Source organism: Ruegeria sp. BG9, from assembly GCF_056538305.1.
This window is the reverse complement of sequence record NZ_JBQFSY010000005.1, coordinates 288,358-346,028: the sequence shown is the minus strand read 5'-3', so window position 1 is coordinate 346,028 and position 57,671 is coordinate 288,358. Positions and strand designations below refer to the sequence as shown.

The 57,671-nt window shown below is 59.8% G+C and carries 50 protein-coding genes, 1 pseudogene and 1 riboswitch (2 of these 52 only partly in view); of the genes and pseudogenes, 25 read left to right on the top strand and 26 right to left on the bottom strand.

The features are described 5' to 3' along the window. The 6 genes in view from ACR0I8_RS11155 to ACR0I8_RS11130 are tightly spaced (at most 4 nt apart) and all read left to right on the top strand, a layout consistent with a single transcriptional unit that may run on beyond the window. Positions 1 to 1,678: the 3' portion of an IlvD/Edd family dehydratase gene (locus ACR0I8_RS11155; RefSeq protein WP_170690542.1), read on the top strand. It extends 32 nt beyond the left edge of the window; 1,678 of the gene's 1,710 nt are visible here — the last part of the coding sequence; its start codon lies beyond the left edge, outside the window; its stop codon occupies positions 1,676 to 1,678. Continuing rightward, complete coding sequence (locus ACR0I8_RS11150) at positions 1,678 to 2,442, top strand: SDR family oxidoreductase (protein ID WP_170690541.1); 765 nt, start codon at positions 1,678 to 1,680, stop codon at positions 2,440 to 2,442. Before ACR0I8_RS11155 ends, ACR0I8_RS11150 begins: the two co-directional genes overlap by 1 nt. Before the next feature lie 4 nt (positions 2,443 to 2,446). Next, entirely contained in the window at positions 2,447 to 3,340 is an 894-nt protein-coding gene (locus ACR0I8_RS11145; protein ID WP_170690539.1) for a 2-dehydro-3-deoxygalactonokinase, read from the top strand. Then, positions 3,337 to 3,942, top strand: a complete 606-nt coding sequence (locus ACR0I8_RS11140; RefSeq protein ID WP_170377442.1) for a 2-dehydro-3-deoxy-6-phosphogalactonate aldolase — start codon at positions 3,337 to 3,339, stop codon at positions 3,940 to 3,942. The genes ACR0I8_RS11145 and ACR0I8_RS11140 overlap by 4 nt, the downstream gene beginning before the upstream one ends. Continuing rightward, positions 3,939 to 4,799, top strand: coding sequence for an SMP-30/gluconolactonase/LRE family protein (locus ACR0I8_RS11135; RefSeq protein ID WP_170377440.1), 861 nt, complete (start codon positions 3,939 to 3,941; stop codon positions 4,797 to 4,799). Before ACR0I8_RS11140 ends, ACR0I8_RS11135 begins: the two co-directional genes overlap by 4 nt. After that, positions 4,796 to 6,712 (top strand): beta-galactosidase, encoded by a 1,917-nt coding sequence (locus ACR0I8_RS11130; RefSeq protein ID WP_170690538.1) that lies wholly within the window; start codon positions 4,796 to 4,798, stop codon positions 6,710 to 6,712. The genes ACR0I8_RS11135 and ACR0I8_RS11130 overlap by 4 nt, the downstream gene beginning before the upstream one ends. A gap of 10 nt (positions 6,713 to 6,722) precedes the next feature. On the opposite strand, the gene ACR0I8_RS11125 is transcribed toward ACR0I8_RS11130, so the two are convergent. From ACR0I8_RS11125 to ACR0I8_RS11080, 10 genes are all read right to left on the bottom strand, one after another. Next, a complete protein-coding gene (locus tag ACR0I8_RS11125) occupies positions 6,723 to 8,684 on the bottom strand; it encodes a beta-galactosidase (RefSeq protein ID WP_480703157.1) in 1,962 nt (653 codons plus the stop codon). Then, on the bottom strand, positions 8,681 to 10,327 hold the full coding sequence (locus ACR0I8_RS11120) for an amino acid ABC transporter permease (protein ID WP_170690534.1): 1,647 nt from the start codon (positions 10,325 to 10,327) through the stop codon (positions 8,681 to 8,683). Before ACR0I8_RS11120 ends, ACR0I8_RS11125 begins: the two co-directional genes overlap by 4 nt. A gap of 65 nt (positions 10,328 to 10,392) precedes the next feature. Next, positions 10,393 to 11,142, bottom strand: coding sequence for a basic amino acid ABC transporter substrate-binding protein (locus ACR0I8_RS11115; RefSeq protein ID WP_419740815.1), 750 nt, complete (start codon positions 11,140 to 11,142; stop codon positions 10,393 to 10,395). 27 nt (positions 11,143 to 11,169) lie between these two features. Beyond that, on the bottom strand, positions 11,170 to 12,210 hold the full coding sequence (locus tag ACR0I8_RS11110; protein WP_170690533.1) for a LacI family transcriptional regulator: 1,041 nt from the start codon (positions 12,208 to 12,210) through the stop codon (positions 11,170 to 11,172). Then, entirely contained in the window at positions 12,211 to 12,957 is a 747-nt protein-coding gene (locus tag ACR0I8_RS11105; protein ID WP_170690532.1) for a sugar phosphate isomerase/epimerase family protein, read from the bottom strand. Between the two features lie 80 nt (positions 12,958 to 13,037). Beyond that, positions 13,038 to 14,120: an ABC transporter ATP-binding protein gene (locus ACR0I8_RS11100; RefSeq protein ID WP_480703155.1), complete on the bottom strand. Its 1,083-nt coding sequence runs from the start codon at positions 14,118 to 14,120 to the stop codon at positions 13,038 to 13,040. Between the two features lie 3 nt (positions 14,121 to 14,123). Continuing rightward, positions 14,124 to 15,779: an alpha-amylase family glycosyl hydrolase gene (locus ACR0I8_RS11095; protein WP_170690530.1), complete on the bottom strand. Its 1,656-nt coding sequence runs from the start codon at positions 15,777 to 15,779 to the stop codon at positions 14,124 to 14,126. A gap of 9 nt (positions 15,780 to 15,788) precedes the next feature. After that, positions 15,789 to 16,937 (bottom strand): carbohydrate ABC transporter permease, encoded by a 1,149-nt coding sequence (locus tag ACR0I8_RS11090; protein WP_170690529.1) that lies wholly within the window; start codon positions 16,935 to 16,937, stop codon positions 15,789 to 15,791. A gap of 4 nt (positions 16,938 to 16,941) precedes the next feature. Continuing rightward, positions 16,942 to 17,949, bottom strand: coding sequence for a carbohydrate ABC transporter permease (locus ACR0I8_RS11085; protein WP_170377422.1), 1,008 nt, complete (start codon positions 17,947 to 17,949; stop codon positions 16,942 to 16,944). Between the two features lie 55 nt (positions 17,950 to 18,004). Next, positions 18,005 to 19,363: an ABC transporter substrate-binding protein gene (locus ACR0I8_RS11080; RefSeq protein ID WP_170640099.1), complete on the bottom strand. Its 1,359-nt coding sequence runs from the start codon at positions 19,361 to 19,363 to the stop codon at positions 18,005 to 18,007. Between the two features lie 216 nt (positions 19,364 to 19,579). On the opposite strand from ACR0I8_RS11080, the gene ACR0I8_RS11075 reads away from it, so the two are divergent. The 11 genes and pseudogenes from ACR0I8_RS11075 (at position 19,580) to ACR0I8_RS11025 (ending at position 28,847) form a co-directional block, all read left to right on the top strand. After that, positions 19,580 to 20,614 (top strand): substrate-binding domain-containing protein, encoded by a 1,035-nt coding sequence (locus tag ACR0I8_RS11075; protein WP_170690528.1) that lies wholly within the window; start codon positions 19,580 to 19,582, stop codon positions 20,612 to 20,614. Further along, positions 20,614 to 21,915: pseudogene (locus ACR0I8_RS11070) on the top strand (GH1 family beta-glucosidase); the annotation flags it as partial. The gene ACR0I8_RS11075 and the pseudogene ACR0I8_RS11070, both read left to right, overlap by 1 nt. Before the next feature lie 66 nt (positions 21,916 to 21,981). Beyond that, positions 21,982 to 22,941: a glucokinase gene (locus ACR0I8_RS11065; protein ID WP_480703167.1), complete on the top strand. Its 960-nt coding sequence runs from the start codon at positions 21,982 to 21,984 to the stop codon at positions 22,939 to 22,941. 28 nt (positions 22,942 to 22,969) lie between these two features. After that, the gene (locus tag ACR0I8_RS11060; protein WP_170690526.1) at positions 22,970 to 23,896 is read left to right on the top strand and encodes a carbohydrate kinase family protein; all 927 of its coding nucleotides are present in this window, start codon (positions 22,970 to 22,972) and stop codon (positions 23,894 to 23,896) included. An 18-nt stretch (positions 23,897 to 23,914) separates the two neighbouring features. Continuing rightward, on the top strand, positions 23,915 to 24,580 hold the full coding sequence (locus tag ACR0I8_RS11055) for a D-lyxose/D-mannose family sugar isomerase (RefSeq protein WP_170690525.1): 666 nt from the start codon (positions 23,915 to 23,917) through the stop codon (positions 24,578 to 24,580). 119 nt (positions 24,581 to 24,699) lie between these two features. Continuing rightward, positions 24,700 to 24,921 (top strand): hypothetical protein, encoded by a 222-nt coding sequence (locus ACR0I8_RS11050; RefSeq protein WP_170690524.1) that lies wholly within the window; start codon positions 24,700 to 24,702, stop codon positions 24,919 to 24,921. Further along, the gene (locus ACR0I8_RS11045; RefSeq protein ID WP_480703153.1) at positions 24,918 to 25,406 is read left to right on the top strand and encodes a hypothetical protein; all 489 of its coding nucleotides are present in this window, start codon (positions 24,918 to 24,920) and stop codon (positions 25,404 to 25,406) included. The genes ACR0I8_RS11050 and ACR0I8_RS11045 overlap by 4 nt, the downstream gene beginning before the upstream one ends. Positions 25,407 to 25,440: 34 nt before the next feature. After that, positions 25,441 to 25,645, top strand: a riboswitch (cobalamin riboswitch). Between the two features lie 106 nt (positions 25,646 to 25,751). After that, entirely contained in the window at positions 25,752 to 26,099 is a 348-nt protein-coding gene (locus ACR0I8_RS11040; protein ID WP_170690523.1) for a DUF1636 family protein, read from the top strand. Continuing rightward, positions 26,096 to 26,872, top strand: coding sequence for an ABC transporter ATP-binding protein (locus tag ACR0I8_RS11035; protein ID WP_170690522.1), 777 nt, complete (start codon positions 26,096 to 26,098; stop codon positions 26,870 to 26,872). Before ACR0I8_RS11040 ends, ACR0I8_RS11035 begins: the two co-directional genes overlap by 4 nt. Positions 26,873 to 26,884: 12 nt before the next feature. Then, complete coding sequence (locus ACR0I8_RS11030) at positions 26,885 to 27,835, top strand: ABC transporter substrate-binding protein (RefSeq protein ID WP_170377407.1); 951 nt, start codon at positions 26,885 to 26,887, stop codon at positions 27,833 to 27,835. A gap of 1 nt (position 27,836) precedes the next feature. After that, complete coding sequence (locus tag ACR0I8_RS11025) at positions 27,837 to 28,847, top strand: iron ABC transporter permease (protein ID WP_170690521.1); 1,011 nt, start codon at positions 27,837 to 27,839, stop codon at positions 28,845 to 28,847. Positions 28,848 to 28,855: 8 nt separating this feature from the next. On the opposite strand, the gene ACR0I8_RS11020 is transcribed toward ACR0I8_RS11025, so the two are convergent. Together ACR0I8_RS11020 and ACR0I8_RS11015 are read right to left on the bottom strand one after the other, a co-directional pair. Next, positions 28,856 to 29,587 (bottom strand): response regulator transcription factor, encoded by a 732-nt coding sequence (locus tag ACR0I8_RS11020; protein WP_170377404.1) that lies wholly within the window; start codon positions 29,585 to 29,587, stop codon positions 28,856 to 28,858. Next, the gene (locus ACR0I8_RS11015) at positions 29,584 to 30,774 is read right to left on the bottom strand and encodes an ATP-binding protein (RefSeq protein ID WP_170690519.1); all 1,191 of its coding nucleotides are present in this window, start codon (positions 30,772 to 30,774) and stop codon (positions 29,584 to 29,586) included. The genes ACR0I8_RS11020 and ACR0I8_RS11015 overlap by 4 nt, the downstream gene beginning before the upstream one ends. Before the next feature lie 224 nt (positions 30,775 to 30,998). Between ACR0I8_RS11015 and ACR0I8_RS11010 the strand changes: the two genes are divergently transcribed. From ACR0I8_RS11010 to ACR0I8_RS10985, 6 genes are all read left to right on the top strand, one after another. Next, positions 30,999 to 32,012, top strand: a complete 1,014-nt coding sequence (locus tag ACR0I8_RS11010) for a substrate-binding domain-containing protein (protein WP_170690518.1) — start codon at positions 30,999 to 31,001, stop codon at positions 32,010 to 32,012. Between the two features lie 4 nt (positions 32,013 to 32,016). After that, entirely contained in the window at positions 32,017 to 33,486 is a 1,470-nt protein-coding gene (locus ACR0I8_RS11005) for a sugar ABC transporter ATP-binding protein (protein ID WP_170690515.1), read from the top strand. A gap of 1 nt (position 33,487) precedes the next feature. Further along, on the top strand, positions 33,488 to 34,414 hold the full coding sequence (locus ACR0I8_RS11000) for an ABC transporter permease (protein WP_170690513.1): 927 nt from the start codon (positions 33,488 to 33,490) through the stop codon (positions 34,412 to 34,414). Further along, positions 34,411 to 35,385, top strand: a complete 975-nt coding sequence (locus ACR0I8_RS10995) for an ABC transporter permease (protein ID WP_170690511.1) — start codon at positions 34,411 to 34,413, stop codon at positions 35,383 to 35,385. Before ACR0I8_RS11000 ends, ACR0I8_RS10995 begins: the two co-directional genes overlap by 4 nt. Further along, the gene (locus ACR0I8_RS10990; protein WP_170690509.1) at positions 35,382 to 36,293 is read left to right on the top strand and encodes an SMP-30/gluconolactonase/LRE family protein; all 912 of its coding nucleotides are present in this window, start codon (positions 35,382 to 35,384) and stop codon (positions 36,291 to 36,293) included. The genes ACR0I8_RS10995 and ACR0I8_RS10990 overlap by 4 nt, the downstream gene beginning before the upstream one ends. 102 nt (positions 36,294 to 36,395) lie before the next feature. Further along, positions 36,396 to 38,129, top strand: coding sequence for a thiamine pyrophosphate-binding protein (locus ACR0I8_RS10985; protein ID WP_170690507.1), 1,734 nt, complete (start codon positions 36,396 to 36,398; stop codon positions 38,127 to 38,129). Here the strand turns inward: ACR0I8_RS10985 and ACR0I8_RS10980 are convergent. Continuing rightward, the gene (locus tag ACR0I8_RS10980) at positions 38,123 to 39,001 is read right to left on the bottom strand and encodes a LysR family transcriptional regulator (protein ID WP_170690505.1); all 879 of its coding nucleotides are present in this window, start codon (positions 38,999 to 39,001) and stop codon (positions 38,123 to 38,125) included. The genes ACR0I8_RS10985 and ACR0I8_RS10980 overlap by 7 nt on opposite strands. Positions 39,002 to 39,117: 116 nt before the next feature. Here ACR0I8_RS10980 and ACR0I8_RS10975 point away from each other — a divergent pair, with 116 nt between their 5' ends. Both ACR0I8_RS10975 and ACR0I8_RS10970 read left to right on the top strand, forming a co-directional pair. Then, complete coding sequence (locus ACR0I8_RS10975) at positions 39,118 to 40,668, top strand: proton-conducting transporter transmembrane domain-containing protein (RefSeq protein WP_170690504.1); 1,551 nt, start codon at positions 39,118 to 39,120, stop codon at positions 40,666 to 40,668. 15 nt (positions 40,669 to 40,683) lie between these two features. Next, positions 40,684 to 43,089 (top strand): DUF2309 domain-containing protein, encoded by a 2,406-nt coding sequence (locus ACR0I8_RS10970; RefSeq protein ID WP_170690502.1) that lies wholly within the window; start codon positions 40,684 to 40,686, stop codon positions 43,087 to 43,089. 42 nt (positions 43,090 to 43,131) lie between these two features. Here ACR0I8_RS10970 and ACR0I8_RS10965 read toward each other — a convergent pair whose 3' ends face one another. From ACR0I8_RS10965 to hutI, 13 genes are all read right to left on the bottom strand, one after another. Next, positions 43,132 to 44,277, bottom strand: a complete 1,146-nt coding sequence (locus ACR0I8_RS10965) for an iron-containing alcohol dehydrogenase (protein WP_170690500.1) — start codon at positions 44,275 to 44,277, stop codon at positions 43,132 to 43,134. Then, positions 44,274 to 45,656, bottom strand: a complete 1,383-nt coding sequence (locus tag ACR0I8_RS10960) for an aldehyde dehydrogenase family protein (protein WP_170690498.1) — start codon at positions 45,654 to 45,656, stop codon at positions 44,274 to 44,276. Before ACR0I8_RS10960 ends, ACR0I8_RS10965 begins: the two co-directional genes overlap by 4 nt. Positions 45,657 to 45,749: 93 nt before the next feature. Next, the gene (locus ACR0I8_RS10955) at positions 45,750 to 47,111 is read right to left on the bottom strand and encodes a glutamine synthetase family protein (RefSeq protein ID WP_170690496.1); all 1,362 of its coding nucleotides are present in this window, start codon (positions 47,109 to 47,111) and stop codon (positions 45,750 to 45,752) included. A gap of 184 nt (positions 47,112 to 47,295) precedes the next feature. Beyond that, the gene (locus ACR0I8_RS10950; RefSeq protein ID WP_170690494.1) at positions 47,296 to 48,057 is read right to left on the bottom strand and encodes a methyltransferase domain-containing protein; all 762 of its coding nucleotides are present in this window, start codon (positions 48,055 to 48,057) and stop codon (positions 47,296 to 47,298) included. Next, a complete protein-coding gene (locus ACR0I8_RS10945; RefSeq protein ID WP_170690493.1) occupies positions 48,054 to 48,674 on the bottom strand; it encodes a pimeloyl-ACP methyl esterase BioG family protein in 621 nt (206 codons plus the stop codon). Before ACR0I8_RS10945 ends, ACR0I8_RS10950 begins: the two co-directional genes overlap by 4 nt. Next, on the bottom strand, positions 48,671 to 49,957 hold the full coding sequence (bioA, locus tag ACR0I8_RS10940) for an adenosylmethionine--8-amino-7-oxononanoate transaminase (RefSeq protein WP_170377372.1): 1,287 nt from the start codon (positions 49,955 to 49,957) through the stop codon (positions 48,671 to 48,673). Before bioA ends, ACR0I8_RS10945 begins: the two co-directional genes overlap by 4 nt. Continuing rightward, a complete protein-coding gene (gene bioD / locus ACR0I8_RS10935; RefSeq protein WP_170690491.1) occupies positions 49,954 to 50,574 on the bottom strand; it encodes a dethiobiotin synthase in 621 nt (206 codons plus the stop codon). The genes bioA and bioD overlap by 4 nt, the downstream gene beginning before the upstream one ends. Then, entirely contained in the window at positions 50,571 to 51,704 is a 1,134-nt protein-coding gene (locus tag ACR0I8_RS10930; protein ID WP_480703148.1) for an 8-amino-7-oxononanoate synthase, read from the bottom strand. The genes bioD and ACR0I8_RS10930 overlap by 4 nt, the downstream gene beginning before the upstream one ends. Beyond that, positions 51,701 to 52,681: a biotin synthase BioB gene (gene bioB, locus ACR0I8_RS10925; protein ID WP_170690488.1), complete on the bottom strand. Its 981-nt coding sequence runs from the start codon at positions 52,679 to 52,681 to the stop codon at positions 51,701 to 51,703. Before bioB ends, ACR0I8_RS10930 begins: the two co-directional genes overlap by 4 nt. Positions 52,682 to 52,807: 126 nt before the next feature. After that, complete coding sequence (hutU, locus tag ACR0I8_RS10920; protein WP_170690486.1) at positions 52,808 to 54,490, bottom strand: urocanate hydratase; 1,683 nt, start codon at positions 54,488 to 54,490, stop codon at positions 52,808 to 52,810. Next, positions 54,487 to 55,281, bottom strand: coding sequence for an N-formylglutamate deformylase (hutG, locus tag ACR0I8_RS10915; RefSeq protein ID WP_170690484.1), 795 nt, complete (start codon positions 55,279 to 55,281; stop codon positions 54,487 to 54,489). Before hutG ends, hutU begins: the two co-directional genes overlap by 4 nt. Next, complete coding sequence (gene hutH / locus ACR0I8_RS10910) at positions 55,278 to 56,816, bottom strand: histidine ammonia-lyase (RefSeq protein ID WP_170377360.1); 1,539 nt, start codon at positions 56,814 to 56,816, stop codon at positions 55,278 to 55,280. Before hutH ends, hutG begins: the two co-directional genes overlap by 4 nt. Further along, positions 56,813 to 57,671, bottom strand: the 3' portion of a protein-coding gene (hutI, locus tag ACR0I8_RS10905) for an imidazolonepropionase (protein ID WP_170690482.1). 350 nt of this gene lie beyond the right edge of the window; only the last 859 of its 1,209 coding nucleotides appear in the window; the start codon falls outside the window, past its right edge — the gene reads right to left on this strand; the stop codon is at positions 56,813 to 56,815. Before hutI ends, hutH begins: the two co-directional genes overlap by 4 nt.

The following is a 57,671-nucleotide window of genomic DNA, read 5'->3' as shown; positions in this document are numbered from 1 at the left end:
CGGAAAACTCGACAAAGACGGGTTCATCCACCGTTCCTGGATGAAAAACCAAGGCTTCCCTGACCACGCCTTTGACGGGCGCCCCATCATTGGCATCTGCAACACGTGGTCTGAACTGACGCCCTGCAACTCAGGCTTGCGAGATCTGGCCGAAGGCGTGAAGCGCGGTGTGTGGGAGGCTGGGGGCTTCCCGGTCGAATTCCCGGTCATGTCGCTGGGCGAGACCCAGATGAAGCCCACCGCCATGCTGTTCCGCAATCTGCTGGCCATGGATGTTGAGGAATCCATCCGCGCCTACGGCATTGACGGCGTTGTTCTGCTGGGCGGGTGTGACAAGACCACGCCGGGGCAGCTGATGGGCGCGGCCTCGGTCGATCTGCCCTCAATCGTTGTCAGTTCCGGGCCGATGCTGAACGGCAAGTTCAAGGGCAAGGATATCGGATCGGGCACCGATGTCTGGAAGTTCTCGGAAGAGGTCCGCGCAGGCGAAATGACGCTGCAGGATTTCATGAAAGCTGAATCCGGCATGTCACGCAGCGCCGGAGTTTGTATGACGATGGGTACGGCCTCAACCATGGCCTCGCTGGTCGAAGCGATGGGCATGTCCCTGCCCACCAACGCCGCGCTGCCCGCGGTTGACGCCCGCCGCATGGCACTGGCACACCTGACCGGCAAGCGGATTGTCGAGATGGTGGACGAAGACCTCAAGCCCTCGGACATCCTGACCAAAGAAGCGTTCGAGAATGCCATTCTGGCAAACGCCGCCGTAGGTGGCTCGACCAACGCCGTGGTTCACTTGCTAGCGCTGGCAGGTCGAGTTGGCGTCGATCTGACGCTGAAGGACTTTGAAATCGGCTCTGAGATTCCGTTGCTGGTCAACTGCATGCCGTCTGGGAAATATCTGATGGAGGATTTCTGCTACGCGGGCGGCGTGCCTGTGGTTCTGAATGAAATCAAGTCCTTCCTGCGCCCTGCGAAAACGGTTCTGAACAAGGATATCTCGGCCCACTACGACGGGGCAGAGTGCTACAATCGCGACGTGATCCTCCCCTTCGATGACCCGGTGAAACCCGCGGCTGGCCTGCGTGTTCTGCACGGCAATCTGGCGCCGAACGGGGCGATCGTAAAACCTTCGGCGGCAACGGATGAACTGCTGGAAACCGAAGCCGAAGCCTTTGTTTTCGAAAGCATAGAAGACCTGAAAGCCAATATCGACCGCGAAGACCTGCCTGTGACGCCCGAGACCATTCTGGTTCTCAAAGGGTGCGGACCCAAGGGTTATCCCGGCATGCCCGAGGTCGGCAACATGCCGGTCCCGGCGAAACTGGTGAAAGAAGGCGTGCGCGACATGATCCGCATTTCGGACGCGCGCATGTCCGGCACAGCCTTCGGTACAGTCATCCTGCATGTCAGCCCCGAGGCGCAGGCCGGTGGCACATTGGCACTGGTCAAGACCGGCGACCGCATCCGCGTCTCAGCCAGTAAGGGAGAGCTTGAGCTGCTGGTTGACTACACGGAACTCGACACCCGCCGCGCGGCTTGGCAGCCGGAGGCGCCGCATTACACGCGCGGTTACGCCCGACTTTACATCGACCACGTGCTGCAAGCCGATCAGGGCGCTGACCTTGATTTCCTTGTCGGCAAAGACACACGCCTCGTTACAAGAGAGAGCCACTAATGGACCAACCTGCTGTATTCCAGGACCTCAAAGGGGCCTCAGTCTATATCACTGGCGGCGGCTCGGGCGTTGGCGCTTCGCTGACCGACGGGTTCATGGCGCAGGGGGCCAACGTGGCCTTTATCGGCCGCTCGGACGCAAGCGCCTTCGTGGAAGAAATGCGTGTTAAACACGGTCGCGCGCCCCTGTTCATGCAAGGCGATATGACCGACACGGAACTGTTGCACGCCACAATGCAGAAGGCCGCCGAGGCCCATGGACCGATCAAAGTGCTGGTCAATAACGCCGCCAACGATCAGCGCCACTCTCTGGAAGAGACGACCTCTGAATTCTGGGACTGGATGATTGAGGTTAACCTGAAGGCCTACTACTTCGCTTGTCAGGAAGCCGCACGCCAGATGGAGAATGGTGGCTCGATCATCAATTTCAGCTCGATTAGCTACATGATGGGCAACGCAGGCTATCCGATCTATACCACCTCTAACGCCGGCATCACCGGCATGACCCGCTCGCTGGCGCGTGAGCTTGGACCGAAAGGCATCCGCGTCAACGCGTTGGCCCCAGGTTGGGTTCTCACGCAAAAGCAGATGGACATGTGGGCCACGCCCGAAGATTTGGCGGCACATTTGGATCGCCAATGCCTTAAAGAACATCTAAAGCCCGACGACATGATCGGACCCACCTTGTTTCTGGCCTCAGACGCCAGCCGCGCCATGACCGGACAATGCATGGTTGCTGATGGTGGCGTCGTGGTAACGGGGTAGAGTTATGAAACCAGAATGGATCGCAGCGGACTGGGGCACCTCGCACTTGCGCGTCTGGGCGATGGAGGCGTCGACCCCTATTGATCACGCCCAGTCAGACATGGGCATGGCGCGCGTCTCCAAAGGCGGGTTTGAGGACGCCCTGTTGGCATTGATCGAGGGCTGGTTGAGTGCAGCGCCTTTGGACGTCGTCGCCTGCGGCATGGTCGGTGCCCGCCAAGGATGGGTCGAAGCGCCCTATGCTGCAGTTCCAACCGCGCCTGTGCAGGGCGTTCCGATCCGCGTGCCAGCTACCGACCCTCGGATCCGCGCCTTTGTCGTGCCTGGTTTGAAACAGGTGTCCCCGCCTGATGTGATGCGCGGCGAAGAAACGCAGATCGCGGGATTTCTGGATACACATCCCAACTGGGACGGCGTGATCTGCTTGCCCGGCACCCATACGAAATGGGTGCAGGTCAGCGCGAATGAGGTCGTCAGCTTCCGCACCTTCATGACCGGAGAGTTGTTCAACCTGTTGCGCAGTCAATCGGTCCTTCGGCACTCGGTAAGTGAAGGCTGGGACGAGGCCGCGTTTGCTGAGGCCGTCGAGGATACTCTGTCCAAACCCGAACAGCTTGCCGCCCGTCTATTCAGCCTGCGTGCCGCAGATTTGCTGCATGGGCAGGATGGCAGCACGGCCCGCGCGCGTCTGTCCGGGCTATTGATTGGGGCCGAACTTGCGGCCTCACGCCCCTATTGGCTGGGTCAGCAGATCGCGATCATCGGGGCCGAGGGGCTATCGGCCGCCTACGCGCAAGCGCTGCAACCGCAAGGCGCGTTTGTCGAGATGGCCGACGCCACCACATCCACTCTGGCCGGGTTGAACAAAGCTCGCAATATGACAAGAGAAACCGTATGAGCCGCCCTATCATTGCCATTCTGCGAGGGTTGACCCCCTCGCACGCCGAGAAAGTCGGTCGACTTCTGATCGAAACCGGGATCGACCGGATCGAGGTGCCGCTGAACTCTCCGGATCCTCTTGAGAGCATCGGGATTCTGGTCGAGGCGTTCGGCGATCGCGCCCTGATCGGCGCGGGCACGGTGTTGACACCCGAACAGGTTGAGGCCGTGCGGGATGTGGGCGGCAAGCTGATTGTCTCGCCCAATGCCGATCCTGATGTGATCCGGCGCAGCCGTGAACTGGGGCTGCAATCCTGGCCGGGCATCTTCACCCCGACCGAGGCCTTTTCGGCCCTCAAAGCGGGTGCAACCGGTTTGAAGCTGTTCCCCGGTTCCTTGGCAGGCCCCGCAGGTCTGTCTGCTTTGCGGGCGGTCTTGCCAGAAGGCACGCAGGTCTTCGCGGTTGGCGGCGCGGGCACAGACAACTTCGACGAATGGATCGCAGCCAGCGCGGACGGGTTCGGCATCGGGTCGGCACTGTTCAAGCCCGACATGGAGATCGCGGAAATCTCGGAACGAGCCATCCGGATCGTAGCCGCCTATGACGAGGCCGTTGCATGAGCGTCACTTTCGACGACCGCCCGTGTATGCTGGGCGAAGGCCCCCTCTGGCATCCCGAGCGGAAGCAGTTGTTCTGGTTCGACATCCTCGGCAAACGCCTTCTGACCCGTGAAGGCGAGGCGCAGAAAAGCTGGGATTTCGACGAATATGTCTCGGCCGCAGGCTGGGTGGACCGTGATACTTTGCTGATGGCCTCGGAAAGCGGTTTGTGGAGACTTTCGCTCACAACGGGTGAGAAATCACTGGTTGCCCCGCTCGAGGCTGACAATCCTGTCACCCGCTCGAATGATGGCCGCGCCGATCCGTGGGGCGGGTTCTGGATCGGGACGATGGGCAAAAGCGCGGAACCTGGTGCTGGTTCAATCTACCGGTACTACAAGGGCGAGTTGCGCCGTCTGGTGCCGGGTATCACCATCTCAAACGCGATCTGCTTCGCTCCGGACCGGTCCTCCGCCTTCTACGCTGACACCGCAAGACGACAGGTGATGCGGTGGGGTCTGAACTCCGAAACAGGCTGGCCCGAAGGAGAGCCTTCGGTCTTTCTGGATCTGAACGAAGACGGTTTGAACCCGGATGGCGCGGTGGTTGATACCGCCGGGAACATCTGGATCGCTCAATGGGGCGCGAGCCGGGTCGCGGCCTATGATCAGGCGGGCCAGTTCCTGTGCGCAGTCACCATTGACGCCGCCCATACATCCTGCCCCGCCTTTGGCGGAGACGACCTGACGACGCTGCTCTGCACAACCGCCCGCCAAGGGCTGAGCGCGGAAACGCTTGAAACACAACCCACGAACGGAATGACCTTTGCCGAGCCGAACGCAGGCCAGGGTCAACCGGAACACAGAGTCCTTCTATGACCCCCGAACTTGGCGTTTGCTATTACCCCGAACACTGGCCCGAGGCTGTTTGGGCCGAAGATGCCGCGCGCATGGTCGAAACAGGCCTGAGCTGGGTACGCATCGGCGAATTCGCCTGGAGCCGGTTGGAACCCTCGCCCGGAGATCTGCAATTCGACTGGCTTGATCGCGCGGTCGAGGTATTGGGATCGGCCGGTTTGAAGGTGGTTATGGGGACACCCACAGCGACGCCTCCGCGCTGGATGCTGGACAAACACCCCGATATGCTGGCCGTCGACGCCCAAGGTCAGCCGCGTAAATTCGGGTCGCGTCGGCACTATTGCTTCAGCCATGCGGGCTATGTCGACGAGTGCGTCCGCATCGCCCGGATCTTTGGCGAACGCTACGGCCACAATCCGCATGTGGCGGCTTGGCAAATCGACAATGAATATGGCTGCCACGACACCACGATCAGCTACAGCGCCCCTGCGCTCGCAGCGTTTCGGCGGTGGTTGGCGGATCAATATGGCAGTATCGACGCCCTGAACGAGGCTTGGGGCAATGTGTTCTGGTCGATGGAATACGACCACTTTGACCAAATCGACCTGCCAAACCTGACTGTGACCGAGCCGAACCCGGCCCATGTTCTGGCCTTACGACGCTTCAGCTCGGATCAGGTGGTGGCCTTCAACAAGGCTCAGGCCAATGTGTTGCGCCCGCTGACCGATGCACCGCTGTCGCATAACTACATGGGACGTGTGCTTGAGTTCGACCATTTCGATGTCGGTGCGGACCTCGATATCGCTACCTGGGACAGCTACCCGATCGGCTTCTTGTCGGACCGGTTGGAGGATGACGCCAAACACAGGGCCAAATTCCTGCAACAGGGCGATCCGGATATGCAGGGCTTTCACCATGACCTCTATCGCGCAGTTGGCCGTGGTCGTTGGTGGGTGATGGAGCAACAGCCCGGCCCTGTGAACTGGGCCCCTTACAACCCCGCCCCCCTGCCCGGCATGGTCCGGCTGTGGTCGCTTGAGGCCGTCGCCCACGGGGCCGAGGTGGTGAGCTATTTCCGCTGGCGCCAAGCACCATTTGCGCAAGAGCAGATGCACGCCGGATTGCTGACACCAGACAGCCGCGCGGCCCCCGGTCTGGCCGAGGCGCGCCAGACGGCGGACGAACTGAAGGCCATCGGTCCGGTGCACCAGAAACAGGCGCAGGTTGCGATCCTGTTCGACTATGCCTCAGATTGGGCGTGGACCACGCAGCCGCAGGGCGCAGGTTTTGACTATTTCCGGCTGGTATTCTCGGCCTATCGCGCTCTGCGTCGGGCCGGGCTGTCGGTAGATATCGTTTCACCTCAGGACCTGCCGAAAGGTTACGAGGTGATCCTTGCGCCAGGGCTGGCCACAATTGATGCCGAGTTGGAAGCGCGTTTGGCAGAGGCCTGCGACCTTGCCATCATTGGCCCGCGCAGCGGCGCAATCACCCGCGATTTTCAGATCCCACTGTCAGGTCGCCCCGGCCTTGATGCGGTCGTTTGCCATGTCGATCTGGTTGAAACCTTGCCGCCGAGTGTCAAACGCCCGGTCGTCGGGGGCGGAGCCGCGCAGCACTGGCTCGACCGTCTGTCGGGAGACGGAGCGGACCTATTGCAGTTTGAGGATGGTACCCCTGCTGTGAAAACGGGGGACGGAATTTGGTATCTGGCGGGTTTCCCCGACGAGGCGCTCTGGGATCGTCTCATCGGACTGGCGGCGCACCACACCAGCCTAACGCTGCAGCCGATGCCCGAGGGCCTGCGGCTTCGGGAATCAGCCGCGCATACGTTTCTTATCAACTACAATGCCGATCCAGTTGAATGGAACGGACACACCATTGCGGGCTGCGACGTTGTAATCCTCGAAAACAGCGCGTCCTCGGAGGGTTGATACGGGTGCGCTATTCCGTCCAGATCGCAAGATTGTGAGGGGCGACCGGGTCTTCTCCGACCAGAAGAGAGCGCTTTGAGTTCTCAGACAGCGGTTGATCTTGATCGCCGAAATTGAAGGCAAAGCGCAGGTCCCCGCGTCGGGTGAGCCTCAAATCTTGATGCGTTTCGGTGACCTGCAGCCCCGCCCAATCCAACACGTCGCGCAGAATGTTCTGCAACAACGCGCCGCTCGGGACCATCGCAAGATAGGTCGTTCTGTCCGAGCGAGTGACCGCCGGGCTGCCATTCTGATATCGACTGACGAATTGGCCGATAACATCTTCACTTGTCTCGATAATTTCGCGCCATCCCGTGAATGGCCGCGGGTTTTGCTCGCCCAACTGCACGGCTTCATCCGCAAGATCGGGCAAGGACTCGACTCGTAAAACGCGAACACCTGTCAAATCACTCAACACTCCCGGCGCGAGGCTATCCGGGCTGTGCATATCTGGCGTCTTGCTACCCGACCGCGCCCCGATCAACAGTTTCGCTGACGTCGCCTGAAGTCTTGAGGCCAAGTCGTCGCTGACAATCATGCTCTGCGGCAAAACGATCAAGGCATAGCCATCGAGGTCGTCCTCCGGCCCAACAAAATCCAGATCGACACCGAAACCGCGCAGGGCCGCGTACCAGTCTCGCAGGATGTTCGTGTTGGGAAATGCATCATCATGCGGCAGGATATCTGCCGCCCAGATCGACGTATAGTCGATCAGCATTGCAACTTGGGCCTTCTGCCTTTTGGCCGGCGGCAAAGCCGCGCGATCCTTCACCACATGCGCCAGCTCGACCGCTGCCTGATCCGGGCTGCCGTCAGATCGTAAAAGCGCGGTGTGGAACTGTTCCTGAGCAAACCTCGCCTGCCGCCAGCGAAAGAACATCACCGCCTGCGCGCCATGGGCATAGGCTGCCCAGGTCCACAGCCGGACTGCTCCATCTGCGGGTGACGGGTTCTTTTCTGCCCAATCGACGGGACCTGGTTGCTGCTCTAGCACCCACATGCGCCCGCGTCCCTGCGAACGATAGAGATCGCAGTGAAACCCCTGATAATCCGGTGCCCCGGTTCGCAAGTAGCGGTGCTTGTCCTGATCAGACAGGGACGATCCCAGCAGATTGCCCAGCGGGTAACTGTCGAAGCCAACGATATCCAGATCGGCGGCTACCGCGTGGTGATCGTACTCGAAACTGCTCGCCATGAAGTTATGCGTGATGTCCCTGCCCGGAGAATGCGCCCGAAGAATATCCACCTGAGCCTTGTTGAACAGTCGGACCCGGTCCGAGGAATAACGCGCAAAATCCAAAGATTGCGTCGGGTTCGCGGCCGCGACCAAGCCGTTTGGTAGCTCGATTTGGTCAAAACTTGAATACTGCGTGCCCCAGAAGACAGTACCCCATCTCTGATTCAACTCCTCAATCGCGCCATAGCGCTTTTGCAGCCACCGACGAAAGCCGCTGCGGGCAGAGTTGGAGAAGCTGAGGACAGTGTCGTGGTCATTGTATTCGTTGTCGATCTGCCACGCGTGAACATGCGGGTTTTGCCCATAGCGCCGGGCATATTCGGTTGCGATCCGTTTGGACTCCTCCAGATAGACATCGCTGGAGAAGCAATAGTGCCGGCGCGATCCGAAGCCGCGCACGCGACCGTCAGGGCCGACGGGCAAAATCTCCGGGTACTCGTCGATCAGCCATTTGGGTGGCGAAGCCGTTGGAGTAGACATCATGACCCGCAGGCCAGCCTCACCCAATATCCCGATCACCTCATCCAACCAACCCCACTCGAAGTGACCGCGCCGGGGCTCGATCAGGCCCCAGGTGAACTCTGCAATCCGCACCCAATCGAGGCCCATTTCGACCATACGCGCAGCATCGTCTCGCCATTGGGACGGCTCCCATTGCTCGGGGTAGTAGCAAACCCCCAGTTCAAGTTTGCTCATCTGGTGTCCTTCGCGGTTCGCCGCTCGATCCATTTCAGGAAGCTGGCGCAGCCCAGAGTGATCACGACATAGAGGATCGCCGCTGTGTTAAAGGGTGCAAATGGCAGGAAGCTGGAGGCCTGAAACTCGCGCATGCGTTGGGTCATGTCGCGCACAGACAGGATCGACAGCAGAGAGGTGTCTTTGATCATCGCGATGAACTCATTGCCCAGGGGCGGTGTCACGATCCGCAAGGCTTGCGGCAGTACGATCAGCCGCGCGGTTTGCCAGCGCGACAGGCCCAGAGAGCTGCCAGCCTCGAGCTGGCCTTTGGGTATAGCTTCGATGCCGGATCGGAAAATCTCGGCCATATAGGCGGAATACCCAACCGAAATGGCGATGATCCCGCGGGTCATGTTGGTCATGTCGATACCACCGCCGGTGGCATCCTTGACCGCGCCTGCCAGAGGAAGGCCAATATAGAGGATGATCACCAGCATCGGAATTCCGCGGATCGTGTCCACGAAAAACTCGGCCCCGACCGCAAGTGGGTGCAGTTTGTGCTGAGCCCCACCCACCGTCAGTGTAAGCAAAAGGAAACCGAAAACGGCAAAGGCCAGACCCGGGTTTCGGAACTTGTCCGGCAGAAAGCTGGTTTGCCAGATCACCGGATAGCCCTGCGTATGGGCCTCAACCGGAACAAACGCGCCCGAGACGCTGTCGACGGTCTCAATCTGTTCCAATGCGGATGCAGCGTCCGGGGCGCTCCGGATTCGGACTTGCTGATCGCCGCCGCCTTCGAATTCGCCGAAGCGGATCACATCGGCCTGCGCCTGAGGGGTACCGCGCACAATGGCAATACGGCCCTCGGTATTGCCGACAAGGACATAGCTGACTTTGGGCTGCATGAAGAAAAAGGTGGATACTGCAAGCAACGCTAGACTGATCGCGCCATAGACCATCGTTGTCCGGGCCTTTGGCTTGAATGACTGAAGCCCGACCCAGATCAGGCCAAGGATCGCTGCGAAGATATAGGCAAAGATCGCCGCGCGGAACGTGATGGCGACGCCTGTTGCGAACTGCCAATGGGCCATAAACATCAGGTAGAACAGCGCGGCGCCCGTCAGAATTTCGAACCCAAGCTGCACGCGTCCGCGCAAAGGTTTCGCCAAACGGATAGAGATCAGGCATAGCGCGACGATCACGGCATAGACCGCTAGAAGGATCTGCAGGCCGCTTTGAACTTGTGCCACTACTTCGGGAAACAGAACCCAGGTTTGGTTGGAGCGGTCAATCAGGGTCGAGGTATTCTCGCTGAGCGCATGAAAGAAGACGGACTCGGCAAAGGGCATCAGGACATCCGGGGCAACAAAAGCCAGAATGGACAGGCCAACCGCCGCCGGAAACGCCACCAAAGCGGAAATCCGAAGCCATGCGGGCGCTTGCGCTTCGAACCGGGTGTGGCGGGCGCAAAGATAACCGAGGATCGCCGTCGCAAGGACCAGCAGGAACCCCACGAATATCGGCCCCGCATTGTTGCCGATCCCCAGAATGGCGACCAGAGATCGCAGGTATTTGGATGAGGTGGCAAACAGATAGATGATAAACGGCGCGGCTGCGAGCAACACGAGGTTGCTCGGGCGGATCGAGCTGAGGCGCGACATGGGGTTCTCCGCTAAGTCAAAGCCCCGGCGGCAGAACCCGCCGGGGCTGGAAGGGGTTCAAAGGATCAGTTGGTGCCCCAGTATTTGGCTTTCAGCTCATCCAAAGTGCCGTCTTGCTGAATTGCGGCTAGACCTTCGTTGATCGCATCGACGGTCGGATCGCCTTCCTGAAACACGATGCCCAGAGGGTCGGATTGCAGACCCGTTATGCCCACGGTCAGCTCGCCCGCGAACTCTTGCTCATACGCGGTGGCGGAAGTTCCGTCGATAATCACACCTTCGACGTCGGCGTTCTGCAACGCCAAAATGGCGGCTGAGAAGTTGTCATAGAGGCTGACATTCTCGCGCCCGACCAGCTCTTCCGCCAGTTGCGCGTTGGTTGTTCCGGTTTGAGCGGCCAGTTTCAGACCTCCGGCTTTGAAGTCATCCAAGGTCGTGTCGCCCTTGTCGACTTGCAATAGGATGGCCTGGCTGACCACAATATACGGCTCTGAGAAATCCATGGTCTCTTCCCGTTCAGGCGTGATCGAAACACCCGAGATGACCAGATCGAACTCACCTTGCTGAAGGGCTGCGAAGATGCCGTCCCACGCGGTGTTGACGAAATTCGGCACGCAGTTCACGCGCTCGCAAATGGCGTTCATCACGTCGACGTCAAAGCCCACAATCTCGCCCGTTGTCTCATCGACGGTCTCCATCGGCGGATAGGTTGCATCTGTTCCGATCTTCAGAACGCGTCCTTCCAAATCGGCGGCAAAAGCGGCCGGGACCGTCATCGTGGCAACGGCTGCAGCGGCAAGTAGATGTTTGAACATGTTCGGATTCTCCTTTGTTGGGTCAGGTCAGATCGCCGGGTTCGGCGGAGGTGTGTCAGGTTGCCGCTCGATTAACGTGGCCCTGATCTTCTTTTGAATTTCAGACGGATCGGCCCCGTCCAGTGATTTTAACATGAACGCGCCCAGCAACCGGCTGGTCTTGTCAATCGGCACGTAATAGGCACTGGGCGCCGGTACGAAATACTTGCTGAGTTGGAGGTCATCGGTCGAAATGACCACAACATCGCGCCCGACCCTGATGCCATCTTCGGCGGCGGCTGACAAAACGCCCAATGTCATCGCCTCGTTGGCGCAGATGATGCCGGTCGGGCGGTCTGCGCGTTGCATCAGGCTGCGAAAAGCCTCTTGGCCGCTTTGCGCCGTTGTGGGGCCGTTGTAGATCAGATAGGGTTGAACGGGCACGCCCGCCGTCTGTAGTGCGGCGGCATAGCCAGTCTGACGCTGTCCAGTGTAAACCAATTCGGCGGGTGGATTGATGAGAGCAATTCGTCGATGACCTAAACGCAACAGCCGCTCTGTCGCGTCGCGCGCCGCGCTTTTGCTATCGAAATCGACATAGGGATGAGGTTCAGAACTGTCGCTCATGCCATAGGTTACAAAGGGGAAATTCTGGTTTTGTAGATAGGCGATACGCGGGTCGTTATGTCGAGTGCCCGAAAAGATCACCCCATCCGCCGAGCGTTCCTGTACGATCGCGCGTAGGGCGGCCATCGCGTCGTCCAAATCGGCCACGCTGCACACGCTCAGCTCATAGCGTGACCCCTGCAATGCGGTTGAGATACCAGCCACAATTCGGGTGAATTCTACGCCCTCCCACTCCTCGGTGGCGTCGGTGGAGACGCCCACTAGTACCGCGATCCGGTAGGATTTGTTCGTGCGAAGCTTCAGCCCGGCAAGGTTCACTTTGTAACCCTGCTCCAAGGCCACTTTCTGTATCTCTTCACGGGTTTCGCGTTTGACCGAGTCCTCTCCGCGAAGTGCATTGGATACGGTCCCGACGGAGTAGCCTGTCTGCTTGGCGATAGACTTGATCGTTGCGCGGGCCATCTAGATACGACCTTTCAAAAGGTCGGTCAGAAAGCGCCTGCCTGTTGTAAGCGCCGTCGCCGGGCTCGGCGACTCGTCATGCTCAACGAAAAGATCCGAACAGGCCGTTCGATCCAGCGCGTTAAGAACCGCGCTCCAGTCTATGTCGCCCTGCCCTAAATCCCGCCACCTAGCGTCGCCCTTTTGGCTGGAATCCACGTCCTTAGCATGCACTGAGACCACACGGTCGGCATAGCGCTCAATCATCTCAACCGGGTCCAGGTAGGCCGCCCCTAGCCAACCGATATCGGGCTGCCAAAAGACGTTTCCCTTCTCCATGATCATCTCCAACGGCGTCTGCGAGGGGTACCCGACCAGGTCGAAATCGTGGTTGTGATAGGCCAGCCGAACGCCCGAGCCTGACAGTTGCGCAGCCAATTGTGATAACTGGCCCGACACAGCCTTCCATCCCTCGGCAGTGTCGGGCCGCGCCTCTGGTGCCAGCCAAGGCATGACGGCAACCGGGCACTCCAATCGTTCCAGAAGGTCCTGAATTTCGGGTAAACGCCCCTCGAACTCTTCCCAGTCGAAATGCGCCGAACGCACCCGTAGGCCCGATTGCGCAACGATCCGGGCCATCTGAGGCGCCGTCAGGTCGTGCAACCCAGTCGTTTCGACATCTGCATAGCCACAGGCCACCGCCAATTGCAGTTGATCGCCTAGATCACCACAATTCCGGACAGTATATAGCTGCGCAGAAACCCGCATTTACCACCATTGAAACGTTTCAATAATGGTTGAACGGGGTTGTATGAGTTGTCAAGCGGCTTGAAGCCGCGCGCGCTGAATCACTTGCGCATAGACAGGCCGTTATGGAACAGGCGCACTTTTTTCGGTCGTGCTGTGACCGAAACCTGCTGCCCGCGAAGGTTTCTTTGAATACCAGGCAGTTTGGCGATGACCTGATCCGCGTCGTTGGATTTGGCAAAATAGAGTAGAGTCACCTCACCCAATGCTTCGGTGAAATCAACCTCACCGCTCAGGAGCGGGTCGCTATCCGTCAAAGTGAAATCTTCGGGCCGGACGCCGATGCTTACCTGCTTGCCTTCATCCTCGGGCCCGGTCGGGATCGAGGAAATCGCTGAGCCTCCGCCCTCCAAAGCTATCGTCGTCATCTGTCCAGTGCCTGTGATAGTTCCGGGTAACAGGTTCATTGAAGGCGAGCCGATGAATTGGGCCACGAACTCATTGTCCGGGGTTTCATACAGCTCAAGCGGGGTGCCAACCTGGGCAATACCTTTGTTGGCCAGCACAACGATGCGGCTGGCCAAGGTCATCGCTTCGACCTGATCATGGGTCACATAGATCATGGTGCTGTCGGGCATCGCCTCTTTGAGGCGCGCAATCTCAATCCGCGTGGCGACGCGCAGCGCTGCATCGAGATTCGAGAGCGGCTCATCAAACAGATAGACCTTGGGGTCTCGCACAATCGCTCGCCCGATCGCGACGCGCTGGCGCTGACCACCAGAAAGGGCTTTGGGTAGGCGATCAAGATATGGGTCCAATTGCAGAATTTGAGCCGCGCGCTCAACAGCAGCGTCAATCTCTGCGGCGGGTCGCTTGGCGATCTTAAGCGCAAAAGACATATTCTCGCGCACGGTCAAATGCGGGTAGAGGGCATAGGACTGGAACACCATCGCGATGCCGCGCTGCGCGGGCGGCACGTCGTTCATGACCTGACCTTCGATCTCCAGCGTGCCGCCTGTGATCTTCTCCAGCCCCGCAATCATCCGGAGCAGAGTGGATTTTCCGCATCCGGACGGGCCGACAAAGACGATCAGCTCGCCTTGTTCGATATCCAGATCAATGTGCTTCAGAACATCGACTGGGCCATAGGATTTCGCCACATCTGTGAGTTTGAGTTCTGACATGACTTACCCCTTGTCCCTGCGCATCAGGCAGAATTCGGCAGGTTGCAGCGTGACGCGACCTTCACCCGTGACACTGCCAATGTCCTCACCAATTGCCTGCCAGCTGCCCGAGGGCAGATCGACCTGCCCCGCGTCGCGCCCCAGATTAAAGGCGCAGAACACGTCCTCGCTGGTGTTTTCGCGGCGGAACATCAGGATCGGGCCGACTTGCACCATCTCTGATTGCGCGCCCGCAGCCAGCGCCGGATGCGCATGTCGCAGAGCAATCGCGCGGCGATAGTGATGCAGCATGGATTGGTCGTCCGCCTCCATACGATCAACCGCACGTTCGGACTGCTCGGCGCTGACAGGTAACCATGGCTCGCCGGTGCTAAAGCCCGATTGTTCGGCCTGAGTTGCCCAGACCATCGGCGTCCGACACCCGTCGCGGCCTTTGAACTCCGGCCAGAACTCAACGCCATAGGGGTCTTGCAGGCGTTCGAAAGGCACGTCGGCCTCGGGCAGGCCCAGTTCCTCGCCTTGATACAGACAGGCCGAACCGCGTAGGCACATCATCAGAACCGCGTGTTGGCGCGTTGCTGCATCGCTGAGGTTCCAGCGGGAGGCATGGCGTTGAACATCATGGTTCGAGAACGCCCAACAAGGCCAAGCATCTCCGGCCTTGGCCTGAAGCTGGTCGAACACTTGTTTCGCGTAAGCTGCTGTCAGCGCGCGTTTTTCCAGGAACTCGAACGCGTAACACATGTGCATACGCGCGTCGCCCGAGGTGTATTCCCCTATTATCTCAAGCCCGCGCTGCGCGTCACCGACCTCACCCAGACAGGCGCGTCCTTCGAATTCGTTTGTCAGCGCCCTCAGTCGTTCAAGGAAGGTGATGTTTTCCGGCTGACTTTTGGAATAGAGGTGGTTCTGGTGGTTATACGGGTTCACTGCGGGCGCAATCGAGGCATTGCGTTCCTCAACCGGCAGCGCGGGGTTATCGCGCAATTGCTTGTCGTGGAAATAGAAGTTGATCGTGTCCAGGCGGAAACCATCGACCCCCATCTCGAGCCAGAACCGGGCCACATCCAGCAGCGCGTCCTGAACCTCTTCGCAGTGGAAGTTCAGGTCCGGCTGCGAGGTCAGAAAGTTGTGCAAGTAGTATTGCAGGCGGCGCGGGTCCCACTGCCAGGCAGACCCCCCAAAAATTGACAACCAGTTGTTCGGCGGCGTCCCATCCGGTTTGGGGTCGGCCCAGACGTACCAATCGGACTTCGGGTTGTCCGTTGACGCGCGGCTTTCGGTAAACCACGGGTGTTGATCCGATGTATGTGACAACACCAGATCAATCATCACTTTCAGACCCTTTGCGTGGGCCTGATCCAGTAGCTCTTGGAAATCCTCAAGCGAGCCGAACATCGGATCGACATCACGATAATCGCTCACGTCATAGCCGAAATCCTTCATCGGCGACTTGAAGAAAGGCGAAATCCAGATCGCATCGACGCCGAGCGAGGCGATATAGTCGAGCCGTTGGGTGATACCCTTCAGATCTCCAATCCCATCGCCATTGCTGTCCTGAAAGCTGCGCGGATATATCTGGTAGATCACGCCGCCGCGCCACCACTCGGATGTCGCTTTGGTTGAGTTCGAAAGCTCTACGGTGTTTTGCACGTTCATCAGACGCCTCTATTTGACGGATCCGGCCAACAGGCCCCGGACCAGGTATTTTTGCATTGCGAAGAACACGACCAGCGGCACAAAGATCGACACAAAAGCCGCCGTCGCGAGGATTTCCCAGTTGCCGCCTCGTGTGCCCAAAAGCTCGACGATGCGGTTTGTCATAACTGTGGTCTGGCCGGTCGCATCGATCAGGAAGACCTTAGCGACCAGCAGGTCGTTCCATGTCCACAGGAACTGAAAGATCGCGAAAGAGGCCAGCGCCGGGAAGCTGAGCGGCAGGATCAGTTTGGTGAAGATTTGAAACTCGGTCGCGCCATCGACACGGGCGTTCTCGATCAGATCCCGAGGCAACCCGGCCATGTAGTTACGCAGCAGGTAAATCGCCAGTGGCATACCAAAGCCAGTATGGGCCAGCCAGACGCCCAGATAGCCTTTCCCGATCCCGATGTTCAGGTGGAATTTCAACAGCGGGATCAGCGCCAATTGCAAGGGCACAACCAACAGTCCAACGACGGCCGCGATCAGCAGTGCACGGCCCGGAAACTCCATCCACGCCAGCGCATATGCTGCGAATGCCGCAACGAGGATCGGGATGATCGTCGCTGGTATCGTCACCGTCAACGTGTTGAAGAAGGCTTTGGCCATACTGTCCGAACTGCTCTGATCCAGCAGGACTTTTCGATAGTTGTCCAAGGTGAACTCGGGCGGCAATTCGGCCGTGACGAACACGCGCGCGCCTCGGTTTCCGGTGAACTCCTCGGTGTTCTCCATCCTGTAGGCGCCGTCCGCATCAACAGTGATCGTGCCCCCTCGACGCAGCTCGGCCGTGTCGCCGGGGACAAAGGCATCAACCTCACGGGCACTGATACCCCAGTTCGAGATCTTGACCTGCTCGTCATCCCCGAAAAGCTGGCCTTCGATCACGTAAAGGCCATTCTCCAGCACCTGTTTATCAGGTGCAGCACTGCGCAGGGTCAGGTTCTGCTCGGACGGAAAGATCGACCGCCACCAGCCACTTCCCGAGATCTGATCCGCAGTCCGGAAAGATGAAATCAGCAGGCCGAGGGTCGGAATCACCCAAAGCACCACCAGAAAGACAACCGAGGCATGGACGACCCAGCGCAGTGCCGGTTTGGTTCCTGCAATATCGCTCATGGCCTCACTCCATTTCCTTGCGCGCATTGCGCACGTTCCAGATCAAGATCGGAGTGACCAGCAACATGATCACCATGGCCGAGGCCGACCCCACCCCCCAATCATTGGCGCGGAACAGCTTGTCGTACATGTAGTTGGCCAGCACCTGCGTCTCCCATTGACCGTTGGTCATGGCAAAGACGATGTCGAAGACCTTGAGAACGGTGATCGTGATCGTCGTCCAGACCACCAGAATGGTGGTCTTGATTTGAGGCACTTTGATCTTGAAGAAAATCTGGAACGGGTTTGCCCCGTCCAGAATAGCGGCCTCGACCGTTTCCTCGGGGATGCCACGTAAGGCCGCCGATAGGATCACCATGGCAAATCCGGTCTGAATCCAGACCAAAACGATCATCAGAAAGAAACTGTTCCAGAACGGAACGGTCAGCCATGTCTGCGGTTCAGTCCCGCCGAAGAAGATGTACAGGGCGTTAAGAATACCGATCTGATCCTGTTCCGCCGGCCGCGCGTCATAGACCAGTTTCCAGATCACCGATGCCCCCACGAAGGAAATCGCCATCGGCATGAAGATCAGCGATTTGGCAAAATTGCCCCAGCGGATACGATCGGTCAGCTGCGCTACGAGCAGACCAAAACCCGTTGACATCGCGGGCACCACGATCAGCCAGAACATGTTGTTGCGCATGGCTTCCCAGAATTTCGGCTCTGCCGCCATCTGGGTGTAGTTGTCCAGACCAACCCATCTGTACCCGCCGCCAGGCACGCGCTCCGTGAGTGAAAGGCGCAGCGTCTCAACCACCGGATAAGCCAGATAGAGGCCAAGCGCCGCCAGCGCAGGGAACAGGAACAGCCAGGGCCGGATCATGTTCGCGCGGTTGATATTGCGCCCTGCGTTCGGCCCGCGCGGCGGGAACAGGACTTTGTCCAGAAATTGGTTCGAGAGGTAGAAGTAGCCCACGCAACCCGACACACCGATGATGATGGTCAGCAGGCCCTGAAGTGCCGGTGTCATGATGCCCTCGTCGGTTTGGAAACGGGGCAGCCGCATAGCCGCCCCATAACGTCAGTTACTTCGCGGCATCCCACGACGACTGGATTTCACCCGCAACAGTGGCCGCGTCCTTCGCGCCCGAGGAATAGTCGACCATGCCGGTCCAGAACGTCCCCGCGCCGACCGCACCCGGCATCAAATCTGAGCCGTCAAACCGGAACGTGGTGGCGTTGGTCAGAATCTCACCCTGACCGCGTTGGGTGTCATTGGCATAGTTCTCGGGGTTTGCCCCCAGATGCGGCGTCAGGAACCCGTCCTGAGACATCATGATCTCGTGCGCGAACGGGGTCTTTAGGAACTCCATGAACACTTCAGTCGCAGGGCTTGGGTTCGTGATGGTGAACAAGGTGCCAGCGCCCAGAACCGGTGTGCCCAGATCCTTCTCAGCGTAAGCCGGGAAATAGAAGAAATCGGCGTCCACGCCCAGCTCTGTCCCTTCCGGGAAATAGGCCGGTATGAACGAGGCCTGGCGGTGCATCATGCAGGCAGGCGGGCTGTCAAACAGGCCCTTAGGGCTGTCACGGAAATCGATTGCAGCCGTGTCATCTGCGTTCCCAACCACATAGTCGTCATTGCGGGTAAAGCTACCATATTCCTCGATCGCGGCAATCACGCGCGGATCGTCGAACTTCATCTCATTCGATACCCACTGGTCATAAACCTCAGGTGGTTGCGTGCGCAGCATCAGGTCCTCAACCCAATCCGTCGCAGGCCAACCCGTCGCGCCACCGGATGCGAGGCCGACGCACAGCGGGGTCTCACCGTCTTCGACCATCTGATCCATAAGCGCTTTGAACTCTTCCATGGTCTCAGGGACCTCGTAGCCGAAGTCCTCGAAGTTCTCAGGGATGAACCAAACCAGAGACTTGACGTTCACGTTGAAGAAGAAGCCGTAGAAATCCTTGGCTCCGTCTGCGTTCTCAAAAGTTCCCAGATCGACCCAGGACTGACCGGCTGCGAAATTGTTCTTGATCCAGTCCGCCGATCCATCGGCAAGCGGCGTCAGATAGCCGTTTTTGGCCATGTTCGCAGCAAGGCCGGGTTGCGGGAAAACCGTCAGGTTTGGCGCTGATCCGGCTGCTGCGTCGATCAAAATCTGCTGTTCCAGCGAGTCGGAGCCGACATAGCTGGAGTTTGCGCCTGTTGCCTCATCGAAATAGGCGACCAGATTTTCGAAGGACTGCCCTTCACCCGCAAGCCAGGGGCCGAAAATAGTCAGGTCCTGACCGCTTAGATCATGAGCGTCTGCAAAAGCCTGGAACCCATCCCAGTCAAAGCCGCCCTCTCCAACGGGGTGGATCATTTGACCCTGTGCGTGAACAGCCCCGGCAGTCAGGGCAAACGTGGCCACACCTGCGTACAGCGTGCGTTTCATGAAATCTCCTCCCAATACTCTCCAGCGCCTTCTCTTCACGTTTTTCAAAGCGCTTTGAATGATTATTGTTATCCGCTAACATTTTTACTCTGTCAATGAGTCGTATTTTCGAATAAGTCAGAAAAACATGCTTGTCTGTTATCACAACAGGTTGGCCGGCGCACAAAACAGGACCTCACCAGTAAAGCCTTCGATTTGAAGGCGCTTTGACTACCTATGAACCTCAAGCAGCTCTCTAAAACACTGGGTCTTTCGCAAACCACGGTCAGCCGGGCACTAAACGGCTATCCTGAGGTCAACGCTGAAACACGTCTGCGGGTCGAGGCTGCAGCTGCTAAACATGGCTACCGCCCCAACAGTCGCGCCAAGGGGTTGGCGACGGGCAAATCCATGGTCATCGGTCACGTCATCCCCAGCTCATCAAGGCATGAAATGGTGAACCCGATCTTCGGCGATTTCGTCGCCGGAGCGTCAAAAACATATGCCGAGCATGGCTATGACATGATGTTCACCAACGCCGATGACACCTCGATCGAGGCGGCCTATCGCAACCTGTTCCAACGCGGGGCGGTCGATGGTGTCGTGCTGCAGGGTCCAAAGGTCAACGAGCCAAGGATCGAGGTTCTGACGCGCATGGCGGTGCCGTTCATCGTTCATGGCCGCTCAACCGGCGTGCAGGCCGAATATGACTGGATTGATGTGAACAACAAAAGTTCGTTCCAGCGCGCGACGCAGTTTCTAATTGATCTGGGCCACCGTCGCATCGCCCTGATCAACGGGTTGGAGGATATGGACTTTGCCCAACGCCGTCGCGCCGGATATCTGGACGCCCTGCAGCAGGCCGGGCTGACGCCGGATGCCGCCTTAATGCGCAGCGCCGAAATGACCGAAGTCTATGGTCACCGGGAAACCCATCAGATGCTGCACATCGAGGAACCTCCGACTGCGATACTGGCATCGTCGATGATCACAGCCATAGGCGTGCGCCGCGCGCTAGAAGAAGCCGGGCTGCAGATGGGGCGAGATATTTCGGTCATCGCCCATGACGATGATCTTTCCTATCTCAAAAACGGACAGGATGTGCCGATCTTCACTGCAACGCGGTCCTCGGTTCGGGACGCTGGCGAAATGGCGGCCGAGATGCTGATCCAGCGGATCAAGTCTCCGTCTTCACCGGTACATACGAGGTTGCTTGAGGCCGAGTTGGTCGTCGGGCGGTCAACCGGGCCTGCGCCTACTGGGGTTCGATGATGAAATACACACGCAACGACTTCCCCGGCGACTTTCTGTTCGGCGTCGCGACATCCGCCTACCAGATCGAAGGCCACGCTCAAGGCGGTGCGGGCCGGACGCATTGGGACAGTTTCGCGGCCACCCCCGGCAATGTCGTCGGCGCGGAAAATGGCGCACTCGCCTGCGATCACCTAAATCGGTTCGAACAAGACTTTGATCTGGTTCAGGATGCAGGCTTTGACTGCTATCGCTTTTCGACCAGTTGGGCGCGTGTGTTGCCCGAAGGTCGCGGACATGTAAATCAAGCCGGGCTGGACTATTACGACCGCCTGGCGGACGCGCTGCTTGAACGTGGCATCCGCCCCTGTGCGACGCTCTACCACTGGGAGTTGCCTTCGGCACTTGCAGATCTGGGAGGCTGGCGCAATCGGGATATCGCCGGGTGGTTCGCCGATTTCACCCAAGTGATCATGGGCCGGATCGGAGACCGCATGTATTCGGTCGCGCCGATCAATGAGCCTTGGTGCGTCAGCTGGCTCAGCCATTTCGAAGGCCACCATGCGCCGGGTTTGCGTGATATTCGCGCGGCCGCACGTGCGATGCATCATGTTCTTCTGGCCCATGGCAGCGCAATTCAAACAATGCGTAGTTTGGGCATGTCCAATCTGGGTGCTGTCTTCAACCTCGAATGGGCGGAGCCCGCTGATGATAGTGCTGCTGCTCAACGCGCGGCAGCACTCTATGACGGGATCTACAACAGGTTCTTTTTGGGCGGAGTGTTTAAAAAAGCCTATCCCGACAACGTGCTGCAGGGATTGGAGCCTCATTTGCCCGAGGGTTGGCAAGATGATTTCGACACAATCGGGGCACCGGTCGATTGGTGCGGCTTGAACTACTACACCCGCAAGCTGATCACCTCGGCAGACAGTGCATGGCCAAGCCTGACCGAAGTGCCCGGCCCTCTGCCCAAAACTCAGATGGGTTGGGAGATCGACCCCGACGCCCTGACCCGTTTTCTGAAAAGAACCGCAGAAGACTATACCGGTGATCTTCCGATCTATGTTACAGAAAACGGCATGGCGAGCGCCGAGCGCCAGCAAGACGATGAGCGCATCGCCTATCTGGACGATCACTTGACGGCGGTGCAACAGGCTTTGGCTGCGGATGTGCCCGTGAAGGGGTATTTCATCTGGTCTTTGCTGGACAACTACGAATGGGCCTATGGCTATGAAAAACGGTTTGGATTGGTAGACGTGGATTTTGAGACGCTGAACCGTAGGCCCAAAGCCTCCTTCGCGGCTGTAAAGGCCGCACTTTCCAAGGGCTCTACCGAACGACAGGCCTATCGCCAGCCGTCTGGCTCTTTGCGACCACATTGGACATTGGTGGCCGATATAGGCGGTACGAATACGCGTCTGGGCATTGTCTCTGATGGTAAGCTGACCGCATTGCACAAACACCCGACGGGCACCCTGCCCGATCTGCTGGACGCGTTGCATCGTATACGCGATGAAATTGGCACCGCGCCACAAGCCGTTGTAGCGGCTGGGGCCGGACCGGTGCGCGACGGGCGCATCCAACTGACCAACGCGAATCTGGACCTGTCCGAGGAGGCGCTGGCCAAGGCGACAGGGGCCGCCAACACCTATGTGATCAATGACTTCACCGCAGCAGCGTGGTCCGTGGCCGAAGTGACAGAAGCTGAGGTATCAGTACTGCAAGGCTCTGCCACTCCGCCGATGGGTACGCGATTGGTCGTGGGGCCTGGAACCGGTTTGGGTGTCGGCGCGCTGCTCTATTCGGAAGGGCATTTCCACACCGTGTCAGGCGAAGGCGGCCATGTGGGCCTGTCCCCGCGCACGCGGGATGAGGTCGATATCTTCGAAGCCGCCCGCGATCTGGCACCCGAATGCTTTTTCGACAACAGCCTTGTGCTTGAGGCTGAGATGTTCCTCAGCGGAACCGGCTTGCCAATCCTGTATCAGGCCGCCGGCATGGCGGCCGGGCAAGCTCAGCCTCCGGTTCGCACCGCCCGAGATATTCTGCAGGACGCACGCGACGGCAAAGACCCGATCGCCGGTCGCACCGCAGATTTGTTCATCAGCCATCTGGGTGCTTTGATGGGTGACATGGCCGTCACCGTGATGCCTGCCGGTGGCGTGTTCCTTGTAGGCGGCGTCGCCGAGAAAAACCGCTGGATGTTTGGCGAAACCTTCCGTAACGCGTTCAATGCAGGCGGGCGCTTCAGCGAGTTGCGGCAGTCGATGAACCTTTATATCTCGGAACAGGCCGAATTTGGCATTGTTGGCGCTAACAACTTCTGTAAAAATGCGCTTCAGCGATAACTGAGCGTATTTTGGAAGAGGATGTGGGATGATCCTGTGTTGCGGAGAAGCCCTGATCGACATGATTGCCGAACCGACTTTGTCCGGGCGGGACGGTTTCGTTCCCCATTCCGGCGGAGCTATATTTAATACCTCTATCGCTTTGGGCCGGTTGGGCGCGCCCGTTGGGCTGCTGACTGGCCTGTCCTCGGACATGTTCGGGCATCAATTGGCCGATGACCTGCGGGCCAGCCACGTGGATACGACACATGTGATTGCCTCGGACAGACCAACCACGCTGGCGTTTGTTCAACTGAAGGACGGCCACGCGACTTACACGTTTGTCGATGAAAACACTGCGGGTCGGATGCTACGTGCAGAGGACATGCCGCGCCAACTCCCCGCGGTTTCAGCGCTGTACTTTGGTGGCATCAGCCTTGCCTGTGAGCCTTGCGCGGATGCCTATGCCGCGATGCTGGCGCAACATGGCACGAACTGTGCTGTGATGTTGGACCCCAATATCCGACCCGGTTTCATACAGGATCAGACCCGCTACCGCACGCGGTTGAACCAGATGATCGAACAGGCCGATATCGTCAAAGTCTCGGATGAGGATCTGGACTGGATCGTCCCCGGCCCGGAAAACCACGATCAGAAAGTCCCTTTGCTGCTTCAAGCAGGCCCCTCCGCGGTCATCGTCACCCGTGGGAGTGAGGGCGCCTCGGGCTATCTGGCCAACGGCGCGGTGGTCTCAGTTCCTGTCAAACCGGTGCAAGTTGTTGATACGGTTGGCGCGGGTGACACGTTCAATGCAGGGGTTTTGGCGTCGCTGGAACAGGCTGGCAAGCTGACAAAGCCCGGCTTGAAAGCACTGTCCCCAGACGCGCTACGCGACGCCTTGACCTTGGGCGCAGAGGTGGCTGCTGTGACCGTCTCACGCGCCGGAGCCAACCCGCCCTGGTCGCATGAAATATAGCCCTACGAAGAGTCTGAGATGAAACGATCCGAAATCAACCGTATCAAGACCGAAGCCCAGGCATTCATCAGTTCATTTGGTGCCGTTCTGCCACCTTTCGCAGATTGGACACCTGAGCAGATGCGCAGCGCCCAGGCGGACAGTATTCGTGCCCATGGGCTAGGTTGGGATATCACCGATTACGGTCAAGGCAAGTTCGATGAGCTTGGGTTGTTTCTGTTCACCCTGCGCAACGGTAACGTCAGCGATCTGAGCCGGGGACGCGGTATGCTCTATGCCGAAAAGCTGCTGATCTCTCGCGACAAACAGCTATCGCCGATGCATCGCCATATCGTCAAAGCCGAGGATATCATCAACCGTGGGGGCGCCGATCTGGTTATGGAAATCTATGCCTCGGACCCCGATGGCGGTGTCGACCGCGATACCCCGGTCACCGTTCCCAGCGATGCCTGCCCTGTCACCATACGGCCCGGAGAGCATTTGCGCTTGAAGCCAGGTCAGAGCGTGACCTTGATGCCCGGCATCTGGCATGCCTTCTGGGCGGAAGGTGGGGATTGCTTGATTGGCGAAGTCTCAACCGTGAATGACGACCGGACGGACAACGTATTTGAAGACCCGATCCCGCGCTTTGCAACAATCGAAGAAGACACGGCACCGGATTTCCTGTTGGTTGCCGACTACTGATTTCATTAAGAATTTCGCGCTTGCATTTTCTGACTAATTTAGTCAGTTAACGACTGACCCAGTCAGATTCCTTGGAATCATCGCCCGGTCCCATTTTTGCGACCGAAAGATAACCTCACATGCGAAAATCCCTCGCCGACCTGTTGGCCATGGACGCCGTTGCCAGCCGCCATGGCTGCGCATTGAAACCAAAACTGAGGCAGGCGATCGAGGATGATCTCAGCTTTTCCGTCCGCGCTGCATCACCGCGTCCTGAAACACCGGTCGAACCCTGCACCCTTCCGCGAAACGTCCACCCATTGGTTGCGAAATCCCTCAAACCCAAAAGGGAACGCGCATGAAACACTCGGCATCTAACCACACACTGCCCTTAACCGATTTTGACGGTTTCGAACGCGGTATGCTCCCTGTCATGCGGCACTTCATCCTAAGCTTAACACAGCCGGAAACGCAGGCGTGGCAACATGCCTTTTCCGTCGCAACCGAACACTGGGGGCGCGACCAAGGATTGGTTTTGGCGCATCTGGTCTTCAAAGTCGTCAAGGCCACGCTTCACACCCGCCCTCTGGGTCTGGCCTTCAACGACCCGCTTTGTGTTGAAACACGGCAAGAACTGACATGTGACGAATGTGCCCTGCTGCGGTTGCTGCATCACATGCGCCGCGACGAAACTCCGGCGGCACGCGATGCCTTGAACGAATTGACCGGAGGCTACCCGGACGCGCACCTGATAAAGGCCGGTTTGACCCTAGCCAGCCAGTTCCCGACCAATAGCGTCGGACCGGCCCAACCCGCCCGCAGGCCGACCCTGCGCGTGGTCCGATAGCGAGATTCCGGCGCTTGACAATAGGAGCGTGAGCAGACTAGCTGCTCTGGATGGTTCCCGACGGCCTGTGTCTGAGGGATGAAAATGGGAATACGGTGCGGCCCAAGGGCCAATGCCGTGACTGCCCCCGCAACTGTAAGCGGAGAGCGACGCCACAAAACCACTGGCCCCTAAGGTCGGGAAGGTTGGCCAAGCAACGACCCGCAAGTCAGGAGACCTGCCATCACAGTTTAACCAACCCGGGGCGGGGTGTCCCGGAAGGAGGCTCGATGGCACATCCGCGTGCTAATGCAATTCATGGCTTTTGCCTTCACTTGGTTTTTGTTCAAGTTGGCGACCCGTGCCATGGCTGACCATTTCGTCCTGATATGCGGCACCTGCAATGGGCCGATACCCGCGCATGCGGCGAAGGAAACGCTGGATAGCCAGCTGCCCGAGGGGTTCTCTACACGCCTGATCGACTGCATGGCCGGTTGCAACCGCCCGATGACGGTCGGACTGCAGGCCAAAGGCAAGGCGCAATACCTGTTTGGCGATATTCAAACCCCTGCCGATCTGAGCGCTTTGGCGGAGTTCGCCCATCAATTCCGGGACAGCGAGGATGGCTGGACCAGCGCCTCGACCCGTCCTTTGGCGCTCTATACCAAAACCCTGTCGCGCATGCCCTGCCTGCCACCGGAGGACATGGCATGAGCTTTCTGGTCGCTGAAAATCTGGAATACTACGCCCTGAACGGCGACGTGCTGCTGCGCGACACCTCGTTTACCCTTGAGGAAGGCGCGATCCTGGCCGTCGCTGGCCCGAACGGGGCAGGCAAAACGACGCTGCTCAACCTCTTGTGCGGTGTCGCAAAGCTGGCTTTAGGCGATGTGCGTATTCAGGGGCAAAGCCTGCGGAAACTGTCGTCGCTGGAGCGGGCCAGACGAATTGCCGTTGTCGGCCAGCAGGAAATGCCCGACGGGCGGCTGCAACTGCGCGATTATGTGGCCCTTGGGCAAATCCCGATCAGGGCCGACAAATCCGCCGAGGCTCTTCAAGCGGACCTGCAGCGTGTGCTCGACACCACCGAACTGTCCCATTTTGCGGGCAAACAGATGGCAAAGCTGTCGGGTGGAGAGCGCCAGCGCGCCCATATCGCACGGGCGTTGGCGCAGAACCCCTCGCTGCTGTTTTTGGACGAACCGACCAACCACCTAGACCCGGATGCCAAAGGGCACATGCTGTCTCTGGTCGCCGAGTTGGGTGTGACGGTTGTGATGATTGTCCACGATCTGGTCATGATCCCCGAATTCGCCAGCCACGTCGCCCTGATGAAGAACGCTCAGCTGACGGCCTTCGGCCCGGTCGCCGAGGTTCTGACGCCAGACCGCGTGCGCGAGACTTTTGGTGTTGACTATTTGTGTTTCCAGCATGAAGGGCGCGTGATCCCCGCGCTGGACATCCGAAAACGAAAGCTTTCATCTTAACAGGAGAGATTGATGAAACTGAAACTCTTGTCCGCTGCGGTCCTAGGCGCGCTGGCGGGCGGCGCTGCCGCGCAAGAGATCACCGTCGACAATTGCGGTGAACCTCTGGTGTTCGACACCAAGCCCGAGCGGATCGTGGTTCATGACATGAACATGACCGACATGGCCTTTGCGCTGGGTCTTCAGGACAGCATCGTTGGTCTGACCGGCATCACCGGCTGGTACAAGACCAGCCCCGATTTCGACGCGCAGCGCGGTGACATTCCCGAACTCGCTCCGAAATACCCGACGGTTGAAAACCTCGTCGCGGTTGAACCCGACATGTTCTTTGCCGGGTGGTATTACGGCATGAAACCCGGCGGCGACGTCACCCCCGACACGCTGGAGCCCTTTGGCATCAAGACCATGGTGCTGACCGAAAGCTGCATCCACCTGAACAAAGACCGCCCCGAAGCCAGCATGGATCTTCTGTTTGACGACGTTCTGCGTCTCGGCACAGTCATGCAGGTCGAAGACAAAGCGAACGCGCTGGTCTCGGGCTGGAAAGACCAACTGGCCACGATCGAGGCCAAAACCGCCGATCTGGAAAAACCCCGTGTCTTCCTGCTGGATGGTCCGGCCGATGCGCCGTTTACCGCAGGCAAATACGCGATTCCCGACGCGATGATCGCAGCAGCGGGCGGCGTCAACGTTACCCACGACATGGACACCAGCTGGGGCCGCACCTCGTGGGAGGCCGTCGCCGCCTCGAACCCCGAATTCCTTGTCCTGCTGGACTATCAAACCGGCAACGGCGCGGCGGATACTTTCAAGTTCCTGCAGGAGCATCCGGTGATGTCGCAGACCGATGCAGTCAAAAACGAGCGCTGGATCGGACTGCGCTATGAAGAGCTGACACCGGGACCGGCAAACATCGAAGCGATCGAGAAGATGGCAACGGCGATGCACCGGGGAAATAGCTGAGATGACGAAAACGGGCCAGGCGGTCCTACTGGGGGCGGTCATTCTGACCGCCCTTTTGCTGCTGTCGACGATCTACGGAACTACCCCGATCCCCTTGGCCGAGGTTTTCACCGCGATTGGACTGGGTACTGGTGCGACTGAGGGCGACATGTCCCCTCTGCACCGGATCGTCTTTGACCTGCGCCTGCCCCGCGCGTTGTTTGCGGCAGTGATTGGGGCCGGGCTGGGTGTTGTCGGGGTCGTTTTACAAACGACAACGCGCAATGACTTGGCTGACCCGTTTCTGTTTGGCCTTTCGTCCGGGGCCGCTGCGGGTGCCGTCTTGGTCATCACTGTAACAGGCGATGTTCTGGGCATCTGGACCCTCCCACTTGCGGCCTTTTGCGGAGGCCTGATCGCGTCCGGCATTGTTCTGGCCCTGGTTCAAAGCCTGCGCACCAGTGCGCCAGAGAAACTGATCCTTGCAGGCCTGGCTGTATCGTTCCTGTTTTCGGCCATCACCAACTATCTGATTTTCGCAGGCGACAGCCGCGCCGCGCATTCCGTCATTTTCTGGATGCTGGGCGGCCTTGGTCTGGCCCGGTGGGAGACCTTACCCCTTGTCGTGCTAGGGCTGACCCTGATCCTGGGCTATTCCCTCTATCGCAGCCGCTGGCTCGACGCGCTTCTGACGGGGGATTTTACGGCCTCAACACTGGGTATTCCAGTGCAAGGCCTGCGGTTTCGGATGTTTCTGGTCGCCGCCTTGGCCACGGCCAGCTTTGTGTCGGTGGCAGGCGTGATCGGCTTTGTCGGCCTGATGGTTCCGCATATCGCCCGAGGCATTGCCGGAACGCTCCACCGCAATCTCTTGATCACATCCGCCGTCGTCGGAGCCATCCTGCTGACGCTTTCAGACATTCTGTCTCGGCTGCTTCTGGCCCCGCAAGAGTTGCCGGTGGGGATCGTTACAACCTCGATCGGGTCGCTATTCGTGTTCCTCTACCTGTTCAAATCCTCACGATCTGACTAGCACGGCCGTCATCCCAAGTTTTGCCGACGCTCAAGCCAGCTTCCCAACTCTTTTTCCGCCGAAAAGATGCTCTCACGGTTCAGTATCTGAGAGGTCATGGCCTTGGAAACCGCACGCACGCGTTTGTTGATCGCGATATCGTTGCCATCCACCGGCAGATCGCCCACATCCAGCTTTTCATAGATCGACAGCAGCCGGTTCTGCACTGTCCTCAGAGCCAGCTTGCGACGCAGCGCGATGGTCTTGTCGGGCAAACCGAGGGCGAGATCGGACAGGATTGCCAGCTCAACTTCCGTCAGCGCCTCGCCCGAGCGGCTCTGTTCCCGCTGGATCTGGTGGATTTCCCGGTCCACCATGATCTGCGCCTCGATCAGAACGGCGCGCAAAGCCAGATGCATTCGTGAGGGGCTGGCCGTCTTCAAAACATAGCCATAGGCGGCCTCTTTCGGAACGATCCGCGCAATGCCGCGCAGATAGGCCTCATCCGAGTAGTTGGACCAGAACAGAATGCGGGTCGCGGGGCGTTCCGACCAAATGGTCCGCGCGGCCTCGATCCCGTTGCGCTCTTTCATACGCAGGTCCATGACGATGGCCTCAACACCATTCTGTCGGGCCTGCTCTTCCCCTTCCCGGCCGTTCGAGGCGAGGCTCAGGTCGGTCACCTCAGGCAAGGCATCCTGAACCAGCTCCCGCAGGTAGTTCGCGTGCATTGCATCGTCTTCGACCAGCAGAACCTTCATGCCAACACCTCGGTTTTGGGGCATTCGGAGGCCGGAAGACAGACCGCAATCTCGGTCCCGCCATTGTAGCGAATATCAAACTGCGCCGCGATCAGCCGGGCGCGGGTTCGCATATGCGTCAACCCGCCTGAAGCCTGCCGGATTTCAATAGCTCCCCTGCTACGCCCATTGTCCCGCACGCGAAGGTGCAGCCCGTCCACGCATTCAATCTCGACCTCAATACGACTGGCCGAGGCGTGTCGGACTGCGTTGTTGATGGCCTCTTGTGCGATACGGAACAAGGCGATGCGTTTGGTTTGTGGCAGCCGGTCGACCATCCCGCCGGACAGGTCACGAACGTCAATCTCGACCCCTTCATCCGGGTCAATAGCGCGTTCAAGATGGGTTCGCACGGCGTGCTGAAAGCCGAACAGCTCCAGCAAAGACGGAATCGAGGTATCGATTATCTCGCGCAATCCCTGAATGCAGTTCCTCATACTGCTGCGCAGCCCGTCCAGATCCAGAGGCGTTTCGCACCGTTCCAAATCCCGACTGATCCGCGTCATATCGGCCAGAGTCTGATCGTGCAGATCCATCCCTATCCGTTGGCGTTCCAGCTCTAGCGCGTCTGTCAGGCTGAGGGCCCCAAGCCGCAGCCCCTCTTCTCGCGCCTGTACCTCGGTCCGCATGATCGCCTCACGCCGAGCCTGTTCGTTCGCACGCAGAGCATAGAAATACGGAGCCAGAATATCCGCAATATTGCGAACCTGTTCGACAGCCTGTTCATCATAGAAATCAAACTTTTGTGACGAACAGTTCAAGGACCCGATCGTGCGGCCCAGCACTTTCATCGCCACATTCACGCGGCTGCGCATATTGTGTTTGAGGATGGGATCATAGTCCCCGCCTTCGAACACATATCGCGGGTCCTCCGGCGCGTTTCCGGTCAACATGTAGTCGCAATCTCCCCGCAGGATATCGCGCACGGGCGAGACCTCGACCGGGGCGCGGGTGCGGCTCCAACTGGTGCGCAGGCCGACCTCATAGCTTGTGTTAAGCCGCCCTTCCTCGTCGATCAGGCAGACATCCAGATGGTCAATTTCCAGAATGCGCACGATCTCGGATTTGACCGACCGCAATGCGGATTTGATATCCAGATTGCCCGCCAGATGGTTCGAAATCCGCAAGTAATAGGCAAGATCGGCCATGTGTTCTCTTTCGCAGCGCCAGCCTGCCGCAACCGGCACGGGCGAGTATATCGACCAGCGGATCGAGTGTCATGCGGGTCGCCGCAGCCTATTTGCGGGAACCCGCAAGGAATGCGCGCGTCCTACTCTTACGCTGCGCGTGCCCTTCAGAGACTTTAGGCAAGTCGGCCCCGTCAGGCTGGCACCAAAATCGTGCGGCGCTTGGGCCGCTTTGGGAGGAAAACATGACACTTAAGGCCATATTGCTCGGCGCTGCGGCCGGGATCATCACCCTGACAGCCCCGTCTGCCGAAGCGGATACATCCGACAAACGCATTGCCCTGTCGAACAACTACGCAGGTAATTCGTGGCGGCAAGCCATGCTGGAAAGCTGGCAGAAAAACGGAGATCAGGCCGTCGCGGATGGTGTTGTCGCCGCTGCTGACGCCTTTACGACCTCGGAAAATCAGGCCACCGAGCAGGCGGCTCAGATTCAGAACATGATCCTGCAAGGCTATGATGCGATCGTGATCAACGCCGCCTCACCCACCGCAATCAATGGCGCGGTCAAGGCTGCGTGCGATGCGGGTATCACGGTGGTATCTTTCGACGGCATCGTTCAGGAACCCTGCGCGTGGCGCATTGCGGTCGACTTTCAGCAGATGGGGCGCGAGCAGGTGAAATACCTGGCCGAGCGCTATCCTGATGGCGGGAACCTGCTGGAAATCCGTGGTCTGGCCGGAGTGTTCGTCGATGACGAGATCAGCGCAGGTATTCATGATGAGGTGAAGAACACCAATTTCGAAATAGTCGGCTCGGTCCATGGGGATTGGGCGCAGGATGTGGCTCAGAAGGCCGTCGCCGGTATCCTGCCCAGCCTGCCCGAGATCGTGGGCGTCGTAACCCAGGGTGGTGACGGCTATGGGGCCGCGCAGGCCATCGGTGCCACGGATCGTCCAATGCCAACCATCGTGATGGGCAACCGTCAGGACGAACTTCAGTGGTGGTCAGATGAGCAGGACGCAAACGGATATCAGACAACCTCTCTGTCGATTGCACCAGGCGTCAGCACGCTGGCCTTTTGGGTCGCCCAGCAGATTCTGGATGGGCAAGAGGTTCCGAAGGACCTGACCGTACCCTTCCTGAGAATCGATCAGGCAGATTTGAAGGACGCCCTGAAAACAACGCCTAAAGGCTCGGTCGCGAACGTAGAATACACGCAGGATCAGGCCAAAGACGTCATCGCGTCGGCCCAGTAAGCGCGTGAAGACTGACGAGAATACGGGACCCGGAGCCACCGCCGCTCCGGTTGTCTCTCTGGAGCAGGCCCATCTGTCCTATGGGCCTGTTCTTGCCCTACGCGGTGCGACGTTGAGCATCAGCGCAGGAGAATGCGTCGGACTGGTCGGCCACAATGGGGCCGGGAAATCCACACTAGCGAATGTAGTCAACGGCCGTCTGACGCAAACTCAGGGGACCGTTCAGCATCGGAACGCAGATCCCGCCCTGCGCAATAGCCAAAACGCGCAGAATGCAGGTATTCGTAGCGTGTTTCAGGAGCTGTCGCTCTGCCCGAACCTGACCGTTTTGGAGAACCTGCGCATTCCCTATCGCAACATGCCGCGCGCAGGCTGGCGGCGGGTTGCGCGGCAAAAGATGCTCGACGTGCTGGACCTTGTCTTTCCGGGTCATGGCATCCACGCCCGCGCAACGGTTGGAAACCTGACCATAGCCGAGCGTCAGATGGTAGAAATCGCCATCGCCTTTGCCGACCGTGACCGAGAACCTAGCCTTGTTATTCTGGATGAGCCAACCTCGTCCCTTGACGCCGCCATCGCGCAACAATTGCTGGACCATATCAAACGGTTCTGCGCCAAGGGCGGTGCGGTGCTATTCATCTCGCACATGATGGGTGAGATTTTCGAAGTCTCGACCCGGATCATCGTCATGAAAGATGGCCAAATCGTTGATGACCAACCTGCCAGCCAGTTCACCCGCGCCTCGATTGTGGATGCGATGGGGCATGTCGCGCCTGATGACGACAACTCGGGCGCCGGGCGGGCAGATCGGACCCTCGGGACCGAGGTTGTACGGGCGGCAAATGGGCTGAACGCCCGCGCGGGTGAAATCGTCGGGCTTGCCGGGCTTGCGGGTCACGGACAGGCCGAAGCGCTGGCGCAAATCTATTTCGACCACGCTCCAAAATGGAAATCCGCGCGCCAGCCCGAAGTGGTTTTTGTCGCCGGAGACCGCGCCCGCGACGGGGTTATGCCGCTCTGGTCGATCCTGCGAAACCTCTCGCTGACCACCCTGCCCGAGTTCAGCCGGAAAGTGATGGTGGATCGCAGCAGCGAGACGGACATGGTTCAGACTTGGAAAGACCGTATCGGCATTCGCACCGACAACCTGTTGAACCCGATCCTGTCCTTGTCGGGCGGCAACCAGCAGAAGGTTCTGTTTGCCCGCGCGCTGGCCTCCTCAGCGCCGATTGTTATGATGGATGACCCGATGCGCGGCGTGGATGTGGGCACCAAGAAAGACGTCTATCAGATGATCCAGTCAGAAGCCGCAAGAGGCCGCAGCTTCCTGTGGTACTCGACCGAGACCGACGAAATCCTCGAATGTGACCGGGTCTTCGTATTCCGTGCCGGTCAGATTGCAGCCGAGTTGGAAGGGGATGAGATCACCGAGGAGAGCATACTACACGCCTCTTTCCAGATGCAGGAGGCCTGAGATGACCAGCGACCGTTTGCGCCTATTGCTACCCGTTCTGTCTCTGGCCGTCTTGTTGGGGGCCGTGTTCTACCTGCAACCCCGCGCGATGAGCTATTTTGGCCTGAACCTGCTGTTCAATCTGGCGATCCCCGTGGCCTTGGCAACCATCGCGCAGATGATGATCATCATGGTCAACGACATCGACCTGTCCATCGGCACCTTCGTCAGTTTCTGCGCCTGTGTCACGGCCACATTCGTGCACGACACGCCTCTGCTGGGCTATGGTATTCTGGCCGCGGCGGTTCTGGCATATGCCGCACTTGGGGCCTTGATCCAACTGCGCGGATTGCCCGCAATCGTCGTAACCCTCGGCATGTCTTTCGTTTGGGGCGGTCTGGCGGTGCTGATTCTGCCCTCACCCGGCGGAGCGTCGCCCGAATGGTTAAAAACCCTGATGAATTTCAAAACCCCGCTGGTACCGGTTGCCGTGATTGCTCCGCTGGTCGTGGCTTTTGCCGTGCATCTGTTGATCAAGCGGTCCTGGGTGGGAGTGGTTCTTCAGGGCGTTGGAGGCAATGAACGCGCGATGGAGCGCGCTGGCTGGTCCGTCGTCCGCCTGCGGGCCTTTGCCTATGGATTGGCGGGCCTGTTCGGAGTGCTGGCCGGCATGTGCCTCGTCGGCCTGACCACGGCGGCAGATGCCAATATCGCGTTGCGCTATACGCTGTTGTCGATTGCGGGCGTGATCCTGGGCGGAGGCGAATTTGTCGGCGGCCGCGTCTCGCCCTTCGGGGCCGTTATCGGGGCGCTGACCCTGACCCTCGCCGCCAGTTTCCTGTCCTTTCTGCGCCTCTCTCCGGATTGGCAGATCGGTGCACAGGGCGCGATCTTGATCCTCGTTCTGGCCGTGCGCCTTTTCTTTGTCCGCAAGGAGGTCTCGGCATGAGCGACCAAACCACCTCTGACGCGGGATCCAACCCCTTGCGGGCACTCGTGCAGAAACCGTGGCTCTGGGCTTATTTGGCTGCAGGGATTACCTTTGTCGCCACCAGTCTGCTGGCCGGGTCCGGGGCGGGGTCGTTACTCTATGCGGCGCTGACCTTTGCCTCCTTCTCGGCCATTGTAGGCATAGGACAGATGCTCGTGATCACGCTTGGACCCGGCAATATCGACCTGTCTGTTCCAGCCACCATGACATTGGCCGCAACACTGGCGTTAAAATTCATGGACACGCAAACCGCGTTGATCTTGCCCGGCCTGCTGGTTGCAATCGGGATAGGCATTGGTTGCGGTATAGTGAACTTTGCGCTGATCCTGATACTGCGTATCCCGCCCATCATCGCAACCCTGTCCTCCTCGTTCCTGTACCAATCGCTGGCGATCTGGTCGAACCGGGGGCTGCGTATCAAGCCACCGGAACCCCTAGCCGAGTTCGCCTCGGGCGGTACGTTCGGGGTTCCGAATGTCGCCTGGGTCGGCATTGCGCTGGCCGTCTGTGCGTGGCTGCTTTTGGAACGCGCGATTGCAGGGCGGTGGATCTCGGCCATCGGGCAAAACCTACGCGCGGCAAGGCTCAGCGGGGTCCCGGTGAACGCGGTGCGCTTTAGCATCTATGTCAATTCAGCCGTTTTTGCCGCCTTGGCGGGGTTTCTGCTGGCCAGCTTCTCGGGCGGGGCCAACCTGAACATGGGCACCGAATACATGTTGATGTCCATTGCAGTCGTCGTCATTGGCGGGTCGTCCATCGGCGGAGGCAATTCGAACGTACCCGGCATCTGGGGGGCGGCGCTGTTCATGTTCCTGATCGTATCGATGCTGAATTCATACGGTCTGGGCGCCGGAATTCGCCTGATTTTGACCGGGCTCGTGATTGTGGGTGTTGTCACTCTGGCCAGCCGAAAAGGATATAGCGCATGAGTCATTCGCAGACATATGAGGTCATCCGTCCCGTGTTTCGGGACCTGATCCACTCCAACCTCACGCTGGCACGGATCGCGACGGGCCATGTCTGGACCGAGGGGCCGGTCTGGTTTCCCGCGCACGAAACGTTGCTGTTCTCGGACATCCCGAACGCCCACATGTATCGCTGGACCCCGCATGGCGGCACCAGCCTGTTTCGCCAGAACTCGAACTTTTCCAACGGCAACACGCGTGATCGCGAGGGGCGGCTGCTGACTTGCCAGCACGCAACCCGCTCGGTTGTACGAACCGAACATGACGGGCAACTGACAACAATGGCTGACCGTCATGATGGCCGCCGGTTGAATTCGCCCAACGACGTGATCACACGGTCGGATGGCTCGATCTGGTTCTCGGATCCGACTTACGGCATCCTCTCCGATCTCGAAGGTCACAAAGCCAAACCCGAACAGGAAGGCAGCTTTGTCTTCCGCCTTGATCCGGACAGTCCGGAACCCACCATTGTTTCATGCGATTTCGTGCAGCCGAACGGGCTGGCATTCTCTAAAGATGAAGGCCGCCTGTACGTCGCCGAATCCGGCAGCAGCCATGACCCGGACGTTCCTTCTTTACTGAAGGTCTTTGATGTCCAACCGGACGGCGGGCTTGGCAAACCCAGCGATTTCGCCGCAATTGATAAGGGTCTGCCCGACGGGCTACGCGTAGACCAATACGACAACGTCTGGTGCTCAGCGGCGGACGGGGTGCATGTGTTCTCGCCCGACGGCGAACTGCTTGGCAAGGTCAAGACGCCCGAGACCGTCGCGAACCTGTGTTTCGGTGGCCCGCGCGGCAATATGCTGTTCATCACGGCAACCACCAGCGTCTACGCAGTTCACGTGAACACCAAGGGCGCTGTCGGCTAAGCAAATTCTGGACTTCCGATCCTCGCCTAGACATGGTGGCGGTGTGTGTAAACCCCCTCAAAAGGGATTGCCCGAAACATGCCACCAACGAAGGTCCACCTGATGAACCAGCCCCAAACGACGCGCATGAATGGCGCGCAGATCATCCTGAAAATGCTGGAACTTCACGGCGTTTCCCATGTTTTCGGTCTGCCCGGTGAGACAACGATTGGCTGGTACAAGGAATGGCGCGCCAATAGCGGGATTGAGTTTGTGCTGACCCGCGATGAACGCACTGCGGCTTTCGCTGCGGAGGCCTATGCAAAGATCACAGGTCGCCCCGCCGTACTTGAAGCGCCCAGCCCCGGTGTGACCCATTGCACCCCAGGCATTACTGAGGCGTTCCTCAGCTCGGTTCCGGTGATCTATTTCAGCTCCGACATTCCGATCAATCAGGACAAAAAGCACGGTCTGACCGGCGTCGATCAAACTCGGCTCTATAACAGTATCTGCAAGGAAAGCTTCGTGCTGACCAATGCGCGCGAAATCCCGTTCCTGATCCGACGGGCCTTTCGCGTGGCGACCTCGGGCCGTCCGGCGCCGGTTCATATCCGCGTGCCGATCAACATTTTTGGCGAAGAGGCCGAGATCACCGACCTGTATGCCGAACCGGACTACAGCACCTATCCCGCGCACCGGCCGGTCGCGGATCACAGCAAGATCCGCGCTGCAATCGACGTGCTGTTGGCGGCGCAAAAACCTGCGATTGTCTGTGGCCAGGGCGCGCTGATCTCACAAGCCTCGGATGCGATCCTTGAACTGGCTGAACGGCTGCAAATCCCGGTCGGCACCACCACGCCCGGCAAAGGCACAATCCCCGAGGATCATCCACTGGCCTTGCGCGTCATCGGTGGCCGCGGCGGGATGGAGTATTCGAACCAATACCTTCTCGAAGCGGACACGATCTTCTTCATCGGCTCAAATACCGACAGCGCTGGAACGGATCACTGGAAGCTCTACGGCGATCCCTATACCAAAAACTTCCTGCACCTCGATATTGCCGAGGCGCATGTTGGAAACACCTTCCCGCTGAAGGTTGGCCTTGTAGGGGATGCCCGCGCAACGATTGAATATATGATCGAAATCCTGAAGGCTGAGCATCCCGGCCTTCAACGGACGCCATTGGATTTAAACCCGATAAAACAAACGGCGCTGGACAAGGTCTTCAACTCGAACATCCCGATGCCCGAAGGTACGATCTCACCGGTCAAGCTGTCTCAGGTGTTGGACCGGATCATGCCCGATGACGCGCTTGTCACTTCTGAGCCCGGCGTCAGCGCGATCTATCCTTCGGCGCTGCTGACCTTCCGCAAACCGGGGCGGCGCTATATCACCAACTACTCGATGGGGGCGCTGGGATATTCGGTGCCTGCCGGAGTGGGCGCGATCTATGCCCATGACGGCCCGGTCATTTCCTTCACCGGAGACGGATCGTTTGGGTTCGTCATCGGCGACATGGAAACCCTCAAGCGCAGCGGCAAGAACATCACCGTCATCCTGACCCGCAACGACACGTTTGGATGGATCAGGGGTGAGGCGATCCTGCTCGACGATGTGGATGAGCCCTGGACCACCGATTTCGGACGCGTCGACTATTGCAAGGTTGCAGAAGGGTTCGGCTTCAAAACCGCCCGGATCACCTCCGAGGCCGATATTGAACCCATTCTGTCAGACGCCATCGCCAATCCCGGCGCGAATTTCATCGAGATGATGGTGCCCTCACAAGACAAGATCATCCCCTTCGTGCCCAATTGGGTTCGCGTCGCGCGCGCAAAAAACCTGCCCCACTTCTACTGAGGCAGGCTATAGGTCAGCAACTCTCGCACCAGCGGGTTGGGAAAGCGGCGTTTGAAGGTGACGGCGTGAAAGCTTTCCTTGATGCGGGGGTGTTCCTCAGCCTCAACCAGACGGCCCGAGGACAGCTCATCCTGCACCACGATCGGGGCCACCAGAGCAAGCCCGATATCCTCACGCGCGAGCAAGCGCATCATCGCCATGTCGTCCACTTCGGCCGCGATCTGAGGCCGGACCGACATACGGCTGGCCATCGAATCAAACGACGTGCGGACGCTGTTATTGGTAGTGGGCAGGATAAAGGGCTGCTCCTCCAACAGATCCCGGATCGGGCGCTTTGGATCCAGTCGCGCCGGCGTGCCGACGATGCTGACAGGTTGTTCCGCCAGATGGTGCGTTTCAAAACTGGTCAGGCTGTCACTGGCGGGCTCATAATTCATCAAAACCAGATCGAAATTCAGGGTCTCCAGCCCTTCAAGCAACTCGCTGGGATTACCTGATCGCAGGATCACCTCGACATCTGAGCGCGCCAGCATCGGGCGCAGAAATCCAATCTGAAAGTTCCGTGACAAGGTCGCTTGCGCGCCAACCCGAAGCGCCGTGCGCGCGTTGCCCTCATCCTGCAGAGTGGCCACAAGTTCTTGTCCTGTCGCGAAAATTGCGTCCGCATGGTCCAGCGCAATAAGCCCGGCCTCGGTCAGATGCAGCTTGCGCCCGCGACGTTCAAACAGGGGGTGACCCAGCCGTTCCTCAAGCTCTTTGATCTGAACCGACAGCGCGGATTGCGACAGGTTCAGCCGTTGGGCTGTCCGGGTAAGGTTGCCATCATGGGCGACCGCCCAGAAGTAACGAAGGTGATGATAGTTAAGTGGCATATCGTTCTATTTAGTAGAACGTAATCTCTATAACAATGTATTTTTCATACAGACGAATGCGCAATATGTCCTGCTCAACCGGCCAAATCAGGCTGGACTCACAAGGAACGCCCATCATGACCTACCTGTTTCTACCCCTGCTTAGCCCACTAATCCTGCTGGCATCGGCCTACTATGCCAGCCGCAATCCGGGACTGCGTCCAACCCATGTCTCGAGACTGTCGGAATGGGCAGCATTGGCGGCTTTCGGAGGCGCCGCACTGTCGGCCCTGATGCTGGTTCTTCACGGCCCCGGCACCTCGGGGTTGATCGGGTTCTGGGGTGTTGGCCTCTCCGTGCGACTTGATGCGGTCAGCTCCATCATGCTGGTTCTCGTCAGCTTCATCGGATGGATCGTTCTACGCTACTCGGCCACCTATATGGATGGAGAGGCCCGTCAGGGTGCGTTCACCGGCTGGATGTCAGCAACACTCGCCTCGGTTCTGTTGCTGGTGATGTCGGGCAACCTGATCCAATTGCTTGCCGCGTGGATTGCGACCAGCCTGCTGCTGCACCAGCTGCTACTGTTCTACCCCGAGCGGACTACCGCCCGACGGGCAGCGCGGAAAAAGGCTGTTGTGGCGCGTATCAGTGAAGGCGCGCTGGCCCTCGCGGTGGTCCTGTTGATCGCAACCTATGGCACCACGGACATTGCCTCGATCCTGTCTTCGGCAGAACCTAACGGGCTGACCATCGTCGCTGCCCTGCTGATCGCGCTGGCCGCCATCATGGCCTCGGCCCAGTTCCCGGTCCACGGGTGGCTGACCGAGGTGATGGAGGCCCCAACCCCCGTCTCGGCCCTGCTACATGCGGGCGTCATCAACGCCGGAGGGTTCCTGCTGATCCGCTTTGCCGACGTGATGCTGGCGGCACCGGGCATCATGGCGCTGCTGGTGATGCTGGGTGGGTTCACCGCGCTGTTCGGCGGTCTGGTGATGCTGACGCAACCGGCCGTGAAGACCTCGCTGGCGTGGTCGACCATTGCGCAGATGGCCTTCATGATCATGCAATGCGGGCTGGCCCTGTTCCCGCTGGCGCTGCTGCATATCGTGGCGCATTCGCTTTACAAAGCACACGCTTTCCTCAGCGCGGGTGAGGCCGTGCGCAACGTAGCAGCCATCCGCAGGCCCGGCCCAGTCGCTGTGCCAAGCGCGCGGAACGTGTTGCTGGCCTTTGCCACCGGCATCCTGATCTACGGGATCGTCGCCATGACCTTCGGAGTAGACGGCAAATCCGTTCAGGCCATTGCCCTTGGCGTGATCCTGATCTTCGGCGTCGCCTATCTGCTGGCGCAGGGTTTTGCCGATGCCGCGCCCGGCGCGTTGACCCGTCGTACTGTTGTCTATGCTGGCGTAACCTCAATCAGCTACTTCGTCTTGCAGATCATCGCCGTGCATCTGACCAAGGGCGCCTTGCCCGAAGCGCCTGCGCCCGGGCCGTTGGAGTGGACGTTGATCATTCTCGCCCTGATCAGCTTTGGCGCGGTTGCTCTGGCGCAATCCACCTTCCCGCTTTGGGCCTCGCACCCGGCGGCGGCAGGCATTCGGGTGCATCTTTCAAACGGGCTCTATGCCAACGCAATCTTTGACCGGCTGCTGGACGGATGGTCCAAGCGCCAGACTGTTTAAGAGGGGTTTCTCAAAATGTATATGAAGCACGAAAGCTATCCCGCAGCCCTTCTGGAACTGGTCGCGCTGGCCAATGACGCGGTGCGTCAAATCCCGCCGCTGTTCCCGCTTGCCTCCAACGTCGCAGTGAACCCGTTTCTGGGACAAACGCAAGAGACGCTGGCCGTAACCTCGGCCCGGTTGGCACGGGTTGCGGGCACCCGGATCACGCCGGACCGGGCTGCATTTGCGCAGAAGCTGGCAAGCGGAGAGATCACCGAAGCCGATTTGCGGGATGCCCTCGCCAGTGTCGAAAGCCGCTTTGACACGCCCAGTTTCGAAGATCTGCAAGCCGCGCTTGGGTCCGAGACCGCGAAGCTGTCCCCTCTGCCCACGGTTGCCGATCTGGCTGCCGAGGTTTCCGGCATCGACTGGCCCGGTCTGATTGACGAACGGATCGGGGCCTGGGCCGCCAGCCATTTCGATCAGGGTCAGGCCCTGTGGCAACCCAACCGCACAGGCGGTGCCTATAGCGCGTGGCGCGAGTTCGCCTCACGCGATCTGACCCCGGAAATCCACGGCCTGAAAGGGTTCGGAGCCTTCGTGGCTGGCACCAACCGCTCGCAATGGCGGGCGATTGGCCGCGCCTCTGAGGCACTGGGTGTCACCCCAGAGGCGGCCAGCACGGCATTCCATCGTTGGCTGATGACACTGGGCGGTTGGGCGCAATATGCCCGATATCTGCTGTGGCAGGCCGAATTGGAAGGGCAGACGGATACGAGCACAACCGAACTGCTGGCCATTCGCATGGTGTTCGAAGAGGCTCTGTTTGGCCTCTACCACGATCAGATTGCCGATCGCTGGGCTGAAACCATTGCCCAGCATGAGGCCCCCATCACCCCGACCCGCGATCTGGTGATCGACGCGATGCTACAGGACGCCTCGGAGCGCGCGCAACAACGCAAGCTGGCGCAAACCCTCAGCGCAGGTCAGCCGCGCAAGGTCGAAGGCCGCCCCGAGGTGCAAGCGGCCTTTTGCATCGACGTCCGCTCCGAAGTCTTCCGCCGCGCGCTAGAATCCCAGGACAGCGGGATTGAAACCATTGGTTTTGCTGGCTTCTTCGGCCTCGCCAGCGCCCACAAGGCAGCCGGGTCAGACGTGACCGAGATACGGGGGCCGGTCCTGTTGAACCCGAACGTATGCTCCCACGCGGCCGAGGGCGCGCAGGCCGACTTGAACCGCCGCTACACCGCACGGGCCAAACGGGCCTGGGGCCGGTTCAAACTGGCCGCCGTCTCGTCTTTTGCCTTTGTCGAGGCAACGGGTCCCGTCTATGCGGGCAAACTGTTGCGCGACGCTCTGGGCAAGGGCTACGGGGCCGCAAAGTTCGACCCTGCGCCGAAGCTTGACGACGGGATCGACCTGCCGACACGTGTTGCCTCGGCCAAAGCCATCCTTGGGGCGATGTCTCTGACTAGCAACTTCGCTCGTATCGTGATGCTCGCCGGTCATGGCGCGGATGTGACGAACAACCCCCATGAAAGCGCCCTGCAATGTGGCGCATGTGGCGGTCATGCCGGTGACGTCAGCGCCCGCCTTCTGGCCGGTTTGTTGAACGATCATGCGGTACGTGAAGGGCTGCGCGCCGAGAGGATCGACATCCCGGCGGACACGCTGTTTCTGGCGGCGATGCACCACACTACGACCGATAAGGTCTCTCTATTCGATCAGGATCAAGCGACGGGTCAGTGGGCTGCGCAGATCGCGCAATTGAAAACATGGCTGACCTCGGCCGGACAGCTGGCCCGGTCCGAGCGCGCCGCGCGTCTGCCGCGTGCCAAGGGGGCCAATGACATCGCCCGCCGCGCCACCGACTGGGCTGAGCTGCGCCCCGAATGGGGGTTGGCCGGATGCCGCGCCTTCATTGCCGCGCCGCGGTCTCGGACCGATGGCACGGGTCTTGCGGGTCAGTCCTTCCTGCACAGCTATGACTGGCGCGCGGATGAGGGCTTTGGCGTGTTGGAACTGATCATGACCGCCCCGGTCGTAGTCGCCAGCTGGATCAGCCTGCAGTACTACGGTTCAACCGTTGCGCCCAGCCTGTTTGGCGGCGGCAACAAACTGCTGCACAACGTGGTTGGCGGCATCGGCGTGGTCGAGGGAAATGGCGGCGCGCCTCGCCCCGGTCTGCCCTGGCAATCTGTGCATGACGGAGAAGCGCTCCAGCACGATCCGCTGCGGCTGTCGGTCATCATTGAGGCCCCACGGGAGGCGATGAACGAGACCCTCAGACGTAACGAAACCGTGAAAGAGCTGTTCGACAATCGCTGGCTGCACCTGATCGCGATGGATGAAAACGGCGATCTGGCATGGCGTTACACCAAGGATCTGGAATGGGTCGCGATGGCGCGGGCCGAGATCAGCGCCATGGCGGCTGAGTAACACCTAAGAGGCCCGGCGAGGAAATCCGCCGGGCCGTCTCACCTAAAGCGCGGCGTGGAACAGTTGCGTCAGGTTGTCTTTCGTCAGCTCAATCGGATTGCCCCCGCAGGAGGGGTCAATGATCGCACCTTCGACCAGTTCCGGAATACGATCCTCAGTCACGCCCAGTTCCGACAACTGACGCGGGATCCCAAGCGCATTATTGAACTCCTGCACGAAGTTACAGAATCCGTCGAAGCCGCCCTCGATCCCCAGATAAGCGGCAGCCTGCTGGAACCGACCCGCAATGGCGGGTGCGTTGAATTCCAGCACAGCGGGCATGCAGACCGCGTTGGTCGTGCCGTGATGGGTGTTGAACACCGCACCAATCGGATGGCTCATGGCGTGGATCGCGCCGAGCCCCTTTTGGAACGCCGTCGCCCCCATGGCCGCCGCGCTCATCATCTGCGCGCGCGCCTCTATATCAGTGCCATCCGCATAAGCGCGCGGCAGATAATCTTTGACCAACCGCATCCCCTCAAGCGCGATGCCCTGGCTCATCGGGTGGTAATGCGGGCTGGAATAGGCCTCGACACAATGGGCAAAGGCGTCCAGCCCTGTGCCTGCTGTGATGAATTTCGGCATGCCCACGGTCAGTTCCGGGTCACAGATCACCACGGTCGGCAGAACCTTTGGGTGAAAGATGATCTTCTTGGCGTGGGTCTCGGAATTGGTGATCACACTGGCGCGCCCCACCTCGGACCCGGTCCCGGCCGTGGTCGGCACCGCAATGATCGGCGCAATCACATCCTCATCAGCACGGGTCCACCAATCACCGATATCTTCAAAATCCCAAACGGACCGCGTTTGACCCGCCATAAAGGCAACCATCTTACCCAAATCCAAACCCGAGCCGCCGCCGAAGGCAATCACCCCGTCATGCCCACCCGAATTATAGGCCGCGACACCGGCATCGAGGTTCTTTTCATTCGGGTTCGGGTCCACATCGCTGAACAGACCGCGGCCCAGCCCGGCGGCCTCAAGAATATCCAACGTCGCCGTGGTGATCGGCAAATCCGCCAACCCCTTGTCCGTCACCAGCAGAGGGCGCTTCATCCCTGCCGCCGCGCAGGCCTCGGGCAGTTCCTTGATGCGGCCAGCACCGAATTTGATCGCGGTCGGGTAGGACCAGTTTCCAACAAGGCTCATGATGTTACCTTCTTCAAATGGTAGGATTTTGGACGGGTCAGGTTGTGATAGCCAATGACCGACAGGCCACCACCCCGCCCTGTATTCTTGCAGCCGGTCCAGCACAGGCCCGGGTCCAGATAATCCGCCCGGTTCATGAACACAGTGCCGGTTTCGATCTGATCTCCCACCCGCGCGGCCCGGTCCACGTCACGGGTCCACAGGCTGGCGGTCAGGCCGAATTCGCTGTCATTTATCAGAGCGATGGCCTCTTCGTCCGAGGACACTTTCATAATCCCCACGACCGGCCCAAAACTCTCATCCCGCATCACGCGCATATCATGGGTGACGTTGGTCAAGATCTGAGGCGTCAAATAGGCGCCACCGTCATCCTCGGGGAATCTCTCGATATGGGCCACCGCGCCATCCGCTACAGCCTCGACAATCTGAGCGCGCACTTCATCGGCAAAGCGCACATTGGCCATCGGACCCAGGGTCGTCTCAGGGTCCAGCGGATTGCCCAGCCTGTAGCCCTTCACAATCTCGACCGCCTTCGCAACGAAGTCGTCGAAAAGGCTTTCATGCACATAGATCCGCTCAATTCCGCAACAGCATTGACCCGAGTTGAACATCGCCCCGTCGATCAAAGTATCCACGGCGGCATCCAGATCGGCATCCTCCATGACATAGCCGGGGTCCTTACCGCCAAGCTCGGTCCCGACGCCAGTAAAGGTGCCCGCCGCCGCGCGCTCCATCGCCTGCCCACCCCCGACCGAGCCGGTGAAGTTCACGAAATCAAACGCATTTCCGGCAATCAGATCATGGGTCACATCGTGGCTGAGGAAGACGTTCTGAAACACATCCTCGGGCACACCGGCCGCGTGGAACGCCTGCGCCATCCTCTCGCCCACCAACAAAGTCTGGGTGGCATGTTTCAGGATCACGGTATTCCCGGCGATCAGCGCCGGAGCCACCGTGTTGATCGCCGTCATATAGGGATAGTTCCAGGGGGCCACCACAAAGACCACCCCTTGCGGAACGCGCTTAATGTACCGCAGAAACGTCTCATCCTCGCCCACGGCGATATCGGCAAGCGCGCTTTCAGCAATCTCCGCCATATGGCTGGCGCGTTCATTGAACCCACCAAACTCACCACTGTAGCGCACGGGCCGACCCATCATATGGGCAAGCTCAGGCACGATCTCATCATTCATCGCACCAACCGCCGCGACACCGGCCATCACAAGATCAACTCGCTCGTGCAAGGACCGCGCCGCCCAAGCCGCCTGCGCGGCGCGTGCCCGAGCCGCCGCCTCAAACGCCACGTCCCGAAATAGCACCTCCCGCTCCGCAAAAACCGACCCATCAATCGGTGAGACACACTTTAACATCTGCCCCATAGTCACTCCATTTTCCGAAAAACAGGATCCCCTGCTTCATCTGGCCCAAAATACCTCGGGGAGCGCGAGGGGCTGGCCCCTCGCTCCTGCCCTCTACGCGCGCTCAAACCCACGGGCAACTTCCCAATCGGTTACCACACGCGCAAATTCTTCGATTTCCACCTCAGCGGCCCGAGCGTAGTGATCCACCACCTCATCCCCCATAGCAGCCCGCAACATGGCCGAACCACGCAAAGCGCTCAATGCTGCACCAAGATTGCCGGGGATCATCCCCGTATCGCCCTGGTAAACGTCGCCGGTTGCCGCAGGTTGCAACTCCAATCCCTCTTCAATGCCGGCAATTCCCGCCGCCAGCATACCGGCCATCACAAGATACGGGTTCATGTCCGACCCGGGGATCCGGCATTCCACCCGAATGGCCTTGGTCCCATCTCCACACAGGCGGAAGCCAGCTGTGCGATTATCCACCGACCAAATGATCCGTGTCGGTGCAAACGTACCCTTCATGAACCGCTTGTAGCTGTTGATGTAAGGGGCCATGAAATAGGTGTAATCTGGGGCATATTTCAGCAGGCCAGCCAAATAGCTTTTCATCACATCGGACATGCCAAGCGGATCATTCTCATCATAAAAAGCGGGCGCGCCGTCTTTCCACAGGGATTGATGCACATGGCTGGAACTGCCGACCTTGTCGTGATGCCATTTCGGCAGGAACGTTGCCGCATGACCATGCTGCCAGGCGATCTCTTTCACCGCATTCTTGGCGATTGAGTGGTACTCGGCCGTGTCCATCGCTGGCGCGTATTTGATGTTCAGCTCTTCCTGCCCGGTTTCGGCCTCACCTTTCGAGTTCTCAACCGGTATTCCCGCATCCCACAAATGGTTGCGGATCGGACGCATCACATGCTCTTCCTTGGTGGTTTGGAGGATATGATAATCCTCATTGTAGCCGGAAATCGGCTCAAGATCGCGAAAGCCGTTTTTGCGGATTTCGTCAAAACTCTTCTCGAAAAGGAAAAACTCCAGCTCTGTCGCACACATCGCCTCATAGCCCATGGCTTTCAAGCGGTTGACCTGCGCCTTCAACATCGCCCGAGGCGCATGCGGCACCTCTTCATGCGTGTGATGATCGAGAATATCGCACATCACCATAACAGTGCCTTCAAGCCATGGCACCGGGCGCAGGGTCGCAAGATCGGGCTTCATAACGTAGTCGCCATACCCCCGCTCCCAACTGGTCGAGGCATAGCCGTCCGGTGTGCCCATCTCGAGATCAGTGGCCAGCAAGTAGTTGCAGCAATGGGTTTCTTCCCATGCGCCCGCAACGAAATGACCCGCGTGAAAGCGCTTGCCCATCAGACGGCCCTGCATATCAACAAAGCACACCAGAACGGTGTCAACCTCACCCGCTGAAACCTGCGTTTTGAGATGTTCGAATGTAAGTGTCGCGGTCATTCTGCCCCTCCTTCAAATTCCTGATGGCGGGCCACAGCAACGCCAAAATCTCAAATGCTACCGTGGCGACCTGTGACCGCGAACGCAACAGATCATTGCGACGTTTCGGTATGAGATTTCACAATCTGCGCCTGAGTGCCTGCAAACGCTGAAAAGACGGACGCGAGGTACTAACCGCGAGGCCTCAGACCTGCGGCTTGCGCGCGACGATCCAGACGGGATGATAGCTGAGAGAGACGCCGTTTTCGGTCTGAAACTGGCGTGTGTACTCTGCCTCAAACAGGGCCAGTGTGGATTTGGACCAGACGCTCTGCGCGCGCCCGTTGACGCCGGTCTTACGCAGATGGCGCAGAACATGCCGCGGCGTGGGGAAGTACGAGGGACGAAGGGCCTCGCCTGTCGAAAGCACCTCCAGATGCGCCCTAACGGCGGCGGCCATTTGGTCAGGGTCGCACAAACCGGGGGCACGGGCCGAGGTGCCGATTTGTTTCAGTTCCCTATATTGTTGTGGCCCAAAGCCCGAAATCACCAACCAGCCGCCCGGTGCGAGGGATCGCGCCGCCCGTTCCAACAACGCCTGCGGGTCTTCCATCCACTGGATCATCGACGCCGAGGCAAAAAGATCGACATTCTCGGGCCAGATCACCCGCCGCGCATCGCCGCAGATGAACTGCGCGCCCATCTCATCTGCCGTTTGGCGGGCTTCGGGGGCGATATCATTCAGGGTGAGGCTGTCAAAACATTGGGCCTGACGCAGAAGCCGTGTGAAATGCCCGGTTCCGCACCCCAGTTCAAATCCGCGTTCAAACTTGGTCGGGGCGCCGTGTCGGCGCATCTCTTCCACCAGTTTCTCGGCCACCCAGGCCTGTTGGCAGGCCGTGTCGTGATAGCTTTGAAAGCTACGACTGAAGCTACGCTGAACCCGGTCCGAGAGTTGCACTGTCATGCCAGCCACTCCGCCCAGCTTTGCCCCGCGCGGAAGGGGACATGAGGACCTTCGACAGTTCGAATACTATCAGCACGCGAGGCCCATGCGGCCTGTTGTGCGTTAGTAGGAACGATACGGTCTCGGGTGGGAATCCAAATACGATCAAAACCCGGATCTTCAGCTGGGCCACGGTCGATCACCGCGCGCAACTCAGCCCGAGCCGACGGGATATCCAGTTCGGGAACCTCTCCGCTGACGCCCGCGCGACGACAGAATTTAGCAAAGCTGGCCAGAGACAATTGATCCGCCGTTGCTCGGATCATGTCGGGAGCGATCCCATGCTCGACACTTGCAGGGTTCAGCGTGCCGCTGACTGCAACCAAGCGGTCTGGGCGCATCCCCGTTTGGTTCAGCCAATGCGCGGCTGAGGCGACGCCGAAAGAGAAGGCCAGCAAATTCACACGGTCGAACCGCGACAAGTCCGGCAACGGGTCATCCAGCCGGGTATAACCCTCAACGAACAGAACATTTTCCCCACCTGTGAGGCCAGAGAATGGCGCAGGACCCAACGCCCACCCCCCGAAGACGAGGATCAGATCGGGGTTATTCGAACGTGCCAGCCAGCGATGCCTCATCCAGCCCCTCCGGCGAGATCGACCATGGCCGCGGTGACGCGGCTCAGCTCATCTGGCGAGATGATGTAGGGCGGCATGCAATAGATATTGTGGCCAAACGGACGCAACCAGACGCCGGTTTTGGGGGCGAGGCCATGGGCCACGGCGGGGTCGACACGGTCTTTCATCTCGATCACGCCAATGGCGCCCAGAACCCGCACATCCACAACACCGGGCAAGTCACGAGCCGGAGCGAGTTCGTCCTGCATCTGTTGCGCAATCCCTGTGACCTCGGCCCGCCAGTCGCGTTGGACCAACTGATCGAGGCTGGCAACACCTGCGGCGCAGGCCAGAGGGTTGGCCATATAGGTCGGGCCATGCATCAGCACACCGGCCTCGCTTTCGCCGATGCCCTGCGCAACCGCCTCGGTCGCGATGGTGGCGGCCAGTGTGATGTGCCCTCCGGTCAGGGCTTTGCCGAGGCACAGGATGTCGGGCACCACGCCCGCGTGATCCATGGCAAACAGCTCGCCACTGCGGCCAAAGCCCGTGGCGATTTCATCGAAAATCAGGAGAACATCATACGCGTCACACAGCGCCCGTGCCCCCTTCAGCCAGTTCGGGTGGCAGAAATACATGCCACCCGCACCCTGCACGACAGGCTCCAGGATCAGCCCTGCGATCCTATCGCCTTTTTCCTCCAAAAGCTGTTCGAGCGCCATCAACCCGTTTTCGGCGCCATCCTCCGACCAGTCCTGATCGAACCGGATGGTCGGGCGCGGCAGAAAATGCTGGATGGACAGAGCGCCCTTGAACAGCCCGTGCATCCCGTTCACCGGGTCGCAAACGCTCATCGCTTTCCACGTGTCGCCGTGATAACCGCCCCGGATGGTGGCGAACTCTGACCGCGCGCCGCGGCCTTTGGCGATCTGGTACTGCACCGCCATTTTCAGCGCGACTTCGATGGCGACCGAGCCGCTGTCACTGTAGAAGATGCGATCCAGACCCTCGGGCAGCATTCCGATCAGCCTGCGACCCAGCTCGACCGCAGGCGCGTGTGTCAGGCCCCCGAACATGACATGCGGCAGTTGCGCCAGTTGGGCCTGCATCGCCTCGATAATGGCCGGGTGACGATGGCCGTGAACGGTACACCACCAGGATGACATGGCGTCGATCATCTGCCCGCCGTCCTCACGCGTCAGCCAGACGCCCTCGGAGCCGGTGATCAGATGCATCGGGCCGGGATCCAGCACGTGAGTGTAGGGGTGCCACAGGTGGCGGGCGTCAAATTCCAGCGGGGTCATAGAGCCCTCCGGATCGCATCAAGGTCGATGTTTTGGAACGCATCGGCCAGGTTTTCACGGGTCAGGTCCGAGAGATAGGGTATACGCCCCAAATGCCGCACCTTGCACATCTGTGCGATGGTCTGTTCGACATCCGGCTCAGGGTCGCCAACGAAGGCAACGCCAACGACATCGCACCTCGCATTGCGCAATGCCATCAGGGACAAAGCCGTGTGGTTGATCGTGCCAAGCGCGGTGCGCGCAACTAGAACCACCGGGGCTTTCCACTGCGCGAAGAGGTCCAGATAGAACACCTGCCGGTTCAGAGGGACCATCACCCCCCCTGCCCCTTCAACGACCAGAGGGCCTTCGCCCCGCGGCAATGCCAGTTGGGCAAGGTCGATCTCGACCCCCATATCCTCGGCGGACAGATGCGGCGAAGCGGGCATGTTCAGGCGATACGCCTCACGCAGCACCTCGGCCCCCGACAGGGTGCGCACGACGTCGGTGTCGGTTGCATCCTCAAGCCCGGATTGCACCGGTTTCCAATAGGTGGCTCCAAGGGCGGCCGTCAGACCGGCGGAGAATACAGTCTTGCCGACGCCGGTGTCGGTTCCGGTGATGATCAGCGCGCTCATGCGGCCTCCGATTGATATGCGGCCAAGGCGTTGAACAGGGCCGAGATATCGGCGCGATCGACATTGCCGGTGATGGAAATCCGCAAGCGCGACGTCCCGCGCGGTACGGTTGGCGGGCGGATGCCCCTGACGTCGAACCCTTGCGTTTGCAAGCCCTGAGCCATCGTCATCGTGCGCGCATCATCAACCAGAATGATCGGAATGATCTGACTGTTCAGCGCAGCCTCGGGTATCCCAATTGCGCGCGCCGCATCATGGGCATGGCCAATGCGCTGCTGGGCAGCGTCGACCAGACCTGTCTGAGTAGCCAGCGCCGCGAGGGCCGCACGAACCAAAGCAGCATTCAGAGGCGACGGCGCGGTGGCAAAGATGAAGGGGCGTGCGCGGTTGATCAGCGTGTCGATCATGACTTTTGGGCCGCAGATCAACCCTCCGGCAACGCCCAGACCTTTGCCGCAGGTGTGCAGCGTCAACAGAGGACAGTCGAGGTCATGCGCCAGCCCCCGTCCCTGAGGCCCGAAGACGCCGGTCGCATGGGCTTCGTCGACCACCAAAGCGGCGTCCTGTTCCCGCGCCAAACCCGCCAGATCGGTCAGAGGGGCCAGATCCCCTTCCATCGAATAGACGCTCTCAACTGCGATCCAAATTTGGCCCGCGCCGCCCTCGGCCCGCCACTGCCGCGCCTTTTCACGCGCGTCGCCGACATCATTGTGCCGAAACGAACGCAGATCGGCCCGGCAAGAGCGCATGCCTTCATGCGCGCTGGCGTGGACCAGAGCGTCATAGAGAACCAAATCCTCGGCCGCAGGAAGGGTTGAGAAAATCGCCTGATTGGCCTGAAACCCGCCACCCATGAACAAGGCAGCCTCGGCCCCGAAAAAGGTGGCTGCCTCGGCCTCCAGCGCTTCATGCTCGGCGTGATTGCCGCGCAAAAGCCGAGAGCCTCCAGAGCCAACCGGAACACCGCGCGCCACAGCCTCTTGCGCGGCCTCCTGTAGAAGCTGCGATCCGGCGAGGCCCAGATAATCATTCGACGCGAAATCCAATCCCGACGCAGGTGTCAGGACCCGGCGGCGATGCCGGGCCTGCAAGGTGTCGAGCATGGATCCGAGCCGAGCAGCAGCCTTCATTCAGCGGCTTCCTGGCCCGCCTGATCGCCGGCTTTCTCGGCCTGTAGACCAAGTTTGGCAAACAGGACCATATCGGTATCCTCTTCGGGGTTTTCGGCCGTCAGCAGCGTTTCACCCACGAAGATCGAGTTCGCACCGGCGAAGAAACACATCGCCTGCATCTCGTCGCTCATCTCGCTGCGGCCAGCGGACAGGCGAACGTAAGAGGTTGGCATCAGGATACGCGCCGTCGCGATGATGCGCACGAAGTCAATCGGGTCGATTGGCTCGGCATCGGCCAAGGGTGTGTCGGCCTGCGGCATCAGCATGTTGATCGGAACCGAATCCGGCGCCGGCTGCATATTGGCCAGCGTCAGCAGCATGTCGATGCGGTCGCCCGTATGCTCACCCATGCCCAGAATGCCGCCGGAACACACCTTGATTCCTGCTTCTTGCACCCGGTTCATCGTATCGATCCGGTCGGCAAAGGTCCGGGTTGTGATGACCTCGGAGTAGTAGCGCTCGGACGTGTCGATATTGTGGTTGTAGTAGTCAAGGCCTGCATCGCGCAGCTGCACGACCTGTGTGTCGTCCAGCATGCCCAACGTCATGCAGGTCTCCATCCCCATGGCCTTGACTCCTTCGACCATCGCGACCAGAGCTGCCATGTCGCGCGCCTTGGGCTCACGCCAGGCGGCCCCCATGCAGAACCGCGTCGCGCCGCCATCCTTGGCCTTCTTGGCCTCGGCCAGAACACGCTGCACCTCGATCAGTTTGGAGGCAGGCAGGGTTGAGCCGTTGCGGGCCGATTGCGAGCAATAGGCGCAATCCTCGGCGCAGCCTCCGGTTTTGATCGACAGCAGTTTCGAGGTCTGGATTTTGTTGGGGTCGAAATGCTCACGATGGACGGTTTGCGCCCGGAACAACAGATCCATCAGCGGAAGATCATGAACAGCTTGCGCGGATTTTTTGGTCCAGCTGGAATGAGGGATGATCATTTTATCTATAAAACTTTCGACAGCTTGCGTTGCGTCGAGTTTATTATCTACAAAATGTCACGACGCAACCCGGCATGCATCACAAGTTCAATATGACGCATCAATTCGCTGATCGCTGACCGAGGTCTATCCCAGAATACCCGGCAACCGCAGCCCGTATTCGCGGGCACAAGCCTTGGCATCCTCATACCCCGCATCCGCGTGACGCCACACGCCCGAGGCCGGGTCGTTCCACAAAACCCGCTCCAGCCGTTTGGCCGCTGCATCGGTACCATCGGCGCAAATGACCACGCCCGCATGTTGGCTAAAGCCCATGCCGACCCCACCGCCATGATGCAAAGACACCCATGTGGCGCCCGAAGCCGTATTCACCAGCGCATTCAGCAACGGCCAGTCCGAAACAGCGTCCGAGCCGTCCTTCATCGCCTCGGTCTCACGGTTGGGCGAGGCGACGGACCCGCTGTCGAGGTGATCCCGACCAATGACAACCGGGGCTTTTAGTTCTCCGTTACGGACCATTTCGTTGAAGGCCAGCCCGGCCTTGTGACGATCCCCAAGACCGATCCAGCAGATCCGTGCGGGCAGGCCTTGGAAGGCGATACGCTCCTGCGCCATGTCGAGCCAGTTGTGCAAATGGGTGTTCTCGGGGAACAGCTCTTTCATCTTGGCATCGGTTTTATAGATATCCTTTGGGTCACCGGAAAGGGCGCACCAACGGAATGGGCCGACCCCGCGGCAAAACAGAGGGCGAATATAGGCGGGCACGAAACCGGGGAAGGCAAAGGCGTTCTCAAGCCCTTCGTCCTGCGCCACTTGGCGAATGTTGTTGCCGTAATCCAGCGTTGGCACGCCCGCGTTCCAGAAATCGACCATCGCAGCAACATGTTGTTTCATTGAGGCGCGCGCTGCGGTTTCCACCGCTTTTGGATCGCTTTCGCGCTTGTCCTTCCACTGCGCCATGGTCCAGCCCAGCGGCAGGTAGCCGTTGACCGGGTCATGGGCGCTGGTCTGGTCGGTGACGATATCGGGGCGCATGCCACCGGCCTGCATCCGGCGGTAGATTTCGGGGAAGATCTCTGCCGCATTGCCCAGCAGGCCGACCGATTTCGCCTCACCCGCCTTGGTCCAGCGGTCGATCATCTCAAGCGCCTCGTCCAGCGTTTCGGCCTTTTCGTCCAGATACTTGGTGCGAAGGCGGAATTCGATACTATCAGGGTTGCACTCGACCGCCAAACAGCACGCCCCGGCAAAGACCGCGGCCAAGGGCTGCGCGCCGCCCATGCCGCCCAAACCGCCGGTCAGAATCCACTTTCCGGTCAGGTCGCCGCCGTAGTGCTGACGTCCGGCCTCCGCAAAGGTTTCGTAGGTGCCCTGCACGATACCTTGCGTGCCGATATATATCCACGAGCCAGCGGTCATTTGGCCGTACATCATCAGGCCCTTCTTATCGAGCTCGTTGAAGTGATCCCAGTTGGCCCAATGCGGCACGAGGTTGGAGTTCGCGATCAGCACCCGTGGCGCATCCGTATGCGTCCGCACAATGGCGACAGGTTTGCCGGATTGTACAACCAGCGTCTCGTCTTCTTCCAGATCCTTGAGACTGTCCACGATCGTATCAAAGTCGTTCCACGTCCGTGCCGCGCGCCCGATGCCGCCGTAAACGACCAACTCATGCGGGTTTTCGGCCACGTCCGGATGCAAGTTGTTCATCAACATCCGCAGCGGCGCTTCGGTCATCCAGCTTTTGGTGTTCAACTCTGGCCCGGTGGGAGGATAGATATCACGGGTGTTCTTGCGAGGGTCGGTCATGATGCAAGCTCCAATGCTGTGTCTTGGACGGCGTCCAGAATATCGAATAGCCAGCGGCGCAGACGGTCGGCTTTGCGGTCGTCATAGGACCATGGCGGGCGCTCGGTTGTCAGGTAGGAGGATTGGGCCAGCTCCATCTGAATTGCGTGGAGACCCTCGGCCGGGCGGCCATAGCGGCGCGTCGTCCAGCCGCCTTTGAACCTTCCGTTCAAGACGGTGCTATAGGGTGATGAAGCGGCAAACTCATGGGCCGCTGCCTCGATCTCAGGCGCGCAGGTCGTGCCGTTATTTGTGCCCAGATTCATATCGGGCAAAACTCCGTCAAACAGGTACGGAATGGTGCTGCGGATCGAGTGGCAGTCATAGAGGACCGCAATGCCGTGGATCGCCCTGACCCGCTCCAGTTCGGCCATCAGCGTGGCATGATAGGGCGTATGAAACGCAGCGAGGCGTTCGGCGATTTCCGCTTCGGATGGCGGCTGATCCCAGATCCCATTCCCATCGAAATCGGTCAGCGGAACCAGTGTAGTCGTGTTCTGACCGGGATAGAGCGACACGCCCGACGGATCACGATTGGCATCAATCACATAGCGGTGGAAGGTCCCGCGGACCGTCGTCGCCCCGGGCAGCAACCCGTCGTAGAGCGTGTGGATATGCCAATCCGTATCCGTCAGCGTCCTGCCCCTCGCGTTCAGCTTGGCTTGAACCTCTGGCGGTACGTGAGTGCCCGCATGGGGCAGGCCCAGAACGATGGGGCTATCGCCACGGGTGACCTCAACCGGATCCGTCACGCGCCCAGCTCCGGCATGGCAACACGTGTGCTATGCGCGATCTCACCACTGGAAATCAGGGTCGAGGCTGCCTCAATATCCGGCGCGGTATAGCGGTCTTCCCCCAAAGGCGGCACCACAGCGCGTAACCGGGCCATCACGCCTTGTAGCGTCTCACTAGTGGGCAATGGCGCGCGGAATTCGATCCCCTGCGTGGCGCAGAGCAGTTCGACCCCCAGAATACGCTCCAGATTGGTGACCATCTGACCCAGACGCCGCGCGCCATGGGCCGCCATTGAGACATGGTCCTCCTGATTGGCCGAGGTCGGCGTCGAATCCGTCACGCAGGGATTGGCGAGATGTTTGTTTTCGCTCATCAAAGCCGCCGTCGTGACCTCGGCAATCATCAGGCCCGAGTTCAGCCCAGGATTGGGGGTCAGGAACGGCGGCAGATCAAAGCTGAGGACGGGGTCCACGATCAGCGCGATGCGGCGTTGGGCGATGGCTCCGATCTCGGCCACAGCCAGCGCGATCATATCGGCGGCGAACCCAACCGGTTCGGCGTGAAAGTTACCGCCCGAGACGATCAGCCCGGCCTCGGACAGAACCAGAGGGTTGTCGGTGGCGGCGTTCGCCTCAAGCTCAAGCGTCGTGGCAGCTTGTCGGATCACGTCCATTGCCGCACCGACGACCTGCGGTTGGCAGCGGATGCAATACGGGTCCTGCACGCGGGTATCGCCGTCGCGGTGGCTTTCGCGGATCACCGATCCGGCCAGCAGGGCGCGCATGGTGGCTGCGGCTTCAATCTGGCCGCGATGGCCGCGGAGGCTGTGGATTTCAGGCTGCAACGGTGCCGTGGATCCCATGATAGCGTCCGTGGTCAGCGCCGAAGTAACCAGCGCGCACTGGGCCGCTTGCCATGCCCCAAACAGGCCCGCCAAAGCAAAAGCGGTCGAAAACTGGGTGCCGTTGATCAGCGCCAGGCCCTCTTTCGGGCCAAGCTCCACAGGCGTCAGGCCAGCTTCCGCCAGCGCCTCAGACCCCGGCATGACCTTGCCTCCATATTCAGCTTCACCCGCGCCCATCATGACAGCGGCCATATGGGACAGCGGCGCCAGATCACCAGAGGCCCCGACCGAGCCCTGCGCGGGGATCACAGGGGTGACGCCCTTGGCCAGCATGGCTTCAAGCAGCGTGATCAATTCCAGCCGCACGCCCGATGCTCCGCGCCCGAGGCTGAGCAATTTCAGGACCATCATCAACCGCGCATGCGCCCGCGGGATCGCTGGGCCGACACCGCAGCAATGCGACAGGATCAAATTTCGTTGCAGGGTCGCCGTATCCTCGGCCGCGATCTTGACACTGGCAAGTTTGCCGAAGCCCGTGTTCACGCCGTAGACTGCCGCCTCACCCGCAGCGGCATCCGCAATGCGCGCGTGGGCAGCCTGAATGCCGGGATGGCAGGCCGGGTCCAGCTGCACGGCGCATTCGTCTCGGAACACCTGCTCCAACTGCGCCAGCGAAACAGCGCCGGGTGTAAGGGTCAGGGTGGTCAAACTGCGCCTCCGAAAATGCGAGTGTGTAGCGGGTTGTAGCCGATGCGATAAGATAGCTCGGCCGGGTGAGTGACGTTCCAAATCGCCAGATCAGCGCGCATGCCAGTTGCGATCTGGCCGCAATCGCGCAAACCCAGCGCGCGGGCCGCGTTGAGGGTCACGCCTTTCAGCGCCTCTTCGGGTGTCATACGGAACAGGGTGCAGCCCATGTTCATTGCCAAGAGCAGAGAGGTCATTGGGGCAGAACCCGGATTACAATCCGTCGCCAAAGCCATCGGGACCTTGTTCTTGCGCAGCAGCTCAATGGGCGGAGATTGCGTTTCGCGCAGGGTATAGAAAGCACCAGGCAGGATCACACCAACCGTGCCCGCGCGCGCCATCGCCGCTGCGCCCTCATCATCGAGATACTCGATATGATCCGCTGACAGCGCGTCATAGCTGGCCGCCAGCTTTGCACCGCCTAAATTGGACAGCTGTTCGGCGTGCAGTTTGATCGGCAAGCCAAGCTCACGCGCCACATCAAACAACGGCACGAGTTGGCCGGGCAAAAAGGCAATCCCTTCGCAGAAGGCATCCACGGCATCAACCAGCCCCTCGGCATGGGCGGCGCGCAGAGTTGGAATGCAAATCTCACTTATATATGCGTCCGGATTGCCCTTGTACTCCGCCGGCACCGCATGGGCGCCAAGAAAACTGGTTACAACCCGCACCGGACGGTGGTCTTGCAGAGCACGCGCGGCGCGCAGCATGTTCAATTCGGTCTCGCGATCCAAGCCGTAACCGGATTTCACCTCGATTACCGAGACACCTTCGGCCAGCATCGCATCCACACGCGGCAGCGCCTGAGCGATCAGG

Excerpts from the sequence above, each read along its gene's own strand:
- ACR0I8_RS11150 (WP_170690541.1), top strand. The coding sequence starts at position 1,678 with ATGGACCAACCTGCTGTATTCCAGGACCTCAAAGGGGCCTCAGTCTAT.
- ACR0I8_RS11145 (WP_170690539.1), top strand. The coding sequence starts at position 2,447 with ATGAAACCAGAATGGATCGCAGCGGACTGGGGCACCTCGCACTTGCGC.
- ACR0I8_RS11140 (WP_170377442.1), top strand. The coding sequence starts at position 3,337 with ATGAGCCGCCCTATCATTGCCATTCTGCGAGGGTTGACCCCCTCGCAC.
- ACR0I8_RS11135 (WP_170377440.1), top strand. The coding sequence starts at position 3,939 with ATGAGCGTCACTTTCGACGACCGCCCGTGTATGCTGGGCGAAGGCCCC.
- ACR0I8_RS11130 (WP_170690538.1), top strand. The coding sequence starts at position 4,796 with ATGACCCCCGAACTTGGCGTTTGCTATTACCCCGAACACTGGCCCGAG.
- ACR0I8_RS11125 (WP_480703157.1), bottom strand. The coding sequence starts at position 8,684 with ATGAGCAAACTTGAACTGGGGGTTTGCTACTACCCCGAGCAATGGGAG.
- ACR0I8_RS11120 (WP_170690534.1), bottom strand. The coding sequence starts at position 10,327 with ATGTCGCGCCTCAGCTCGATCCGCCCGAGCAACCTCGTGTTGCTCGCA.
- ACR0I8_RS11115 (WP_419740815.1), bottom strand. The coding sequence starts at position 11,142 with ATGTTCAAACATCTACTTGCCGCTGCAGCCGTTGCCACGATGACGGTC.
- ACR0I8_RS11110 (WP_170690533.1), bottom strand. The coding sequence starts at position 12,210 with ATGGCCCGCGCAACGATCAAGTCTATCGCCAAGCAGACAGGCTACTCC.
- ACR0I8_RS11105 (WP_170690532.1), bottom strand. The coding sequence starts at position 12,957 with ATGCGGGTTTCTGCGCAGCTATATACTGTCCGGAATTGTGGTGATCTA.
- ACR0I8_RS11100 (WP_480703155.1), bottom strand. The coding sequence starts at position 14,120 with ATGTCAGAACTCAAACTCACAGATGTGGCGAAATCCTATGGCCCAGTC.
- ACR0I8_RS11095 (WP_170690530.1), bottom strand. The coding sequence starts at position 15,779 with ATGAACGTGCAAAACACCGTAGAGCTTTCGAACTCAACCAAAGCGACA.
- ACR0I8_RS11090 (WP_170690529.1), bottom strand. The coding sequence starts at position 16,937 with ATGAGCGATATTGCAGGAACCAAACCGGCACTGCGCTGGGTCGTCCAT.
- ACR0I8_RS11085 (WP_170377422.1), bottom strand. The coding sequence starts at position 17,949 with ATGACACCGGCACTTCAGGGCCTGCTGACCATCATCATCGGTGTGTCG.
- ACR0I8_RS11080 (WP_170640099.1), bottom strand. The coding sequence starts at position 19,363 with ATGAAACGCACGCTGTACGCAGGTGTGGCCACGTTTGCCCTGACTGCC.
- ACR0I8_RS11075 (WP_170690528.1), top strand. The coding sequence starts at position 19,580 with ATGAACCTCAAGCAGCTCTCTAAAACACTGGGTCTTTCGCAAACCACG.
- ACR0I8_RS11060 (WP_170690526.1), top strand. The coding sequence starts at position 22,970 with ATGATCCTGTGTTGCGGAGAAGCCCTGATCGACATGATTGCCGAACCG.
- ACR0I8_RS11055 (WP_170690525.1), top strand. The coding sequence starts at position 23,915 with ATGAAACGATCCGAAATCAACCGTATCAAGACCGAAGCCCAGGCATTC.
- ACR0I8_RS11050 (WP_170690524.1), top strand. The coding sequence starts at position 24,700 with ATGCGAAAATCCCTCGCCGACCTGTTGGCCATGGACGCCGTTGCCAGC.
- ACR0I8_RS11045 (WP_480703153.1), top strand. The coding sequence starts at position 24,918 with ATGAAACACTCGGCATCTAACCACACACTGCCCTTAACCGATTTTGAC.
- ACR0I8_RS11040 (WP_170690523.1), top strand. The coding sequence starts at position 25,752 with ATGGCTGACCATTTCGTCCTGATATGCGGCACCTGCAATGGGCCGATA.
- ACR0I8_RS11035 (WP_170690522.1), top strand. The coding sequence starts at position 26,096 with ATGAGCTTTCTGGTCGCTGAAAATCTGGAATACTACGCCCTGAACGGC.
- ACR0I8_RS11030 (WP_170377407.1), top strand. The coding sequence starts at position 26,885 with ATGAAACTGAAACTCTTGTCCGCTGCGGTCCTAGGCGCGCTGGCGGGC.
- ACR0I8_RS11025 (WP_170690521.1), top strand. The coding sequence starts at position 27,837 with ATGACGAAAACGGGCCAGGCGGTCCTACTGGGGGCGGTCATTCTGACC.
- ACR0I8_RS11020 (WP_170377404.1), bottom strand. The coding sequence starts at position 29,587 with ATGAAGGTTCTGCTGGTCGAAGACGATGCAATGCACGCGAACTACCTG.
- ACR0I8_RS11015 (WP_170690519.1), bottom strand. The coding sequence starts at position 30,774 with ATGGCCGATCTTGCCTATTACTTGCGGATTTCGAACCATCTGGCGGGC.
- ACR0I8_RS11010 (WP_170690518.1), top strand. The coding sequence starts at position 30,999 with ATGACACTTAAGGCCATATTGCTCGGCGCTGCGGCCGGGATCATCACC.
- ACR0I8_RS11000 (WP_170690513.1), top strand. The coding sequence starts at position 33,488 with ATGACCAGCGACCGTTTGCGCCTATTGCTACCCGTTCTGTCTCTGGCC.
- ACR0I8_RS10995 (WP_170690511.1), top strand. The coding sequence starts at position 34,411 with ATGAGCGACCAAACCACCTCTGACGCGGGATCCAACCCCTTGCGGGCA.
- ACR0I8_RS10990 (WP_170690509.1), top strand. The coding sequence starts at position 35,382 with ATGAGTCATTCGCAGACATATGAGGTCATCCGTCCCGTGTTTCGGGAC.
- ACR0I8_RS10985 (WP_170690507.1), top strand. The coding sequence starts at position 36,396 with ATGAACCAGCCCCAAACGACGCGCATGAATGGCGCGCAGATCATCCTG.
- ACR0I8_RS10980 (WP_170690505.1), bottom strand. The coding sequence starts at position 39,001 with ATGCCACTTAACTATCATCACCTTCGTTACTTCTGGGCGGTCGCCCAT.
- ACR0I8_RS10975 (WP_170690504.1), top strand. The coding sequence starts at position 39,118 with ATGACCTACCTGTTTCTACCCCTGCTTAGCCCACTAATCCTGCTGGCA.
- ACR0I8_RS10970 (WP_170690502.1), top strand. The coding sequence starts at position 40,684 with ATGTATATGAAGCACGAAAGCTATCCCGCAGCCCTTCTGGAACTGGTC.
- ACR0I8_RS10965 (WP_170690500.1), bottom strand. The coding sequence starts at position 44,277 with ATGAGCCTTGTTGGAAACTGGTCCTACCCGACCGCGATCAAATTCGGT.
- ACR0I8_RS10960 (WP_170690498.1), bottom strand. The coding sequence starts at position 45,656 with ATGGGGCAGATGTTAAAGTGTGTCTCACCGATTGATGGGTCGGTTTTT.
- ACR0I8_RS10955 (WP_170690496.1), bottom strand. The coding sequence starts at position 47,111 with ATGACCGCGACACTTACATTCGAACATCTCAAAACGCAGGTTTCAGCG.
- ACR0I8_RS10950 (WP_170690494.1), bottom strand. The coding sequence starts at position 48,057 with ATGACAGTGCAACTCTCGGACCGGGTTCAGCGTAGCTTCAGTCGTAGC.
- ACR0I8_RS10945 (WP_170690493.1), bottom strand. The coding sequence starts at position 48,674 with ATGAGGCATCGCTGGCTGGCACGTTCGAATAACCCCGATCTGATCCTC.
- bioA (WP_170377372.1), bottom strand. The coding sequence starts at position 49,957 with ATGACCCCGCTGGAATTTGACGCCCGCCACCTGTGGCACCCCTACACT.
- bioD (WP_170690491.1), bottom strand. The coding sequence starts at position 50,574 with ATGAGCGCGCTGATCATCACCGGAACCGACACCGGCGTCGGCAAGACT.
- ACR0I8_RS10930 (WP_480703148.1), bottom strand. The coding sequence starts at position 51,704 with ATGAAGGCTGCTGCTCGGCTCGGATCCATGCTCGACACCTTGCAGGCC.
- bioB (WP_170690488.1), bottom strand. The coding sequence starts at position 52,681 with ATGATCATCCCTCATTCCAGCTGGACCAAAAAATCCGCGCAAGCTGTT.
- hutU (WP_170690486.1), bottom strand. The coding sequence starts at position 54,490 with ATGACCGACCCTCGCAAGAACACCCGTGATATCTATCCTCCCACCGGG.